This is a genomic window from Methanoculleus taiwanensis, from assembly GCF_004102725.1.
Taxonomy (GTDB): Archaea; Halobacteriota; Methanomicrobia; order Methanomicrobiales; family Methanoculleaceae; genus Methanoculleus_A; species Methanoculleus_A taiwanensis.
In genome coordinates this window covers 163923-221170 of sequence record NZ_LHQS01000001.1, presented here as the reverse complement: position 1 = coordinate 221170, position 57248 = coordinate 163923, and the positions used below count along the sequence as shown (strand labels likewise).

52 protein-coding genes and 1 other RNA gene (2 of these 53 cut by a window edge) are annotated in these 57248 nt (G+C 61.7%); 27 read left to right on the top strand and 26 right to left on the bottom strand.

What is annotated here, in order from left to right:
• A protein-coding gene (locus ABH15_RS01175; RefSeq protein WP_128692538.1) for a metalloprotease family protein crosses the window boundary here: on the top strand, positions 1-216 show its 3' portion. Its footprint begins 378 nt before the window's first position; only the last 216 of its 594 coding nucleotides appear in the window; the start codon falls outside the window, past its left edge; its stop codon occupies positions 214-216.
• A gap of 8 nt (positions 217-224) precedes the next feature.
• Here ABH15_RS01175 and ABH15_RS01170 read toward each other — a convergent pair whose 3' ends face one another.
• Complete coding sequence (locus ABH15_RS01170; protein WP_174719406.1) at positions 225-635, bottom strand: hypothetical protein; 411 nt, start codon at positions 633-635, stop codon at positions 225-227.
• A gap of 133 nt (positions 636-768) precedes the next feature.
• Here ABH15_RS01170 and ABH15_RS01165 point away from each other — a divergent pair, with 133 nt between their 5' ends.
• The 4 genes from ABH15_RS01165 to ABH15_RS01150 all read left to right on the top strand — a co-directional run bounded on the left by ABH15_RS01165 (position 769) and on the right by ABH15_RS01150 (position 7260).
• Complete coding sequence (locus ABH15_RS01165; RefSeq protein ID WP_128692537.1) at positions 769-1056, top strand: 2TM domain-containing protein; 288 nt, start codon at positions 769-771, stop codon at positions 1054-1056.
• A gap of 372 nt (positions 1057-1428) precedes the next feature.
• Positions 1429-3609, top strand: a complete 2181-nt coding sequence (glgP, locus tag ABH15_RS01160; protein WP_128692536.1) for an alpha-glucan family phosphorylase — start codon at positions 1429-1431, stop codon at positions 3607-3609.
• 48 nt (positions 3610-3657) lie between these two features.
• Positions 3658-4560 carry a sulfite exporter TauE/SafE family protein gene (locus ABH15_RS01155; protein WP_128692535.1) on the top strand — a complete coding sequence of 301 codons (903 nt, stop codon included), beginning with the start codon at positions 3658-3660 and terminating at the stop codon, positions 4558-4560.
• Between the two features lie 108 nt (positions 4561-4668).
• A complete protein-coding gene (locus tag ABH15_RS01150; RefSeq protein ID WP_128692534.1) occupies positions 4669-7260 on the top strand; it encodes an Nramp family divalent metal transporter in 2592 nt (863 codons plus the stop codon).
• Between the two features lie 7 nt (positions 7261-7267).
• Here ABH15_RS01150 and ABH15_RS01145 read toward each other — a convergent pair whose 3' ends face one another.
• From ABH15_RS01145 to ABH15_RS01125, 5 genes are all read right to left on the bottom strand, one after another.
• Positions 7268-8836, bottom strand: a complete 1569-nt coding sequence (locus ABH15_RS01145) for a Ppx/GppA phosphatase family protein (protein ID WP_128692533.1) — start codon at positions 8834-8836, stop codon at positions 7268-7270.
• A gap of 137 nt (positions 8837-8973) precedes the next feature.
• Positions 8974-11133: a polyphosphate kinase 1 gene (gene ppk1 / locus ABH15_RS01140; RefSeq protein ID WP_206633404.1), complete on the bottom strand. Its 2160-nt coding sequence runs from the start codon at positions 11131-11133 to the stop codon at positions 8974-8976.
• Between the two features lie 113 nt (positions 11134-11246).
• Positions 11247-13364 (bottom strand): PAS domain S-box protein, encoded by a 2118-nt coding sequence (locus ABH15_RS01135; protein WP_128692532.1) that lies wholly within the window; start codon positions 13362-13364, stop codon positions 11247-11249.
• Between the two features lie 93 nt (positions 13365-13457).
• A complete protein-coding gene (locus ABH15_RS01130; RefSeq protein ID WP_241647962.1) occupies positions 13458-13943 on the bottom strand; it encodes a HEAT repeat domain-containing protein in 486 nt (161 codons plus the stop codon).
• A 113-nt stretch (positions 13944-14056) separates the two neighbouring features.
• Complete coding sequence (locus ABH15_RS01125; protein ID WP_164913603.1) at positions 14057-15598, bottom strand: PAS domain S-box protein; 1542 nt, start codon at positions 15596-15598, stop codon at positions 14057-14059.
• Positions 15599-15712: 114 nt separating this feature from the next.
• On the opposite strand from ABH15_RS01125, the gene ABH15_RS01120 reads away from it, so the two are divergent.
• Together ABH15_RS01120 and ABH15_RS01115 are read left to right on the top strand one after the other, a co-directional pair.
• Positions 15713-16450: an SAM-dependent methyltransferase gene (locus ABH15_RS01120; protein ID WP_128692529.1), complete on the top strand. Its 738-nt coding sequence runs from the start codon at positions 15713-15715 to the stop codon at positions 16448-16450.
• A gap of 54 nt (positions 16451-16504) precedes the next feature.
• Positions 16505-17200, top strand: coding sequence for a DUF72 domain-containing protein (locus ABH15_RS01115; protein ID WP_128692528.1), 696 nt, complete (start codon positions 16505-16507; stop codon positions 17198-17200).
• Here the strand turns inward: ABH15_RS01115 and larC are convergent.
• On the bottom strand, positions 17175-18380 hold the full coding sequence (gene larC / locus ABH15_RS01110; protein ID WP_128692527.1) for a nickel pincer cofactor biosynthesis protein LarC: 1206 nt from the start codon (positions 18378-18380) through the stop codon (positions 17175-17177). The two genes, ABH15_RS01115 and larC, sit on opposite strands and share 26 nt — an antisense overlap.
• Positions 18381-18397: 17 nt before the next feature.
• Positions 18398-20242, bottom strand: a complete 1845-nt coding sequence (locus ABH15_RS01105) for a hypothetical protein (RefSeq protein ID WP_128692526.1) — start codon at positions 20240-20242, stop codon at positions 18398-18400.
• Between the two features lie 354 nt (positions 20243-20596).
• On the opposite strand from ABH15_RS01105, the gene ABH15_RS01100 reads away from it, so the two are divergent.
• The gene (locus ABH15_RS01100; protein WP_241647961.1) at positions 20597-22036 is read left to right on the top strand and encodes a PKD domain-containing protein; all 1440 of its coding nucleotides are present in this window, start codon (positions 20597-20599) and stop codon (positions 22034-22036) included.
• A 27-nt stretch (positions 22037-22063) separates the two neighbouring features.
• Here ABH15_RS01100 and ABH15_RS01095 read toward each other — a convergent pair whose 3' ends face one another.
• Entirely contained in the window at positions 22064-22561 is a 498-nt protein-coding gene (locus tag ABH15_RS01095) for a DUF367 family protein (protein ID WP_128693206.1), read from the bottom strand.
• A gap of 36 nt (positions 22562-22597) precedes the next feature.
• Between ABH15_RS01095 and ABH15_RS01090 the strand changes: the two genes are divergently transcribed.
• Positions 22598-23425 (top strand): nucleoside 2-deoxyribosyltransferase, encoded by an 828-nt coding sequence (locus tag ABH15_RS01090; protein ID WP_128692524.1) that lies wholly within the window; start codon positions 22598-22600, stop codon positions 23423-23425.
• On the opposite strand, the gene ABH15_RS13750 is transcribed toward ABH15_RS01090, so the two are convergent.
• Positions 23422-24051, bottom strand: coding sequence for a hypothetical protein (locus tag ABH15_RS13750; RefSeq protein ID WP_128692523.1), 630 nt, complete (start codon positions 24049-24051; stop codon positions 23422-23424). The two genes, ABH15_RS01090 and ABH15_RS13750, sit on opposite strands and share 4 nt — an antisense overlap.
• Before the next feature lie 158 nt (positions 24052-24209).
• Between ABH15_RS13750 and ABH15_RS01080 the strand changes: the two genes are divergently transcribed.
• A complete protein-coding gene (locus tag ABH15_RS01080; RefSeq protein WP_128692522.1) occupies positions 24210-25691 on the top strand; it encodes a sensor histidine kinase in 1482 nt (493 codons plus the stop codon).
• A gap of 6 nt (positions 25692-25697) precedes the next feature.
• Here the strand turns inward: ABH15_RS01080 and ABH15_RS01075 are convergent, their stop codons facing one another.
• The 5 genes from ABH15_RS01075 to ABH15_RS01055 all read right to left on the bottom strand — a co-directional run bounded on the left by ABH15_RS01075 (position 25698) and on the right by ABH15_RS01055 (position 33050).
• Entirely contained in the window at positions 25698-26126 is a 429-nt protein-coding gene (locus ABH15_RS01075) for an ATP-binding protein (protein ID WP_128692521.1), read from the bottom strand.
• The gene (locus ABH15_RS01070; protein WP_128692520.1) at positions 26123-27484 is read right to left on the bottom strand and encodes a PP2C family protein-serine/threonine phosphatase; all 1362 of its coding nucleotides are present in this window, start codon (positions 27482-27484) and stop codon (positions 26123-26125) included. The genes ABH15_RS01075 and ABH15_RS01070 overlap by 4 nt, the downstream gene beginning before the upstream one ends.
• Before the next feature lie 31 nt (positions 27485-27515).
• Positions 27516-27872, bottom strand: coding sequence for an STAS domain-containing protein (locus ABH15_RS01065; protein WP_128692519.1), 357 nt, complete (start codon positions 27870-27872; stop codon positions 27516-27518).
• 84 nt (positions 27873-27956) lie between these two features.
• Positions 27957-29669 (bottom strand): uracil-xanthine permease family protein, encoded by a 1713-nt coding sequence (locus ABH15_RS01060; protein WP_128692518.1) that lies wholly within the window; start codon positions 29667-29669, stop codon positions 27957-27959.
• Between the two features lie 66 nt (positions 29670-29735).
• Positions 29736-33050, bottom strand: coding sequence for a PAS domain S-box protein (locus ABH15_RS01055; RefSeq protein WP_128692517.1), 3315 nt, complete (start codon positions 33048-33050; stop codon positions 29736-29738).
• A 625-nt stretch (positions 33051-33675) separates the two neighbouring features.
• Between ABH15_RS01055 and ABH15_RS01050 the strand changes: the two genes are divergently transcribed.
• The 3 genes from ABH15_RS01050 to ABH15_RS01040 all read left to right on the top strand — a co-directional run bounded on the left by ABH15_RS01050 (position 33676) and on the right by ABH15_RS01040 (position 37844).
• The gene (locus tag ABH15_RS01050; protein WP_128692516.1) at positions 33676-35340 is read left to right on the top strand and encodes a DUF977 family protein; all 1665 of its coding nucleotides are present in this window, start codon (positions 33676-33678) and stop codon (positions 35338-35340) included.
• A gap of 116 nt (positions 35341-35456) precedes the next feature.
• Entirely contained in the window at positions 35457-36023 is a 567-nt protein-coding gene (locus ABH15_RS01045) for a LemA family protein (protein WP_128692515.1), read from the top strand.
• 6 nt (positions 36024-36029) lie between these two features.
• Positions 36030-37844: a DUF2207 domain-containing protein gene (locus ABH15_RS01040; protein WP_128692514.1), complete on the top strand. Its 1815-nt coding sequence runs from the start codon at positions 36030-36032 to the stop codon at positions 37842-37844.
• 21 nt (positions 37845-37865) lie between these two features.
• Here the strand turns inward: ABH15_RS01040 and ABH15_RS01035 are convergent, their stop codons facing one another.
• On the bottom strand, positions 37866-38603 hold the full coding sequence (locus tag ABH15_RS01035) for a putative hemolysin (protein WP_128692513.1): 738 nt from the start codon (positions 38601-38603) through the stop codon (positions 37866-37868).
• A gap of 202 nt (positions 38604-38805) precedes the next feature.
• Here ABH15_RS01035 and ABH15_RS01030 point away from each other — a divergent pair, with 202 nt between their 5' ends.
• Positions 38806-39180, top strand: coding sequence for an STAS domain-containing protein (locus ABH15_RS01030; protein ID WP_128692512.1), 375 nt, complete (start codon positions 38806-38808; stop codon positions 39178-39180).
• Between the two features lie 7 nt (positions 39181-39187).
• Complete coding sequence (locus ABH15_RS01025) at positions 39188-39508, top strand: HEAT repeat domain-containing protein (RefSeq protein WP_128692511.1); 321 nt, start codon at positions 39188-39190, stop codon at positions 39506-39508.
• Between the two features lie 28 nt (positions 39509-39536).
• Here the strand turns inward: ABH15_RS01025 and ABH15_RS01020 are convergent, their stop codons facing one another.
• Positions 39537-40571, bottom strand: a complete 1035-nt coding sequence (locus ABH15_RS01020) for a DUF3821 domain-containing protein (protein ID WP_128692510.1) — start codon at positions 40569-40571, stop codon at positions 39537-39539.
• Positions 40572-40799: 228 nt separating this feature from the next.
• On the opposite strand from ABH15_RS01020, the gene ABH15_RS01015 reads away from it, so the two are divergent.
• Positions 40800-42314 carry an SLC13 family permease gene (locus ABH15_RS01015; protein WP_128692509.1) on the top strand — a complete coding sequence of 505 codons (1515 nt, stop codon included), beginning with the start codon at positions 40800-40802 and terminating at the stop codon, positions 42312-42314.
• A 213-nt stretch (positions 42315-42527) separates the two neighbouring features.
• Positions 42528-43883 carry a coenzyme F390 synthetase gene (gene ftsA, locus ABH15_RS01010; RefSeq protein ID WP_128693205.1) on the top strand — a complete coding sequence of 452 codons (1356 nt, stop codon included), beginning with the start codon at positions 42528-42530 and terminating at the stop codon, positions 43881-43883.
• Positions 43884-43898: 15 nt separating this feature from the next.
• Here the strand turns inward: ftsA and ABH15_RS01005 are convergent, their stop codons facing one another.
• Positions 43899-44441, bottom strand: coding sequence for a hypothetical protein (locus tag ABH15_RS01005; RefSeq protein ID WP_128692508.1), 543 nt, complete (start codon positions 44439-44441; stop codon positions 43899-43901).
• 240 nt (positions 44442-44681) lie between these two features.
• Between ABH15_RS01005 and ABH15_RS01000 the strand changes: the two genes are divergently transcribed.
• From ABH15_RS01000 to ABH15_RS00985, 4 genes are all read left to right on the top strand, one after another.
• Positions 44682-46415, top strand: coding sequence for an MBL fold metallo-hydrolase (locus ABH15_RS01000; RefSeq protein WP_164913602.1), 1734 nt, complete (start codon positions 44682-44684; stop codon positions 46413-46415).
• A gap of 75 nt (positions 46416-46490) precedes the next feature.
• On the top strand, positions 46491-46775 hold the full coding sequence (locus tag ABH15_RS00995) for a glutaredoxin family protein (protein WP_128692506.1): 285 nt from the start codon (positions 46491-46493) through the stop codon (positions 46773-46775).
• Positions 46765-47277 carry a ferredoxin-thioredoxin reductase catalytic domain-containing protein gene (locus ABH15_RS00990; protein WP_128692505.1) on the top strand — a complete coding sequence of 171 codons (513 nt, stop codon included), beginning with the start codon at positions 46765-46767 and terminating at the stop codon, positions 47275-47277. Before ABH15_RS00995 ends, ABH15_RS00990 begins: the two co-directional genes overlap by 11 nt.
• Before the next feature lie 344 nt (positions 47278-47621).
• Positions 47622-48002 carry a cupin domain-containing protein gene (locus ABH15_RS00985; RefSeq protein WP_241647960.1) on the top strand — a complete coding sequence of 127 codons (381 nt, stop codon included), beginning with the start codon at positions 47622-47624 and terminating at the stop codon, positions 48000-48002.
• On the opposite strand, the gene ABH15_RS00980 is transcribed toward ABH15_RS00985, so the two are convergent.
• Entirely contained in the window at positions 47965-49071 is a 1107-nt protein-coding gene (locus tag ABH15_RS00980) for a GAF domain-containing protein (protein ID WP_164913601.1), read from the bottom strand. The genes ABH15_RS00985 and ABH15_RS00980 overlap by 38 nt on opposite strands.
• Positions 49072-49197: 126 nt before the next feature.
• Positions 49198-49740, bottom strand: coding sequence for a DUF7504 family protein (locus ABH15_RS00975; RefSeq protein WP_128692502.1), 543 nt, complete (start codon positions 49738-49740; stop codon positions 49198-49200).
• A 127-nt stretch (positions 49741-49867) separates the two neighbouring features.
• Between ABH15_RS00975 and ABH15_RS00970 the strand changes: the two genes are divergently transcribed.
• Entirely contained in the window at positions 49868-50074 is a 207-nt protein-coding gene (locus ABH15_RS00970; protein ID WP_128692501.1) for a hypothetical protein, read from the top strand.
• Position 50075: 1 nt separating this feature from the next.
• Here ABH15_RS00970 and ABH15_RS00965 read toward each other — a convergent pair whose 3' ends face one another.
• Complete coding sequence (locus ABH15_RS00965) at positions 50076-50441, bottom strand: hypothetical protein (protein WP_128692500.1); 366 nt, start codon at positions 50439-50441, stop codon at positions 50076-50078.
• Positions 50442-50511: 70 nt separating this feature from the next.
• Between ABH15_RS00965 and ABH15_RS00960 the strand changes: the two genes are divergently transcribed.
• Together ABH15_RS00960 and ABH15_RS00955 are read left to right on the top strand one after the other, a co-directional pair.
• Entirely contained in the window at positions 50512-50745 is a 234-nt protein-coding gene (locus ABH15_RS00960; protein ID WP_128692499.1) for a winged helix-turn-helix domain-containing protein, read from the top strand.
• Positions 50742-51050 carry a transcriptional regulator gene (locus tag ABH15_RS00955; protein ID WP_128692498.1) on the top strand — a complete coding sequence of 103 codons (309 nt, stop codon included), beginning with the start codon at positions 50742-50744 and terminating at the stop codon, positions 51048-51050. Before ABH15_RS00960 ends, ABH15_RS00955 begins: the two co-directional genes overlap by 4 nt.
• Here ABH15_RS00955 and ABH15_RS00950 read toward each other — a convergent pair.
• Entirely contained in the window at positions 51038-52708 is a 1671-nt protein-coding gene (locus tag ABH15_RS00950) for a phospholipase D-like domain-containing protein (RefSeq protein WP_128692497.1), read from the bottom strand. The genes ABH15_RS00955 and ABH15_RS00950 overlap by 13 nt on opposite strands.
• Before the next feature lie 41 nt (positions 52709-52749).
• Here ABH15_RS00950 and ABH15_RS00945 point away from each other — a divergent pair, with 41 nt between their 5' ends.
• From ABH15_RS00945 to ABH15_RS00935, 3 genes are read left to right on the top strand one after another with little or no spacing between them, the layout of a single operon-like run.
• Complete coding sequence (locus ABH15_RS00945) at positions 52750-53349, top strand: amino acid kinase family protein (protein WP_128692496.1); 600 nt, start codon at positions 52750-52752, stop codon at positions 53347-53349.
• A 45-nt stretch (positions 53350-53394) separates the two neighbouring features.
• Positions 53395-53559 (top strand): zinc finger domain-containing protein, encoded by a 165-nt coding sequence (locus ABH15_RS00940; protein WP_338323515.1) that lies wholly within the window; start codon positions 53395-53397, stop codon positions 53557-53559.
• A 2-nt stretch (positions 53560-53561) separates the two neighbouring features.
• Complete coding sequence (locus tag ABH15_RS00935; RefSeq protein WP_128692495.1) at positions 53562-53816, top strand: elongation factor 1-beta; 255 nt, start codon at positions 53562-53564, stop codon at positions 53814-53816.
• Positions 53817-53861: 45 nt separating this feature from the next.
• Here the strand turns inward: ABH15_RS00935 and ABH15_RS00930 are convergent, their stop codons facing one another.
• The 4 genes from ABH15_RS00930 to ABH15_RS00915 form a co-directional block, all read right to left on the bottom strand.
• The gene (locus tag ABH15_RS00930; RefSeq protein ID WP_128692494.1) at positions 53862-54815 is read right to left on the bottom strand and encodes a malate dehydrogenase; all 954 of its coding nucleotides are present in this window, start codon (positions 54813-54815) and stop codon (positions 53862-53864) included.
• Positions 54816-54826: 11 nt separating this feature from the next.
• Positions 54827-55137, bottom strand: an RNA gene (gene ffs / locus ABH15_RS00925) — signal recognition particle sRNA.
• A 12-nt stretch (positions 55138-55149) separates the two neighbouring features.
• Entirely contained in the window at positions 55150-56181 is a 1032-nt protein-coding gene (locus ABH15_RS00920; RefSeq protein ID WP_128692493.1) for a hypothetical protein, read from the bottom strand.
• Positions 56182-56231: 50 nt separating this feature from the next.
• On the bottom strand, positions 56232-57248 hold the 3' portion of the coding sequence (locus ABH15_RS00915; RefSeq protein ID WP_128692492.1) for a hypothetical protein. 891 nt of this gene lie beyond the right edge of the window; only the last 1017 of its 1908 coding nucleotides appear in the window; its start codon lies beyond the right edge, outside the window; its stop codon occupies positions 56232-56234.

The following is a 57248-nucleotide window of genomic DNA, read 5'->3' as shown; positions in this document are numbered from 1 at the left end:
ATCGCGCTTGCGCCGCTCTTCGTCACCACCGTAGCCGGGCTCTTCCTCCTCACCGTGGTGCCCCTCATCGTCCTGCCGCCCCTCCTTCTGATCCTGATTCTGAACGCTGCCGGGTCGATCGGGGACATCATTGTCTCCGGTTGGCTCCTCCGGTATTCCCCGTCCGTTCTCGTCGGTGATCAGGGGATTGCCGTCGTCGTCTGCCGCCCCTCCTGATGCAGCGGTCAGGCGATCCCGGCGAGGGTCTGCTGCATGGTAGAGCCGGGTTTTTGGGGGCGGGGTGCAACCTCGATGACGGATGCGTAGGATCGTTTCCGGGAGAGCACCGCTCGCAGGCTCTCGGCGGCGATGGAGTACCGCCGCCCCGGTGCGAGGTCGATGACAAGTGCCCGGCCGCTCTTCGAGCGATTCGCGTACCCGACGGTGCCGTCCAGGTACTGCCGCCAGTCCTGCCGGAGCGCTTCGACGCGGGCGTGTCCCCGGCCTGCGAGCGCCCGGCGGAGCTCGCCGTCCCGGATGCCGTAGCGGATGCCGTGGATGGTGACCTCGACGATCTGGCAGGAGTAGCCCCGGCTGTCGTACGCGTAGGAGCGATACCGCTGGATGTACCCCGCTCTCCGGCTCATGCCGTCCATTACTTCCGGGTTCGGCAGGGCAGGGTATAAGCTCGCCCTCTGCGGGGGGCGAAAGTGTATGCTCTCAGTCGGTGCCGGGAGATCCGGGCGCGGATCCAGTCTCTTTATATCGAGTCGCGACAACGATAGCCTGATGACGATGGATGAGAGCGAGCGGTATGCGCGGGCGAAGAAGCGTGTCGAGGATATTCGGGGTTTCTACACGCACCTTGGCATTTATATCATCATCAATGTCCTGCTTGTGATTATCAACCTCCTCACGAGCCCCGGTGCTCTCTGGTTCTACTGGGTGACGCTCTTCTGGGGGGTCGGGATCGCCTTCCACGCACTCGATGTCTTTGTCGGAAACCGGATCTTCGGCAGTGAGTGGGAAGAACGCAAAATCCGGGAGATGATGGAGAAAGACGAGCGAAAGCGGTGATGGATCAGAGCCTTCCTTTCATTCTTCCTCTGAGGTTCTCTCCCGAAGTCCCGTGTAACCGGGACACGGCGAACCAGTCGGTTTCCCGCCGTTCACGGTCGGGCACTCATGTGTTGCAAACCGCCATACTCCGGTCATGCCCTCCGGAGGCCGTCGGCACGCCGGTGTCCGGGTGAGGGGAGACCATCTCCCTGTCCGTCCCGAAAAGAGGTAGATTTGCGAGTATTTTCCTGTTTTAGCCCTGGTTTCAGTGGGTGGATCTCGCGGAGCTGTACCCCGGAGTAAACTCTCCGACTCCTCCCTCGGTCGGGGAAGAGCTTATGTACTGCCGTGCCCATCTCCCCCCGGTGAAGACCTTCCGGTGAGATCACAATGACGGACATACCTGTAGACCGGTTCTCGCACATCCCGGACAGAATATCCGGGCTGGTGGAGCTGGCATACAATCTCTGGTGGAGCTGGCATTCCTCGGCGATGCTGCTTTTCAAGCAGATCAACCGGGCGGAATGGAAGGAGAGCGGGCAGAACCCGGTAAAGATGCTCCTTGAGACCCCGGCGCGGTTCTTCGAGCGTGCGGCAGAGGATCCCGACTACCTCCGCCGCTACGATCTGCTCATGTGCCGGTTCCGAAACTACATGGCGAGTAAAAACAGCTGGTTCTCCGAGAACTACCCCGAGCGGTTGCCGCTCACTATCGCCTACTTCTCCTCGGAGTTCGGGCTGCACCCCTCCCTGCCGCTCTACGCCGGAGGGCTCGGCATCCTTGCGGGAGACCACGTCAAAGAGTGCAGCGATCTCGGCGTTCCCATGGTCGCCGTCGGGTTCCTGTATGCAGAGGGCTACGTGCACCAGCACCTTGAGGCGGATGGCTGGCAGAAGAACATCGTGGAACTGCTCGACCGTGAAACCGCCCCGATCACCCGGGTCACGGACGAGCACGGCAGACAGCTCGTCGTGCAGGTACCGCTCATCGAACCGCCGCTCTACGTCGCGGTCTGGAAAGTGCAGGCCGGGAGAGTCCCGCTCTACCTCCTCGACACCCACATCGATGAAAACCTCCCCGAGAACCGGAGTATCTCTCACCGGCTCTACGAAAAAGACCTCGAAGGACGGCTTCGGCAGGAACTGGTGCTCGGGGTCGGCGGCCGGACGGTGCTCAACACCCTCGGGGTCAGTTACTCGGCCATGCACCTTAACGAAGGGCATTCGGCTTTTGCTCTCATCGAACGGCTCCGGGAACGGGTTGATGCGGGCATGTCGTTTGAAGAGGCAGCGAAGCAGGTACGGAACACCTCGATCTTCACAACCCATACACCGGTGCCGGCAGGCCATGATATATTCCCGTTCGACCTGATGCACCGGTACTTCGGCGACTACGCCCCCTCCCTCGGAATCGACTGGGAGACGTTCATCGATCTTGGGGCGGCGCCCCACGATCCTGAAGCGGGATTCAACATGACTGCGTTTGCCTTTCGGATGACCCGATTCCACAACGGCGTCTCCCAGAAACACGGCGAGGTTGCACGGCAGATGTGGCAGTCCCTCTGGCCCGGAGTGCCGGAGAGCCTTGTCCCGATAGAATCGGTGACAAACGGCGTCCATGTTCCCACCTGGCTGAACCGGCGGGTGGAGACGCTCTTTGACACGTACATGGATCCCGTCTGCCCGACCTGGCGGGAGGAACACGACAATCCTCTTGTCTGGCGGTTCATCGACGAGATCCCGGACGAGGAGCTCTGGAACGTGCACCTGTGGCTGAAGATGAAACTCTTCTCCCGGATCCGCGAACGGAAGCGGCGGAAATGGTCGGGGTACCGGAACGAGCCGTGGAACCTCGTGGCGGAGGGGTTGATGCTCGACGCCACCACCCTGACGATCGGGTTTGCCCGCAGGTTTACCGGCTACAAACGGGCGGATCTGATCTTTGAGGATCTCGACCGGCTTGAGGAGATCGTGACGAACCGGTGGCGGCCGGTCCAGTTCGTCTTTGCCGGAAAAGCCCATCCGGCAGACGACCGGGGCAAAGATGTCCTCAAGCGGATCTACCAGTTTGCGGAGTCGCCGGAGTTTGCCGGGCGGATCGCGTTCGTCGAGAATTACGGTCAACAACTTGCACGCTACATGGTGCAGGGCGTCGACGTCTGGCTCAACACCCCGGTGCCGCTGATGGAGGCAAGCGGAACGAGCGGGATGAAGGCCGCGCTCAACGGGGTGCCGAACCTCTCCGTCCTCGACGGTTGGTGGGTGGAGGGCTACAACGGCAGGAACGGCTGGGCCTTCGAAGGCAGCCAGCCCTACGGGGAGAACAATCGTGCCGACGCGGAGACCGTCTACAATATCATCGAAAAAGAGATAGCCCCGCTCTACTACATGCGCCCGATGGACGAGATCCCCCACGGGTGGGTGAAGGTGATGAAGGAGTCGATCAAGAGCTGTGCGTGGCAGTACTCCGCCCGCCGGATGGTGAAGGAATATATTACGCGCTACTACCCGTCCGTCTGCATGTATGCGGGAGAACCGATGACCGGTGCGCTTGAGAGCTGCAGGCTGTGACGACTGTTCCGTTAACATGCGCCGTGCAGAATCCCTGAGGTGAGGACGATGCAATCCGTACGGCAGCGGTATGCCCCGGTGGCGGCGCTTCTCGCCTTCCTCCTTCTCCTGGCGTTCGCCGTCTTTCTGACCGGAACCGCGGAGAGCCCGGAGACGCCGCCTCTTGATACCGGCCGGATACTCGTCCTCTTCGGTCTCGGCGTTCTTGCCGGAGTGCTCGGAGGGCTCATCGGGATCGGCGGATCGACGATCATGCTGCCGGTCATGTACTTCTCCCTCGGTTTTCCCGAGACGATCGCCATCGGGACGGGCCTTTTCGTCGTCATCTTCACCTCGTTCTCCGGGGGGTACGGGCACATCGTCCGAAAGAACGCGGATACCCGGGTGGCCGTCCGGCTCGCCCTCGGCGGCGTTGCGGGCGTGTTGCTCGGTTCGTGGCTCTTTACCCTCCTCGCGAATGAAACGGATCTCCTCGGGCTGATCCTCGGGGTCGTCTTCCTCGTCCCGGCGGTCAACATGATCCGCGAGGGCCTCTTTTCCCGGGAAAGCGCCGCCCCCGCCGGGGCGGGGATCGGCGGGTCGACGCTGGCGTTTACCGGGTTCGGGGTCGGTGTCGGTGTGCTCACCGGCCTGACCGGTCTCGGGGGCGGGTTTGCCCTGGTGCCGGGGCTCATCTACCTCTTCGGCGCCCCGGTCTACGTGACGATGGGAACGAGCCTTGCGGCGATACTCCCGATGGCGATCATCGGCGGCGGCATCAAATTGGCTCAGGGCTACGTGGCACTCGGGGCTGCCGTCATCCTCGCCATGGGGTCCGTCATCGGGGCGCAGACCGGGGCTGCCGTCATCCGGTACATCCCGCCCGGCGTCCTGAAACTGCTCTTCGGTCTGTACTTCGCCTACGCCTCGATCAGGTTCATCGCGGAGTACCTCGGGATCGCCCTGCCCTAGCCGTCCGGATGAGAATGATCACCCTTTTTCCGGTTCCTCCCCAACAGTACCGGTATCAGGTGATACAGGCTGTCTCTTCGCTCTATCCGCGATCTTCTGCCGTCCTTCGTGAACGAACGGCTCTTCTTCCTCGGACCCGGCCTCGTGCTGGCCGTCGAAGTGAGCGGGGAGACCGGTCTCACCGAGCTCCTTGCGGCAGGAGCCGTCTACGGTTACGGGCTCCTCGGGTTCATTGTCCTGACGCTTATCTTCAAGTACGCCTTTACGAGCGGTATCGCCCGGTATACGATATCTGAGGGCAGAACTATCTTCGACGGGCTTCGCGAGATCCCCGGGCCGAAGAACTGGGAAGTCATCTTCATCATGTTCATTTACCTCATGGAGACGATCGCGTTCGGCGGAGTCGCCCTCGTTGCGGCGACGATGCTGACGCACCTGGTTCCGGCGCTCCCCTCCCGGGAACTTATCGCAATCGCCGGCATCGGCGTGATCGTCTTTCTGCTCTGGCGGGAGTCGTACGAGCGGTTCGAACATATTCTCACCGTAATGGGACTGATGTTCATCGTCGGTGTCCTCTACAGTCTCTTTGCGGTGCCGCTCCCGGCAACCGCGGATATCCTGCATGGTTTCTCCGCCGTCGCCGAGGCGGAGTCGCTCATCACCTTCATGGCGCTGATGGGCGCGGTCGGGTCGGGCTTAAATCTCCTGCTTTACTCCGTCTGGCTGCACGAGAAGATCGGCGACCGGCACGGGGAGGCCTATTTCAGGGCGCATATGCGGAGCGTCAACGAGAATCTGGTCATGGTCTTTGTCATCGTCGGGATCTTTGCGTTCGGGTTCATCATGCTCGGATACGCCGCCCTGCACGGGCACGGTTCGGATCACATGAGCCTTGAGGCGGTGGTCGGCGACGTCGCCCACGTCGTCGACGCCCTTCCCGGCGGTGCGGCGGTCTTTCTGATCACGGGTTTCTTCACCCTCTTCGGCGCAACCATGAGCGGCATGGACGGCCGTGCCCGTGCGATCGCCTCCATCCTCCGGTCGACCACCGGCACCGGCCGGTCGGAGAAGACCCTGTACCGGGCAATCCTGCTCCTCTTCGCCGCTATCATGCTCTCGGCAGTACTCTTCGGGCATCCTGCGGATGTTATCCACCACGTCGCCGCCGCCGCCTCGATCATGTTCGCGGTGCTCGGGTTCATGGTCATTTATCTCGATTCCCGGCTCCCGGCTCATGCCCGCGGGTCGCGTCTCTGGCTCGCCGTCATGGTGCTCGGGAGCACCCTCTTCCTCGCGGTGGCGCTCCTGCAGGAAGAGATGTTCCTGACTTTTGGTCTGCCCCTGATCGAACGGTTCGCCGTCCTCGGGCTCGTGGTCTACTTCCTCCTGCGGACGAACCTGATCCAGCGGGCGATCGCCGGTTACCTGACACCGCTCGACACGGTGGCGGTCGTAACTATCTTCTCTCTCTTCTCGATCTACGGAACGGCATACGGTATTCCATTCAACGATGCCATCATCAACTTCCGCGATCTCGGGCCAATGATAGCAGGGCTTCTCGGCGGCCCCGTCGCCGGTCTCCTCACCGGCCTCATCGGCGGGGCATACCGCTACTCCCTCGGGGGCTGGACGGCGTTTCCCTGCTTCGCCGCCACCGTCGCGGCAGGCCTCATCGCCGGCTGCTTCTCCCGCCGCTGGGGCGCGTTTACTTATCTCCGGTTCATCTTCCTCGGCATCCTCGTTGAATCGGTGCACCTCCTCATCATCTTCCCGCTCCTCGCCTATCCCGCCCCTCTCGCTGACATCATCGATCTGGTCAGGACTGTCTTCCTCCCGATGGTCGTCACGAACACCCTCGGGCTCTTCTTCTTCCTCTTCATGATCCGAAACCAGGACGCTGCAGGCCCTGTCCGGACGCTCGATCCTGCCGGGTTTGTCGTACGGGCGTATCAGCGTATCAGGCATGGCGGTCTTGCCCCCGACGAGATGGGAGGGCTCTTCGTCCTTGTCGTCCTTGCCGCGCTGCTCCCCGCAGCGTTCGTTCTTGATACATCCCTCCTGGCCTCCGTACTCCCGCTTATCGAGCGGATTGCTGTCCTCGGGTTCGTCGCATTCCTGATTGCCCAGACCGGCTTCTTCCGCCGCCTTGCCCTCGGCAGGCAGTCGACGACGGACCTTCTCTGGCTCGTTATCTCCGCTGGTTTCCTCTCTGTTTACGGGAGCATGCGGGGGTTTGAGGTCGCCGGGCTCGCCGTTACCTTCCGCGACCTTGGCCCCATGATCGCCGGGCTCATCGGCGGGCCTGCTGCCGGGCTGCTCGCCGGCCTCTTCGGAGGGGCTTTCTCTTCTTCCGGGGGCTGGCCGGCGTTCTCCTCCGTGGTAAGTCCGGTGGTCGCCGGTCTCCTGGCCGGATACTTCAATCGACGCTGGATGGGACAGTTCGGCTTCCTCCGGCTGATCTTCCTCGGAGCCCTCGTTGCGTGCATCCAGGTCCTCCTCCTCATCCCGGTCTCCGGCCTCCCCGAAGCGCCGGTGACGGTGCTCCTCCCGCTGATCGCGGCAAACGCTGTCGGGCTCTCAGTCTTCCTCTCCATGCTCCGGGAGCGGGGGATCGAGACGGTGCTCAAGGAGCGCCCCTACCGGGAGCCGCAGCTTGGAGTGCCGCCCGGCGTGCTGCACGAAGAGCGGCAGGAGAACTAAAAAAGGGTTATTTGGGGGAGACGCTCGCGACAACCAGTTTCTTCCCGAAGACCTTTGCGAAGGCGTCTGCATCAGACCGGGCCGCCCAGACCTCGAGCGAGCAGTCGCCCGGACACCCGACCTCGAGGCAGACCTCGTCATCCCCGCAGTGGGTGAAGCGTGCGTGCCGTACGAGATCGGCATGCGTTCTGTCGAGGTGTTCGGCGTAACGGAGCAGCGTCGAGAGGATACGGACGGCACGGCGGTTCCGGGAGGTGAGGGGTTCGAGATCCGCCTCTTTCTTACCCGGTACTTTTTTGCGGTGGTAGCGGGCGATCAGGGCGAGAACAGCTGTCTCACCCTGATCGAACCCGAGAAGATCCGCATTCCCGATGATATACCGGGAATGGATCTGGTGACCCCTGAAGGAGATGAACGAGCCGACGTCGTGGAGATATGCGGCGTACTCAAGCATCTCCCGCTCCCAAGGCCCGCAGGCGTGAAGCCCTTCCCGGGCGGCGCTGTCGTAGAGCTCGAGCGCGAGGCGGACGACCGTGAGCGCGTGCTCTTCGTCGATCCCGCAGGACCGGCCGAGCTGGATGACGCTCCGCCTCCTGACTGACAGCGGTTCGGCGTGGGGGAACCCTTCTGTGCGGGAGAGGTAATCGACGAGCATTCCGTCGCGGAGGGTGCGATCGCTGATGCGGATCTCCGGAATACCGAGTTCCTCCATCAGCACGTCGAGGATTGCCGCACCGCCGATGAGGATGTCGGCCCGGTCGGCGACCATACCGGGAACTCGCCGACGTTCTTCGAGCGGGAGGGAGCAGAGGTAGGCAGCAATCCGCTGGAGATCGGCATGCGCGAGGACGTACTCTGTCTCCGGAACCCCGGGATGGCAGAGATGCCGTGCGGTGCTGGCGAGCGTCTGGATAGTCCCGGAGCACCCGTAAGAGACATCGACCTTCTGATTTTTGAGGCGGTGCAGTGGGTGGATCCCTTCGGCTCTGACGTGCCTCCGGATCTCGTGGTAGTTCTCCGGGGTAACGACGCCTTCCCTGTCCGGCCTGACGAGGAGGTTGGTGAGACGGAGCGCTCCCACCTGCAGACTTTCGAGGAGCCGGTAACCGTGCTGGTCGCCGACGCCCACCTCGGTGCTCCCGCCCCCGATGTCGATGAAGAGCATCGACCGGTCGCCGAGGTCGACGGCACTCGCGACGCCGAGATAGATTAACCGTGCCTCCTCGCGCCCCGAGATCACGCCGAACGCAAGACCCGCCTCCTCCTCGAGACGCCTGAGAAGCTCATCGCGGTTCTGCGCCTCGCGGGTCGCCGAGGTGGCGAATGCAACGATCTCGCCGGCGCCGAAACTGCGGGCGAGCTCGGTGAACTTCCTGCAGACGTTCACCGTCCTGTCGATCGCCTCGGGAAGGAGGTTTCCGTGCTCGAACTCACCTTCACCGAGGCGCACAAGTTCTTTCTGCTTCGTGAGGATCGTATACGAACCGTTCGGGTTGAGCCGGACGATGAGGGCGCGAATAGAGTTCGTGCCAAGATCCATGAATGCCACTACTCTCTCTGTAGATCGGTCTGCCATTCGATCATCATTCTCCTGCAGAAGATCTCCCCCGCACAAGGCTGCCGTCCCGCATCTACCACGGAGGGCGGTGGGAGTCGGTCATGGTTCATGATAAGGCGGAACGAGTATTTATGCTGCCCCGTCCGCCTGCTCCTTTATTCTCCGTCGGTATGCCAGATCCCCCGATGCGCAAGCATCCACCGCTGGGTGTCGAGCGGTTCTTCGCCGGGATCCGGCCTGATGCGCTCGTAACTGCCGTCGGGGAGGAGCCGCCGCGCCCGGGCGGTATCCCGGAGGTGGACGGCGAGGATATCCCGGATGGCGGCCTCTCTCATCCGGGGGTCTCGTATCGGGAAGAGGATCTCCACCCGGCGGTCGAGGTTCCGCGGCATTAAGTCGGCGCTCCCGGAGAGAACGGTCTCGTCGCCGCCGCTGTGGAAGTAGTAGATCCGCGAGTGCTCGAGGAACCGCCCGACGATGGAGGTGACGGTAATATTCTCGGAAACGCCGGGGATGCCGGGGCGCAGACAGCAGATCCCCCGCACCTGCAGGTCGACCGTCACCCCGGCAGAGGACGCCTGGTAGAGTGCCCGGATACATTCCTTATCGACGAGAGCGTTCATCTTCAGGGCGATATACCCGTCGCCATTGGTCTCCTGCCGCCGGATCTCCCGGTCGATGAGGGCGATGAACTCGCGCCGCATCGTCCCCATTGTGCCGTGGGCGACGAGGAATCTTCTGTAATCGGTCTTCCGGGAGTATCCTGTCAGAGCGTTAAAGAGATCGGCGGCGTCGGCCCCGATAGCGGGATCGCAGGTGAAGAGCCCGAGGTCGGTGTAGACCCGCGCGGTGCCGGCGTTGTAGTTGCCGGTACCCATATGGGTGTAGGTGACAAGGTCGTCCCCTTCCCGCCGAACGATCATGGCGAGCTTTGCATGCACCTTCAGGCCGACGAGGCCGTAGATGACATGTACGCCCGCCTGCTCGAGCGCCCGTGCCCAGAGGATGTTGTTCTCCTCGTCGAACCGCGCCTTCAGCTCGACGAGCACCGTCACCTGTTTCCCTGCGAGCCGGGCGTTCGTCAGCGCCTCGACGATGGGGGAGTTTAGCCCCGCCCGGTAGAGCGTCATCTTGATGGCAAGGACGTCCGGGTCGCTTGCGGCCTGCTGGAGGAAGGCAATCACCGGGGTGAAGCTGTCGTAGGGGTGGTAGAGGAGGATATCGTGCCGCCGTATCGCTGTAAAGATACTCTCTGTCTCGCTGAGACTCGGTGGGTAGGCCGGTAGGAAGGGCTGATCTTTCAGATCCGGCCGGTCGATCGCGGTCAGCTCCATCAGGTCCGCCATACCGATGAGCCCGCCCGGTGTGTAGATCTGGCTCTGCGAGAGCTTGAACTTGGTGGTGAGGATCTCCCGAACCCAGGCCGGGACGGATCGGTCGAGTTCGAGCCGGATGGGGATGCCGCTCCTGCGGTGCTCCACTCCTTCCTCGATGGCGGTGAGGAGATCGGCCGCTTCGTCTTCCTCAATCTCGATGTCGGCGTCCCGGGTCACCCGGAACGGGTAGGAGGCCACCACCTCCATTCCGGGGAAGAGGAGGTCGAGGTTGGAGGCGACGAGGTCTTCAAGGAAGACGAAGTGGTGGTGCAGCGCCGCTTCCGGCGTCTTTTCTCCCTTTCCTTCCGGCTCCGGAATCCGGACGAGCCTTGGGAGGATATCGAGCGGCACCTTGACCCGCGAGAAGACCACGCCCTGCCGGAGGTCGTTAATGATCACCGCGAGGTTTAAGGAAAGATTCGAGATGAACGGGAACGGGTGGCTGACATCGAAAGCCATCGGCGTGAGGACGGGAAAGACCCGCCGTTCGAAGAACGTCCTGAGCGCCTGCTGCTGCTCGCCCGGGAGGCTCCGGTAGGAGTGGATCCGGATCCCGGCCTCGTTCAGTCTCGGGAGAATCTCCTCCTGCCAGCATCGGCCTGCCGCTTCGACAAGCGGGGTCAACTCCCGCCCGATGGCTGCGAGCTGCTCGGACGGCGTCATCACGTCCGGCGGCGCCTCGAGGACGCCGCGGGCACGCTGCCGCCGGAGCCCGGAGACGCGGATCATCATGAACTCGTCGAGATTGCTTGAGAATATCGAGAGGAACTTCACCCGCTCGAGGAGGGGGTGGCGTGTATCCTCCGCCTCTTCGAGGACGCGGCGGTTGAACTGGATCCAGGAGAGCTCGCGGTTGATGTAGAGCTCCGGGGCGTCCAGCGGCATTTCAGGCTGCGTTTCCGGGGCAGGAGTATGGATGGTATCGGCATCGGGCGGCATCGGTCTCTCCCCTGCTGATGGTCTGGGTAGCAGGCGAATAATTATATAGTCTTATGTATTTTGTCCCTGCTCCTATATTGAATTGCAGGTATAGTAACGCTGCCTCCACTCCGTCATGCTCTTTTCCGTGGTGCCGGATCGCTTGCCGGCAGGCGGTGGTGAAGGGGCACCGCTGCCAGCACCAGCGTTGTAATCCCACCTGTGCCGGCGATGACCGGATCGGCGGTGACCAGCGTGGAGAATGCCGTACCGTCCCGCCCTCGCCCGTTCAGCATGCCGCACCAGCTTTCTCCCTGCCGGAGCCGGATAAAGAGATCGGATGCTTCGTCGGGTTCATCCCATAACTCGGTTGCATGCCGGTTCAGGATCTCTCCCTCTCCCTGATACCCCCAGAGTGCCAGGAGTGTCCGGTTGACGAACGAGATGTATCCGGCGGAATCGGTGATGACGATCGCCGTGCCTGCCTGGTCGCCGCCTGCCTGTTTCATTTTCACCATCTCGGTGAGGAGGATGGTGTAGATCCGGCGTGCCTCGGAGATATCTTCCCAGGTGAGCAGATAGATCCCGTCGGTGAGCGCTGTCGCCCGGAAGAGGACGGGTTTTACCTCGCCGTTTCTGCACCTGACCCTGAACTTTCTTGATTCGACCATACCAGTCTCTGCCTGGTGAACGAATTCACGCCAGGCGGTACGCGCCTCTCTGCGGTACGAGGCGGTCGGGAATGCCTGACGGAAGAGTTCCTCTCCGGTGGGGAGGTCGTCCTGGCCGTACCCGAAGATCTCTGTGAACTTCTGGTTGTGGCAGATGATCCGCCCCTCCCGGTCGACGACGGTGATCGGGAACGGAGCGTGGGTGACCGCCATCCGAAACCTTCTTTCGCTCTGTCGGAGGGCTTCCTCTGCAGCACGCAGGCCGGTGACGTCGCGGAGCGATTCGATGGTACCGATCCGGTTCCCGTTCCGGTCGAGGATGGGTGACGCCTTCCCCCAGAGGTGCGCACCTCTTTTCCCGTAGGCGCGGGGGAAATATCCCGTGCCGAAGACGGTATCGCCGTTCCGCCTGAACCTCATGGAGATGGTTGGGCTATCCGGTGTACCGGGACGCCCGTTGATCATGCTCCGCGACTCCCTGTAGAACGGGACGGCGTAGGAATGGATGCCCTTTCCGAGCACCTCGGACTTCGGGAGATCCGTCAACACCTCCATCTCCCGGTTCCAGGCGATGATGCAATCATTCGTATCGACGACGAGTGTGGCGTCCGGGAGGAAGTCGATGATGCCGGAGAGGAGCTGGTTCGCTCCTTCGATCTCTGCTTCAGCCGTTTTCTGCGTGGAGATGTCCCGGGTGATCGTCGAAACGCCGATTAGTTCGCCGTCCGGATCGAGGATCGGTGAGAGCGTGACGGCGACATCGATCGGCGTTCCGTTCTTCGCAATCCTGACCGTCTCGAAGTGCTCGACCCGCTCTCCCCGGTGGACGCGACTTCGGAGGTAAGTGAGTTCTTCGCGCCGTTCGGGAGGAAAGAGGAGCGAGATTGGCCTGCCGATCGCCTCCTCCGCCGCATAGCCGTAGAGCCGTGATGCCCCGGCATTCCAGCTGGCGATGATCCCGTTCAGGTTCTCACCGATGATGGCGTCGTCGGAGGAGTCGACGATGCAGGCGAGGAGCGCTTCCACCGCACGGATCTTCGTCTGCCGGGTTGTATCCTCGAGGATCACAGTTGTTCCATGCTGCCCGTCTTCAAAGACCGTCGGGATGATCTTCGCCCGGTAGTAGCGCTGTTCATCACCGTCCGGAATGGGGATGCCGTCCACCGTCGCCTCACGTTCCGCTCCTTCCGCGAGAAAACTGCAGATGGTCGAGATCACCGGCACCTGTGCCCTTATCTCTGCCAGAGATCGATCGACGATCTCGTCTCTCCCGACACCGGCCAGGTGCAGGAACTGTTCGTTCACCTGGACGATCCGACGGTCAGCATCAAGGATGAGGACGCCGTCACGGGTAACATCCACGAACGCCGAGATCGGAACCCGTTGGGAGAGAGTGTAGACCTTCGCGTTGCCTATCTCTTCCATCGCCACCTGCCCGGAGATGAGCAGGACGTCGAGATACTTTGCAACGGAGTTCCTATTCATCCCGGTAGTCCGGGAGATCTCCGATATCGTCATTCCTTTTGGCCTGAACCGGAGAGCGTTCCTGATCCGGGAGGCCTTCTCCTGATCCGGGCTCATACCTGCGCAGCATCAGTCCGGCAGGGTTGATAATGGTTTGCACCGGGGGCGGGTACGGCAGGAGGATGCCGGGAAAAGAAAGGGGGAGGCGGTTTACGTCCCCTCGTAGGCCTCCATAACGAGCCCCTCGAATGCTTCTCCGTGCGTAGCCAGTTCCTCTTCGACGGCTGCGATGCCGGCGGGGTCGCCGATCTTCAGCAGGGCGGCGGCGGTCAGCGCCCTGCAGCACTCGGATGTACTCTCCCTGAGTATGGCCGCGAGCGGTTCCACCGCCCGAGCATCCCCGATCTCGGCGAGCGCCCAGACGGCAGGGTTCCGGACAGCATCGTCTCCGGTGGCTGTGACAGTGATAAGGCCGTCGACGGCAGGTGTTCCGACCCGGGCGAGTGCCATGGCAACATTCCAGCGGTCGACCGTCCCGCTGTCGGTCAGGAGCGCCAGGAGCGAGTTCTCGACCCCTTCTCCGACGGCGGCGAGAGCCGCGGCCGCCTGGATGCTTGAGTAGGTATCGCCGTTTATGAGCTGATCCAGAAGGTTTACAACCTCCTGCTGCTCGCGAAGATCTTTCACGTCAGACATTTCTATCCCCTCCTTGGACGGGAGAGGAATAGTCCGAAGAACCATCAATATTTACGAGTCAAAGCCGCGAAACAGCATTGCCTTGCATAGCTTTATAATGCTGATCAGGAAGGCTACCGCCGCCGCAGTTCTGCGATCTCCCCGACCAGTACCCGGTATGCCCGGCGTTCTTCGGTGACATCCTCGTAGGTGATGTGCTCTGTCCCGTCGCAGAGTTCCACGGGCCGAAAGAGAACCGCCTTCTCTTCGCCGCCTTTGCACCTGACCCGGAACGTTCGGGGACGGGGTGTGCCCTTGCCGGCCTGCTCCCGGTCGGACTTCCATGCGGCGATCGCCTCCCGGCGGGAGGTCTCGTCGGGGAATGCCTTTCGGAACCACTCCCGTCCGGTGGGGATGTCCGCGAGCGTATACCCAAAGAGGTCGGCGAACTGGCGGTTGATGAAGGAGTAGCGGCCGTCGCTCTCGATGATGGCGGCAGCGATGGGGGAGGAGTCGATGACGTCCCGGAACCGGCGCTCGCTGCGGCGGAGCCGTTCTTCCGTCTGCCGCCGGGCGATGGCGATGGAGGTCTGCCGGAGGAACGATTCGATCGCCTGCTGGTTCTCGAGTTTCTCATGCGGTGCCATGAATATCCCGACATCCCCGAAGAGCTGCTCTCCCCAGACTAAGAAGGTAACATACACCTTCCCAAGATTCCATGTCTGACGGATCTCCTCGCAGATCTCTTCGGGGATCTGGCGGAAGCATAAATCATAGAATGATAATCCCTCCGGGCCGGGATCCGGATAGAATACGATCTCATGGGTGCCGCTATGGAGTAGACTTATGGGGTTTCCCCCCTGGGGATGAGATAGTACCTCGGTAAAGGGCATTATTAGGCCAATCGGATCCCGCCTCAGGATTCGGATCAGTCCGTCGTGGAAGCTCTCACCTTCCGTCGCCCGCAGAGAAAACTGCTGGTTGATCTCGTCGTACGAAAGGACATATACACATGCCTCTGGAGCAAGTTCGATGATCCGCTTACCGATGTACTGGTAGATATCCGCCTCAGCGGGCATATCGACGAGCTCCATCGCGGTCATGGCGAGGAATTCCATATTCCGGACGTACTGTTTCCGTTCGGTGATATCCTCGAGGACGAGCGTAGCGCCCTTCTCACCGTCGTCGAAGGTCGTCGGGATCGCCTGCATCTGGAAGAAGAGGTCTTTCCCGCCGCTCCGGTAGCCGAGATCGGTGACGACCTGCTCGCGCTCGAGCCCCTCGACGACGGCGATCGCTTCCGGTTTGGAGACGATCGGAAGCGCCGCCTCCTCGAGGGTCAGGCCGACGAGGTCATCCTTTGAACGCTGGAGAAGCCTGAGACACTGGTCGTTGACCTGGACGATCCGATGGCTGGCATCCAGGATGAGGATCAGGTTCCTCGTGAAGCAGAGGAACGCGGACATCGGGACGCGCTGGGCGAGCGAGTAGAGCTTCGCATTGCCAATGCTCCGCACATCGACCCTGCCCGCGATCTGCAGGATCTCGAGGTGCTTCGAGGCCGAACTCCTGGTCGCCCCGATCTGCTTCGCTACGTCCGTAATGGTCATGCCCTTCGGCCGGAACCGGAGAGCACGAAGGATCCGCGTCTGGGTATCGTGCTCTTCCTGCTGCATAGCACGGGCACCGGTGCCGCGACGGTATTTATATATTGGCACCGGTCCGGAGGGAGGACGAAGGATCCCTTCATCATCGATTCGGTTCCACCTCATCCTCCGGAGATCACCAGTATGAATGTCAATGATATCGTCACCATATCGCAGGGAGCGCTGCCGATCATGAACCCGACAACGCCTGAGAAACTGCTTGCCGCAGGCAAAGCCGCCGGGTGGAACAACGCGAGCCGTATCATCGACGTGGGCTCGGGGAACGGCACGACTCTCGCGCTCTGGGGTGAAGCCTATGGGATCTCCGGCGTCGGGCTCGAACTCCGGGAGAGCGCCTGCGGGCAGGCACGCGGCCTGCTTGCAGAGGCCGGGCTCGCCGACCGGATAGAGGTTCTCTGCACTGATGCCGCCGCCTACATCTCGGAGACGCCCTTCGACGGAGCCTCCTGTATCGGAGCATCACATATCTGGAACGGGTTTGAGCCTGCTCTTCACGCGATGCTCGACCTCGTGCACGACGACGGGGCGATCATCATGGGCGACCGCTACTGGCGGCACGACCGGGTGCCGGCGGAGTTTGCACGGGAATGGAGCAGTGTCCCGACCGAGTACGAGATCCTCGGCACGGCCAGAGACGCCGGGCTCGACCTTGCCGCCGTCCTGCGGGCGAGCGAGGACGACTGGGACCGCTACGAGTCGGGTATCTGGCAGTCGCTTCTCGCCTGGCTCTCCGCCAACCCCGACCACCCGGAGCGGGAGGAGATCGCGGGCTACTTCCGCCGCCTCCAGGAAGAGTACTTCGGCTACGGGCGCGAGTACATGGGCTGGGCGATCTACGTCTTCGTGCCCGGTATCTGGTAGACCCCCGACTGTTAACCACAACTATTTATCCCTCCCGTCTCTGCAACGGCGGGTATGGACATATATGTCGGTACGAGCGGGTGGGCGTACGACTGGAATGAGGGTGCGAGCCTCGCGTGGTACGTCGAAGCGTCGGGGCTCAGCGCCGTCGAGCTGAACATGAGTTTCTACCGGTTTCCATCGGAATCTGCCGTAGCAGCGTGGGAAGAGGCCGGTTCGCGTCTTCGCTGGAGCGTGAAAGTCAACCGGTCGGTGACGCACCGGCACCTCTTCAACGACAATGCCTTCGAGGTCTGGAAGCGGTTCCGCGACCGTCTGGAACCCATGGACGACCTCGTAGATTTCTACCTCTTTCAGGCGCCGCCCCGGATGCACGACGCCGAGAGACTGCTCTCATTTGCCCGGAAGACCGACCTTCTGGAGCGGTTCGCCCTCGAGATCAGGAATCCCGCTCTCCTCGGGGACGACGCAGTCTGCTGCCGGCTCTCGGAGGAGGTCACCCTCGTCTCGGTCGACTCCCCGGACTTCCAGAGAAGGATCTTCCCCCGAGAGATCGTCTACCTCCGGATGCACGGGAGAACCGACTGGTACCGGCACGACTATTCCGAAGAGGAACTCCGGGAGATCCGGGACGCGATCTGCCGGGTCGACCCCGGCCGTGCGTATATCTTCTTCAACAACGACCACGCCATGCTCAGGAACGCCCGGGCGATGTCCGGCCTGATCACGCCCCGGGTATCTGCCGCCTGACCGTCTCTGCGACGTCGCGGAGGGGGATCCCGAGTTCCCGGGCGATGGCGGCGAGGTCGTCGTGCTCCGGTTTCCTCGCGATAATCCGGCCGTTCAGCCTCGACGTCTTCACTCTGACCGGGAACGTCCTGCCGTCGACGGCGACCGGGATTGACTCTTTTGACCGGTGCGCCACGACCTTCGGAATTTCCTGGATACGAACACCGAGCGTGCCGGTCTCGGCCATGAGCAGGGTGAGCATCCGGTCGGCGTCCCGTTCGTGCACCATGACTGAGAAGACGGAGACCGGCCGGTTCTTCTTCCCGATGGCCTGGGTGACGAAGACGTCGATGGCCCCTTCGTCCATAAGCCGCTCGACGACATAGCCGACCGTCTCGCCGGAGATATCGTCGAGGTTCGTCTCGAGCATCACCACCCGGCGCCGTGCCGCCGGTGCGACCTCGCCCTCGACGACCCGGAGGACGTTCGGTCTGCCGTCGATCAGTCGGGTACCGGTGCCGTAGCCGACCCGGATCGGGGTCATGGGGGGGTAGGGATCGACGACCTTCTCCGCGAGCGCCGCGAGGATCGCCGCTCCCGTCGGCGTCGTCAGTTCCATCTCCACCGGGAGGGAGGTATACGGGATCCGGTGCCGGGAGAGCACCTCCAGCGTCGCCGGAGCAGGGCACGCGATATCCCCGTGAGCCGTCCGGATAGACCCGCCGCCGAGAGCGGGCGGGGTTGCGTAGATGATCCCGTCGAGGAACTCGAGGTCTTCGAGGAGGAGCAGCGGGCCGAGAATATCAAAGATTGTGTCGACGGAGGCGATCTCGTGATGGTGGAACCCGGTGCGGTGGAGCTTTGCCTCTGCAGCGACGAGATCGTCGAGTACCGAGAGCGCCCGGGTTTTTGCGCGTTCCGGGAGCCCGATGGTCTCGGCCACTCCGAGAAGTGACTGCCGGAGATCGCCGTCGTTTCCGGAGCGTTCCTCTTCGATCCGGATATCGAGGCGCACCGCCGTAATTCCGCCGGCGTCGACCTCCCGCGGGGTGAACGAGAACTGCCGGCAGTGGTCGAGGTCGGCAATTGCTCCGGCCAGCGGGTCAAGGAGATCGGCAGAGCCCGAGAGATCGATGAGGGAGGCGAGGAGCATATCTCCCGCTATCCCTGCGATCTTCGGGTCGATAACGAGTGCCTTCATGGTATCCGTGGCGTGACTTAAGCCTCAGGCATCGGTTCGTTCAGGCGCGTGTAGATCTTCTGTGCAAGACCGGCGACTTCCGTGGCCGTCTCCCGTCCGCCGGGGATGGCGTTCGTCAGGTAGGCTCCCTGCGCAGCTCTTTTCCCTGCCTCTGCAGCGTCCATGCCGAGCAGGGCTGCCATGGCGGCCGGAACGGTGAGGTTGATGATGGTGTGGCCGATATACTGGAGCTCCTGCAGGAGGACGGCTCCGGCGAAGATTGCCGTCCCCATGTTCGGGTCGTCCCGCCCCTTCCCTTCGAGGACATACTCGGGGACGACTTTTGCCGTCAGGTTCTCGATATGGTATTTCTTCCCGTCGATGGTGACGTCGTACGACGCCTTCGCGTCGAATCCCCAGAACTTCGCAGTAAAGCGATCCGTCCTTCTGGCCTGGGGTGCGATCTCGGTGAACTTGAACTCGATCGACTTTCCGGTAAAGCCGGAGAGGATCGCAGAACCCCGTTTCTCGACATAAGCAAGCCGTTCGGCGTCAAGGGCGTGGGCGACATCCTCGACGGATCTGCCCTCTTTCATCATCTCGTAGGTCTTCACCGCCCGGCGATAGATCGCCCGGTCGCGGACCGGTTCGGTTGCGAGGATGCATGCCGCGGTGATCGAGCCCCGGGAGACCTGTTCGGCCTTCCTCGCGATGGTGTTGAGCGCGGTCAGGGCGATCTCCGGGTCGATGAACGACTCCTTCTTGTAGTTTTTAATCGCCTCCGCCGTCTGATGGATATCGCCGTTGTACTTCACCATGAGCCGCAGCGCCGGGAGGGTGTCGCCTGCGAGGTGGCCGAGCGGCACGTTCACGGGGCCGCCCGAGAACCCTGCGCCGATCATGGCGGACTCTGCAAAGCCTGCGAAGATCTCGTTCATGGCCATAGACCCGATGACGGAGGGGCCGCCGATATCTTTCAGGATCAATCCGAAGTCGCCGACGATCCGGGCGGTGTCGTACTCCTCGCCCGTCCCCCGCATGTGGAGTTTATCAGGGAGCCCTGCTGCCTCTACGGCACCTTTTCCGGCGAGATATGCGGAATCGACCTTTCCGAATGAGCCGAATTCCTCACCGAGGAGTGCGTCGGGGTGGACGAGCTCCATGGTAACGGCCGAGGCGATGAGGGCCGGCCAGAGGGGATAGGGTGTGATCCCGGCACCAACCATGCTCTTCATCATCGCTTCGGTGCCGACCTTCGCCGCGTTCCGGGCGAGTTCGGGGATGTTATAGTCCTCACCAAGGGCTGCGTGGCCGTAAACGCCGCCGCCGGCCACAAATGGCGGGAGCACCGACCCGTCCACCCGGGTCAGCTTCCCCTCCATCAGTTGCTCGTAGATCGCAAGATACGCCGGGAAAGCGGGCACCCGGTGGGTGAACTTGTTCGTGGTCAGGGCGATCGCACTCGTCCGTCCTGCCCCGGCGTGCATCCGGGCGATGGCACCGAGTTTCCGGTTTCCGAGCGGCACCCCGGAACGGGCGCAGCTCCCGCTGAAGTAAGCGAGCGCTGCGACGATGAGAGCTGCGTTTTCAGGGGCAGCGCCCGCCAGTTTCGCTTCCCGCACTGCCTTCTCGATCACCATATCGAGCGGTAGGTGCGGTGCTGCGGCGTCGAGCACCGCCATCCGGTCGAGGAGGTGCATCTCCGGCGCCCCGGCACTACAGAAGATATCCTCTGCAAGGGAGTTCGCCGCGCAGAATACGGGAATGACGAGCGCGCCATGCCCCCTGGTTGCCGCCTCCAGTTTATCATTCGTCATATAATCGGGTTTGAAGGTTGTGGCGCTCACCGTGGCGAGCAGCATCGTCTCTCTCTCTTCGATCATTCCGGGTACCTCCTGTCGTGATATTTGAACCCTTGTTCCCCTCATATAAAAAGATGCGGCTCCGGCGGACTTCTGAGGGGAGATAAGGAAGGTGCGGCGGCTCTTTGTAGCAGCAGATCCGGGAAACGTCCTGCATCTAATATCCGGGACGGATCGATCATTCGTTTCCCGTGCCGTACGATCGTTTCCCTATTCGGCATTGGTCGCCTGGAACTACGGCATAATATCCATCCGTTCGGCAAAAATCGCCATAAACAACGGTTATTAAAAACGGATTGGCATAAATACTTGATGAGCCACTTATCTGATAGGGGGTTACGCTCCCCCTGTGTACGAGGGAATGAGAACGCGTGTGTGAGATTCATCCGCCCAGGGGGCATTGTCATTCTCACGCTCCTCATGGGGTTTATCACGCAGGGTGTTCTGGCGGTGGATCCCACCACCATGACACCCGCTTCTGACGCTCCGGCCGTCACGATCGGCCCTTGCCAGATCGAGGAAGGTGACAGCGTCACGGTCTCCGTCTACAACCTTACCGACGGGAGCCGTTTCTCTATCCGGATCGCCTCGGCGATAGACCTCGACGGTCAGCAGGACTTCTTCTTAAAAGCCACGAATCTTCGAATCCCGTTCTCGCTCGACTCTTCCCGCATCCATATCAGGGCAGAGCCGGTGACGCAGGCAGGTATCAAAGCTACCTTCGGATGGTTCCCGATCAGCATGGCCGTGCTCGCGGACGGCGGTATCGCCGAACTGACGCAGGGTATCGGTAATATCGCATCCGGCACCACGGTAAGCTCGGTGAAGGTTTTCGGAACAGCAGAGGCCGATGCCGCAACTGCCGACCTCCTTCTCGAGATCGGCGGGATTACGAGCAGCGTCGATGTCGCCTCGCTCACGTTCGGGCTCGAGGGCGTGACGAACGGGAGTGTTCTCGTCGAAGTTTCCGTCGACGATCTCGACCTCGCCAGACAGGAGATCACGATCGGTGCCGGTTCCTCGCAGGACTCCCCGCTTCCGGCAGCCGCTTTCATCGCGTCTCCCGTGAGCGGGGCAGCGCCGCTTGCCGTCGCCTTCACCGACACCTCGACCGGGAGCCCGACCTCGTGGACGTGGGATCTTGGGGACGGTGCGGTCTCGACGGAGCAGCATCCGGCACACATCTACACCGTGCCCGGCACCTACTCGGTAACGCTGACGACCGGGAATGCCGCTGGAACTGATACGGTCACCCGGACCGATCTCATCACTGTCACCTCCCCGCTCGCTGTCTCTTTCCCAACCGCCTCGCCGGGACTCATCGCCGTCGATACCGACGGGGCTCCGGCCTGGGGCGAGTCTTCGAGGCTCGGGGTGACCGTCACCGGTGGTAGCGGTATCGAGACGGTCACGGTCAATCTCTCCGCGATCGGCGGGCCGGTCTCAATGCCGATGATGCAGGCGGAGGACGGGCACTGGACGGTACAGATCGCGGCAACGGCCGCATCGCCGCACGAAAACGGCACCTACCGGTCGGTCGGGCTCGGCGTGACCGTCATGGAGAAGAGTGGGGCTGTGAACTCGTCGGTCGCCGTTCCCCTGACGGTCGTCAGGAACGGTGATCTCTCGGGCGATGGTCGGGTGACCCTCTACGATGCGACCTGTCTCGCCCGCTCCCTGCTCGGGGTGTCCGGGTATGCCTTCGGGGCGTCTCCTGCCGCCGAGGTCACCGGCGACGGCGTTTTGACGCTTGCGGATGCAATGTACCTCGCAAAACATACCCTCGGGATCCCCGGCTTTGAAACCCTGCACTGACGGGGTTCACCCCCGTCTCCTGCACGGTCAGTCGCCCATATAGAGTGCCTGGATCGCCACGACCTCGCTGCTGTTGCGTGCCGCTGCGTACTCCTCGAGCGGGTCGTGGTTCACCTCGAGGAATCGGAGCCCCCACCGGAACGGTTCGAGGATCCGTACCGCCTGCTCCTGTTCACCGAGGATAACGAGCACTGCCGCCATCGCCTCTACTGAGGTGAGCCGGAACGGCCGGCCGAAGTTGACGGGATTGGCGGCGACGAGGAACGGGAGTGCCCGCCGGTTCCGCCATCTGCTCACGGCTCCGGTATCGAGGACCTCCCACGAGCAGTCGAGCGCCGTGACGGAGGGGAGCGCCCGGTCAGCCGGTGAGACCGCCTGCTCCGCTGTCGGGTCGAGGAGCAGCGTCGTGCGGGGGATATCCGGCAGGCGGGTCACGATTTTGACAAGGCCGCGGCTCGCCAGCTTTTTCATGGTGCACTTCCGGGGATCGCAGGTGTTGTCGCGGTAGGCGTAGAGCGGTATCATCGGTCTTGTTATGATCTGAAAGCCCATCTCCTATCAATGTACGTGCTTGTCAGCCCCTGTATTCTAAACCCGGCCTGCCGTGCCCGGGGCATCACGACCGAAGAGGATAAGCAGTGGTTTTCACGCGCTCTTGAGCGGTGCAGGAAGTTCGGTATCGAGGTCGTCGCCCTTCCCTGCCCGGAGTCGATCTACCTCGGTACCGATCGCTCCCCGGGGTCGTACCTCGATCGCCTCGCGACACCGGCGTTCGAGGCGCTCCTGGACGACCTTGCAGAACAGGTCAGGAAAATCGTCCACGAGCGGGGAGAACCGCTCTGCATCGTCGGTGTGGACTCGTCGCCGGCCTGCGGGGTGACCGCCACCTACTACTCATCGGAAAAACAGCCTGGACGCGGTGCGTTTCTGGCACGGTTTTCCGATATCCGTGCATTTGACGTGAAGACCTTCGCCCGCCACCGGATCTACCTCGCAGGCCCGCTCTTCACCGAAGCCGAGCTGGCCTACAACCTGGTGCTCTACGATCTCCTCACCCGGCACCTCTTCGACGTCTACCTCCCGCAGGAGGTTGGCGATAACAGCTCCTGCCGGGACAGGGAAGAGCACCGCGCCATCTTCGACCGGCATGTCCGGGCGCTCCGAGAGGCCGACATCGTCGTCGCGGTCTGTGACGGTGCTGATGCGGATTCCGGAACAGCCTGGGAGATGGGATACGCCTATGCGCTCGGAAAACCGGTAATCGTCCTTCGAACCGACTTCCGGATGGCAGGGCGGCACGAATGCGTGAACCTGATGCTGGAGGAGTCGGCGGTAGTGGTGCTGAAAAAAGAGGATCTTCCGGTGGCTCTGGACTCGCCCCTCGCCTAGGCGAGGTCGAAGGCCGCCACCTCGTCGTTGCCGAGGTTCATGGCGATGTATATGTCCCCGGCAGTCACCGATGCCGGAATCTCATAGATCAGGAATCCGTCGATGGTCTGCGTCTTGTAGATCTTCTGGAACGTGTAATCCTCTATCCCGCGGGCGTCCAGCACCGTGGTGACGGACTCGGCACGGTCAGCGCGATGGGAGTAGGAGACACCGTCGGCAACGGCGTAGATGCTGCCTGGATACGGTGTGTAGAGCTCCTTTGCGGTACCTGCATGCTTCACTTTCAGGTAGACGAAGAGGAACTGGTTTCCGGCGGCGGGCGATACGACCGTCTCACGCATCCCCCAGTCGGGGTGGTGAATCCGGTATGAGTCCTGCAGCATATAGCGATCGACGGTGACCTCGCGTCCGGTCTCGTTCGTGCCGTAGTGGTAGAACTCGTCCACGGCGAGAGCGTCCGGGTAGGGCTCCGGCTCCGGTGTCGGCGTGGGCGCCGCGGTGGTCGGTTCGGGTGTGGGCGTCGCCGTCGGCGTTTCGGCCGGCTGCTGCACGGTTCCCGTGCATCCTGCAAACGCCGTGGCGGCGATCAGGATGCAGGCGATGAGTACGATACCTCTGATCTGCATATGAGGCAATGTCGTATTCCGTATGAAAAAAGATATCTAATTATGGTTGCGATTCAAGGCAACCTCCAGTATCGCCGTTTTTCTGATTCTATCTGGTTTCCTGTTCTGGTCCAGCCACAGATAAGCATTTCGCGGATCAGGCCGAATACCTCTCTGGCATGACCGATCCGACACTGCCGTTCGACCCTGCGGAAGCTCTCGCGAGACTCACCGTTCCTTTGCTGGTTCTTGACGGAGCCGGCCGGCCGGTCTATACAAACCCCGCCCTGAATCTGCTCTTTCCGGAGGATAGGGACGAGGCGGTCAGGGCACTCTCCGAAGGCGATCTCCGGGAGGGGTATCGTACCGCTGCCTGGAGAGGTAGAGCGGGAGACCTGCGCAGCTTCGCGGTCGAGAGTCGTCTTCTCCCCGTGACCAGGGACGGGCAGGGGGAGCACATCCTTCTTACCGTTACGGAAACAGGCCCCGCTGCCGTGGTGGAGGAGGAACTCCACTCCTGCAACCGGCGGATCGGTGTTATCAACCGGATCATGCGTGCGAGCGCCTCGCCGGTGGCGTCGGGGGAGGTCCTGCAGACGGTGCTGCAGCAGACCGTCGAGCTGATGGACTTCGATGCGGGCGCTGTATACCTTGTGGATCCGCGGTTCAAGCGTGCGGATCTGAAGGCATTCTTCGGTCTTTACGACCTCTACTTCCCCGATGTGCTCACGGTCGATATCTGCACCCCCCACTACCGCGAGGTCTTCCTCGAAGGGCGGCCCTGCTACGCCGAGAAGTACCTCAACGTCTCCCACGAGTCCGGCGAACTCGGGGTCTTCTCGCTCGCGGGCATTCCGGTCACCGTCGGCGGGCGGGTGATCGGGTCGATCCATATTGCAAGCAGCAGTTTCCACCGGTTCACCGACCTTGAAAAGAGCACGCTCGAAGCGATCGGCGAGGAGGTTGGCGGTGTGATCTCTCGTGCCATGCTCCAGGAACGGCTGGAAGCGGCATCCCGGGAGGCGAACCTCTACCTCGACCTCATGACCCACGATATCAATAACGCCAATGCCGTTGCCCTCGGGTATACGGAGGTGCTCGAGGAGCTCGCCGGCGATGCGGAGCGGGAGTATGTCCGGCGCGTTCGTGTGGGGATTGAACAGAGCTCGGCTATCATCGCCGGAGTCAGCCGGCTCCGCTCCCTCCGTGACCCGGAGGCCAGGCTCCGGCCGGTGAACCTCGATGCCGCGATACGAACCGCGATCGGTCACTATCCCGGTGCGCATGTCCGGTATACGGGCACGGCAGTGACTGTCTGGGCGGACGATCTCCTTCCGGAGGTCTTTGGAAACCTCATCGGAAACGCCCTCAAGTTCGGCGGGACAGACGTCGCTATCACCATCGGTGTTGAGGAGCGGGACGGCGAGGTCACCGTCGTTGTCGGGGATACCGGCCCCGGTATCCCCGATGCCCTGAAAGACGCGGTCTTCAATCGCTTCCAGCGGGGCGAGAGCAGGGAGCCGGGCAGCGGCCTGGGCCTCTACATCAGCAGAATGCTCGTGGAGCGCTACGACGGGGATATACGGGCGGAGAACAGGGTTCCGGGCGACACGGGGGCAGGTACCGCAATTCTGGTGCGGCTGAAACCTGCGCCTGTATGATACGGGTCACCTGCCCGGCGTGGACTCCCGTTTTACGAGCAGAAGTACGTTCTTTTCTTCCGAATATGCGTACGTGACGCTGTCCATGACGCTTTTGATGAAGTGAACGCCGAGTCCGCCGATCTTCCGCTCCTCAAGTCCGGCGGTCAGGTCGGGTTCGCGGGCGTTGAGCGGGTTGAACGGCCGCCCGTCATCGGCGAGCATTACCCTGACCTCATCCGCATCTACTTCGCAGGTGATCGTGATTGCTCCCCTCTCTCCTCCGGGGTAACCGTACAGAATCGTGTTGCTGCAGGCCTCGTCGACCGCGAGCTGCACGGCAAAGAGCGTCTCGGCGGAGCACCCCGCCTCCTCCAGGGTCTCTTCGAGGAACCCGGCGATCACCGAGAGGTTCTCGAGGTCTGCCGGGACGGTGAGCCGTGCGGAGAGCGTCATGGGCCGCTCACCTTCAGCACCATCAGCGTCAGGTCGTCGAACTGCGGTTCGCGTCCGCAGAAGGCGAAAACCGCCTGTTGTATCCGTTCGACGATCTCGCTTGAAGGGAGGTGCCGGCACTCCTGCACGGTGGCGATCAGCCGTTCTTCCCCGAACTGCTTATCGTCCGGGTCTATAGCCTCGGTTACGCCGTCGGTGTAGAGGAGCAGCAGATCCCCGGCTCGAAGATCGACCGTCTGCTCCTCGTACTCGGCGTCCTCCATAACCCCGAGGATGATCCCGGTCGCTTTCAATTCCCGGGGTTCACCGTCCCGGAAGAGCAGGGGGGGGTTGTGTCCGGCGTTGACGTAGGTCATCGTCAGCCGTGCCGCGTCGACGACCCCGTAGAAGAGCGTGACGAACATCCCTGACTTTGAATCCTCCGCGATGAGGATATTCGCATCCTGAATGGCGTCCTTTGCCCCGCTGTGCCGGGCGTGGGCACGCACGACCGTCCGCGAGAGCGCCATGAAGAGGGCGGCGGGGACACCCTTCCCTGAGACGTCCGCCATAACAATCCCGAGCCGCCCGTCGGGGAGCGGGATGGCATCGTAGAAGTCTCCGCCGACCTCTTTTGCCGGAAGGCTCATTGCGGCAAGGTCGTACGCGGGTACGCGGGGGAGTTTCTCGGGCAGAAAACTCATCTGGATATCGTGGGCGATCTGCAGCTCGGCGCGCTTCCGCTCGAGCTCGGAGAAGTACGCATCCCGTTCCGCCTTCGTCTGCCGTTCGGTGATCAGGTTGCCGATGATGAAGGCGAAGATGAAGACTCCGGCGGCGTTGGCGAGGATCATCGGGAAGGCTACCTGCCCGACGATACTCCAAGCCTGTTCGAATGGCCGGCAGATGACGAGGACAAGCCCCATGTGGAGTGCTTCCATCCCCACGGCAAAGAGGACGGCACCCTGTGCTCCGATAAAATTGCGATTATTCAGGAGATATATCGTGCCGCCGAAGATTCCGGCGAGAATTGTGGCAATTACGCAGGGGACGACCGTAAATCCACCAAGTGTTGCGCGATACGCAGCCCCGATAAGGCCGGCGCCGAGACCGACGATTGGCCCGGCGGCGAGCCCGCCGACCATCGGACCGAGGTCGCGGACGTTGATGACGGCGCCCATGATCGCAACACCGCTCTCAGTCCCGTATATCGAGATGGCGCCGAAAACAAGGATAAGAATCGCTTGATTCTTCCAGGTGAAGGTCTTGTCGAGGATCTCGGTGAATGCCCCGCTCCTGGTGATCAGGTAGGCGACCACCACGATGACGCAGATCATCTGGAGGAGGATGAAGGAGAGCTCGGTGAGTGCCGATGCCATGCTGGATCTTCCGGTGGTGGCGACGGCCGGTTCAGAATTCCGCGCTAAAGCTGTTCAGTGCCGATGCTTCGTCGTCGTGGATGGTGAAGATCCGGTGAAAACCTGCCATGGTGAAGACATCTCTGACCGCAGGTTTCGGCTCCGCGAGGTGGAGGTTCCCGCCGGTCTTCTTCAGCCGCTTTAATGAGGCAAGCAGCACACGCAGACCGGAACTGCTGATATAGTCGAGACCCGAGAGGTTGACCAGGATCGCTCTGCTGCCCGCGTCGATCAGCCCGTTCATCCGCTGTTCGGCATCCTGGCTCGATGCGGCGTCAAGCCTCCCTTTCAGGGAGACGATCGCCACTTCCCCCTCGTGCCGTTCGGTGATCTCCAGATTCCCGCTCATTCATCTTTTAGTGTGCTCTGTGGCTAGATAGGTCTTTACTTTCGTTACTGCAGGACATTCCGGTGCAGAAGCCATTTTTACCGGTCAGTGGTCGAAGTGCAGCCTGATCCGGCACTCTCCGTCCCGGACGTCCGTGGTGACCACATCCGCGTACTTCCGTATCAGGAACGCAGAGAGCCTGGCAAGGGCGTTTTCGTCTTCGAGAAGATCGGTATCGGTGGGAGCTCCTCCCGGTGAAAGGTCAAGCGGTTTTCCCGGGTACCTGACATCGATATCGAGTGAATCCTCCTCGAATGTGATCTCGGCCCGGACTGTCTCCCGGGTCAGACCCAGGAAGACGATTGCTTCCATGAGTTCGTTTACCGCCGATTCAGCGCGCTGGATCACCTCTTTGCGAGCGCCCCAGGTGCCTCCCATTGCCTCGAAGAACGAAAAGACAGTATCGGAGAAGTCGGTTCCGGGTTCGAGGCGCAGTGTCTTTCGCCGGGCGATCCCGATCCGGAAGATGAGATTGAGAATGAGCGCTGTGGCGGTTCCGAGGGCGAGCGACGAACTGAAGACGGGTTGCACCGATGTGGGAAGAGCAATGAAGAACTCCGGGAAGATGTCGACCGAGAGGCCGAAGATGAACGCGAACCCGATAACAAAGGTCTTTCGCGTATCCATCATCCGGGACATGATGATCTGCAGCCCGTTGACGATCATAAATGCGGCGACAAAGACAAGTCCCGCTCCCATGACGGGGCTCGGCATGATGACGAAGACCGATGCCAGTTTCGGGAAGAACGTCAGTGCGATGAGGAGAGCGCCTGCGGCAAAGGCGATTGCCCTGCTTGTGGCACCGGTGCCGACTGAGAGGCCGACGTTGCTCGAGGAGGTTGACTGCCCCATCCCACCGACAAGCCCGGAAAAGAGCGCTGAAGAGCCGTCCGCGAGGATACCGCTGCCGATGTTCCGCATGTCCGGCCGTCTCCAGTCGGCGTCGTTGATCTTCTGGCAGGTCGTCAGATCGCCTATAGACTTTAAGGACGAGCAGAGGACGGCGATGATGAAGGGGATGAGCAGGGCTGCATCGAACGACCACCCGAGGTGGCTGAGGTCGGGGAATGCGAGCAGGGGTGCGTCGAGGATCCTCGCGATCGCTGCCCCATCGAGGATGCCGGTCGCGGCAGCGAGGATATACCCGAAGGCGATACCGATAAGAACCGAGTAGAGACGGATTTTTCCCCTGCTCCAGACGCTTATCGCGACCATCGTTCCGAGGGTGACTCCCGCGACGAGCAGTTCGAGTGCCTCGGTTACGCTATCTCCCGGTGCTATCCCGAGGAAGTTCGGGACTGCTACCGGGATGACGGCGATCCCGACGAGGGCGACGACGACTCCGATGACCTCGGCGGGGAACAGGACGCGCAGGCGATGCATGAGCCGGGAGAAAAAGACCTCGAAGAGACCGGCGACTGCCGTCATGCCGTAGACGAGCGAGAGCCCCCCGGTCTGCGCCGCAAGGAGTGATGCGGAGAGATACGACGGCCCGCAGACCGCCGGGCAGAGATACCCCGAACCCATGCCTCCTTTTCGGAGCGCCTGGAGGATCGTCCCGACACCGCCCGCGAGGATGGACATGGTGACCATGAAAACGGCCTGCTCTGCCGTCCCGCCAAAGCTCCTGACGATGACGACTGGAAAGATGAACGCCGTGGCCATCACGAAGACGTGCTGGAGCCCGAGCAGCAGTGCGGTCGGAAGCGGGAGCGGGTCTTCAACTCCGTAAACGAGGTTCTGTGGTTTCTGTGACACGGGTGGTTCGGCTCCTATGCACCTGGTCTGCAGTCTCCCGGCGGATTACCGGCATTCGATGCCCTGTCACGCAGTGAACCGGTACGCCCCCCGCGGGACGTGGATCTCGAATCGGGCTCCCTCTCCGGGCACTCCTGTCTCCCGGATGGAAAGCCCGGTGATGGAGAGGATCTCCTGCGCGAGGAAAAGGCCGTATCCGGTGTTTCGTCCCCTGCCCCGCTCGAAGATCGTGCTCTTCTCCGCATCGGGAACCCCTACCCCGTCATCCTCGCAGAAGAGCGTTAGACCCTCTTCCGATTCCGAGCACGAGAACGTGATCCTGCTGATGGTGCCGGCATGCCTCGCCGCGTTATCGAGGAGATTTGAGAAGACCTTCTGGAGGAGCGGGTCGGCGTAGATCTCGAGACCGACATAATCAGCCGCGATCGAAACCTCGGCACCGGCGCTCCGGATCGCTGCCGTCTGCTCCACCACTCTGTTCAGGTTCTGCCATGTCGGAGTGTGGACACCGATGTCCTGGTAATCCTTGGTGAAGGTGATCTGGTGCCTGATGGTGCCCGCAGCAAGCTCCGCCTTCTCGATCATCTCGAAGAAGAACGGATCGGCGACGTAATCCTTCGAAAGCTCGAGGTATCCGGCAAGCGCGGTGAGCTGGTTGAGGACGTCGTGGCGGGTGACGCTCGAGAGGAGGTTTAATTTCCGGTTAGCCTGCTGGAGCGCTTCTTCCACGATCTTCCGGTGGGTGATGTCCCGCTTGTTCTCACGGCGGCCGAGCCAGCTCCCGTCCTCGCGGTAGACCGGCTGGCAGTAGTGGCTTATCCAGCGGGTCTCGCCGCACGGCGTAACGATCCGGAAGTCCAGATGGTGCACTCCGTCACTCGTCTTCCAGATCTCGTTGTAGTGGTGCGCCACCATCGCCCGGTCTCCGGGGAAGGTGATCTTCTCGGTCAGGTGGGGATCGGCGAGGAATGCTTCTGCGGTGTACCCGGTGATCCGCTCGCAAGACGGCGAGACGTAGAGGTAGTTTCCTTCAGGCCCGAGCCAGGATTCCCAGTCGTAAGTGAAGTCGGCCAGCGTCCGGAACTTCTCTTCGCTCTCCCGGAGAGCCTTCTCCATCTTCTTCCGGTCGGAGATATCCATGATGACGCCGACGATCCCGGCGACGCTCCCGTCCGCCCGGAAGAGGGCGGTCTTTGAGAAGAGGACGTCATATTTCTCGCCCCGGGTGTTCTGGAGTTCGAACTCGTAGCGCTGGACGTGGGGGTGCGCGACGATCAGGTCGTCCTTGTACTTGTAGTGGTCGGCGTAGAACTTCGGGAAGAAGTCCCAGATGGTCTTGCCGATGATCGCCTCTTTCTGAAGGCCGACGAGTTCCTCGAAGGCGCGGTTGCAGTCCTGGTAGACGCCGTCGGTGTTGCGGTAGAAGACCGGCGCCGGAATGGTGTCCATCAGCGCCTGGACGTAGTTGACCTTCTCCTTTAAGGAGACCTCCATCTTCTTCCGGTCGGAGATGTCGAGGATCGCACCGACGATACCGCCGACGCCCCCGTCCGCCCTGAAGAGAGCGGTCTTTGAGAAGAGAACGTCGTGAACGGCTCCCCGGGCATCGGTGATGGCGAACTCGTAGCGTTGGATATGCGGATGGCTGATGATGAGATTGTCCTTCTCTTTGTAGATGTCGGCATACTCCTTCGGGAAGAAGTAGTGGATTGTTTTGCCGAGGATCTCCTCCTTCGGAAGGCCGACGAGTTCCTCGAAGGCGCGGTTGCAGTCCTGGTAGACGCCGTCGGTGTCGCGGTAGAAGACCGGCGCCGGAATGGTGTCCATCAGCGCCTGGACGTAGTTGACCTTCTCCTTTAAGGAGACCTCCATCTTCTTCCGGTCGGAGATGTCCATGATGACGCCGACGATCCCGGCGACGCTCCCGTCCGCCCGGAAGAGAGCGGTCTTTGAGAAGAGGACGTCGTATTTCTCGCCCCGGGTGTTCTGGAGTTCGAACTCGTAGCGCTGGACGTGGGGGTGCGCGACGATCAGGTCGTCCTTGTACTTGTAGTGGTCGGCGTAGAACTTCGGGAAGAAGTCCCAGATGGTCTTGCCGATGATCGCCTCTTTCTGAAGGCCGACGAGTTCCTCGAAGGCGCGGTTGCAGTCCTGGTAGACGCCGTCGGTGTTGCGGTAGAAGACCGGCGCCGGAATGGTGTCCATCAGCGCCTGGACGTAGTTGACCTTCTCCTTTAAGGAGACCTCCATCTTCTTCCGGTCGGAGATGTCGAGGAGTGTCCCGATGATCCTCTGGGTCCCCTGGATAGCGGTCTCCGATCCGTAGACCTCGAGGGTGATCGCCTCGCCGTCTTTCCGGACTCCCCGGAACTCGAAGTGCGGATAATCCTGCTCGCCGGAGATCTTCCGTATCTTCTCCCGGACGATGGGAAGATCGTCCGGGAGGGTCAGTTCGTCGAACCCGATTCTCCCTACCATCTCGTCGACCCGGTAACCAAAGATACGGGCAAATCGGGGGTTGACGTAGGTGAAGACGCCGTTCCTGATGATATACACGCCGACGAGTGACTTTTCGGCGAGAACCTTGAACTTCGTCTCCGACTCCTTCAGAGCTTCTTCGGCGAACTTCCGATCGGTGACATCTCGTCCCACTGATTGGAACTCGATAATCTGCCCTTCTTCGTCGAAGAGCGCCCGGTCGCTCCACTGCTGCCACCGTGTCGTGCCGTCCGGCATAAGAACCCGGTGCTCGATGGTCCCGACCGGAGAATCGAGCGTCAGGGACGCGAAATGCCGCTTGATGAGTTCCTGCTCCTCGTCGGGGATCTTCGGGAAGAACCGTCTGCCAATCAGCCCGGTGCACTTCTCCCTGCCGTAGTAGCGACAGAAGGCGTCGTTTGCAAAGACGAGGGTTCCGTCGGGGTGGAACCTGCAGATGAGTTCGGTCTGGCTCTCGACGACGGCGCGGTAGCGCTCTTCGCTCGCCTTGAGCGCCTCGTCCACTCTCTTCCGTTCGACGGCCTGCTCGATCATGTGCTTCAGTTCGGCGAACTGGGACTTCGGATCGCCGCCCTTCTGGAGGTAGAACGACGCACCGTTGTTAAGCGCTTCGATGATGACGTGCTCCCGCCCTCTTCCGGTGAAGATGATGAACGGGGTGTCGTTGCCCTGTGCTTTGAGTTGCTTTAAGAACTCTATTCCGTTCATCAGGGGCATCTCATAATCGGACACGATGACGTCGAACCTGCGGGTCGTGAGCAAATCGAGCGCTTCTCTGGCGGATGTGCTTACGTCAACGGTAATCTCTTTATTTCTCTCGAGGAAAAGCCGGGTTATATCGAGGAGTGCGGGCTCGTCGTCAACATGCAGTACTGAAATCATGGAAAATCCCTGTGACGGCGGGGTCAGTAAGTAGGACTTGCGGTTTTCACAGTATAAAGATATCTAAAAAGTCCGATGGGTGGCGTTGTTGAACTTCGTTAACGTTATATCTGAGTTTCCGGAAATGTGCCGATCCGGTGCTCGCCCTCTTTGAGAATGCGGTTAGAAAAAGAATGGATTGCCGGCATAGTGCCGGACAGATATTCTCCGAGGGGGGTGATGAGGTGTGTGATAACCATGGGACGTTACGGGGAGGGCGGCTGTGCCGACCGCCCTCCCGTGCTTTGGATGCTGTTGTTTCGGTAGAGAGGTGTGGGTCCGCTAACCCCCCTGATTCGGGAGGTGGTGCGGGAGCCCTGACGTTTGGTGGTAATGGTGCCCGTTTGACCGGAGTTGTGCCGACTCCGGCCGAACATGCCAGATCAGACATGTGGTCATGCCACATGTCCGGAGAGATTCCCCGTATCTCTTCTGACTCTGGGGATCAAGTGTTGGTGGGATACTTATATAAATATTTCCTTTATTGCATTGCATTAACTGAAGCATTAGCGCATTCGTTATGGCTTGCGTTATGGTGTGCAACAAACAAAGCACTAATACCCATCCCGGCGAATGATAGTATGGCATGGATCCGTATTCTGACGAACTCTCTCCGATAATCGGTCTGCTGAAGGCGAATCCGCGAGGAATGTCGGTGACCGACATCGCCGCAGCCGTTGGCATCAATAGAAATACCGTATCCCGCTACCTCGATATCCTGCTCATCTCCGGTCAGGCGGAGATGAGAACCTACGGGAAGGCGAAAGTCTTCTTCCTCTCCCAGCGGGTACCCATCTCCGCCATGCTGAATTTCTCGTCCGATATCGTCGTGGTACTTGATCGTGAAACCCGGATCATGCAGGCGAACGATGCGGCCTGCTCGTTTGCCGGGGGAGACCGCGACGACCTCCTCGGGAAAGAGATGGCCCGCTCGCCGCTCGCCGCCTTCGATCACCCGCTGATCCGGACGAGGATCGCACAGGCGCTGGGCGGCACCGATTTCGTCGAGGAGCTCCGGTTCGTCCGGCAGACCGAGGTCTTCTTCTTCAGGATCAAGATCCTCCCGACCGTCTTCAACGACGGTTCGCCCGGGGTGACGATCATTCTCGAGGATATCTCCGAGAAGAAGCAGGCCGAGGAGGCGCTTCTGGAGAGCGAGAATATGTTCCGTGCCCTCGTCGAGAATATCAACGATCTTATCTGGAACCTGAATGAGGGCGGCACCTTCACCTACGTCAGTCCGAAGAGCAGCGATCTTCTTGGTTATGCCCCCGAGGAGATGGTCGGGAAGACCCCGTGCGATTTCATGGCGCCCGCCGATGCGGATCGGGCACGGGACTGGCTTCGGTCGCTGAGCGCCGGGACGCCGGCCTCGACCCTTTTTGAATGCACCATGCTCCATAAAGACGGCCATCTGGTATTCCTCGAGGCCAACGGAACGGCGGTCTTCGATATCATCGGCGAGTTCACCGGATACCGGTTCGTCTGCCGTGATATCACCGACCGGAGGCATGCCATCCGGCGGGTGAAGAAGTGGAAATCGTTCCTGTACTCCGTCGTGAACAATATCCCGAGCATGGTCTTCGTCAAAGAGGTCAAAGAACAGACGTTCGTCTTCTTCAACCACGCCGCCGTAGAACTCCTGGGAAGGACGAGCGAGGATATGGCGGGCAAGCGGGCGGCAGAACTCTTCCCCGAAGATATGGCGGCGTTCCTCGGGGATGACGCCCACAGCCTGTCGGAGAAGACGTTCCAGGTCGGGAATGGGAGTGGACGGATCCTCCGGGTCAAGAAGGTGCCGATCTCTGACTCCCGGGGCGAAGCGAAGTATATACTCGGGATCGCCGAGGACGTCACCGACCGGAAGATCGCCGAAGATCTCCTCGTCGCCCAGCGCGACCGTGCGCAGAGTTATCTCGACGTTGCGGGGGTGATGATCGCCGTGGTCGGCGCCGACGCCCGGATCGAGCTGATGAATCGGAAAGGCTGCCGGATCCTTGGGTATACCGAAGCGGAACTCGTCGGGAAGGACTGGTTTGGAGCTATCGTCCCCGAGCGGCTCCGCGAGCGACTCGGCGCCAACTTCCTCCGGCTGATGGCGGGGGATGCCGAACCGCCGGCGTCCGAAGTGAGCCCGGTGCTGACGAAGGGCGGCGACGAGCGGCAGATCCTGTGGCACAACACCCTGCTCCGCGACGCTGCCGGAAAGGTCGTGGCGATGGTCAGCTCTGGTGAAGAGGTTGGCGAATAGCCACAGGGAATGCGCCTTTAATCCCTGAATTGCCCTTTTTTCCCGACTCTGATATCACTGCGGCAGGGTGACCCCTTAAATACGGTCAAGAGCACATACTGGTACGGTGAAGATCTTTGGTTGACTTTCTGTCCCTGATCATTCTCATCGTCGTGGTGTTGATCGTCATCATCATCGCCGCGTCGTTTGTGGGCATCTATAATCGTTTCTTCTCGCTTAAGAACTCCGCAGAGGCGACTCTCGGGCAGGTCAAGGTCGCGATGAAGAAGCGGCTCGACATGATAGAGCAGCTCCTCGGGGCGGTGAAGAGCTACGCCGCTTTTGAGAAAGAGACACTCACGAAGGTTACGGCGATGCGGAGCGGCGTTGCGGCCGCAGGCCCGGGAGATCTTAACGAGGTGGAGCAGGAGTCCCGGTCTATCCTTGGCCGGCTCATCGCCGTCGCCGAGAACTATCCTGATCTCAAGACATCGCAGACGGTGCAGAACCTGATGGGTTCCGTCCGGAACATCGAAGATGAGATCGGACGGCAGCGGTATACCTACAATAACATCGCCCAGCAGTACAACACCATGACTGATACCATCCCCTCAAACATCATTGCAAATGTTTTTGGTTTCCAGAAACTGCAGTACCTCGAGTTTGAGGAGGAGATCCGAAGACCCCCGAAGATAGAGTTCTAACCAGCCATGGCACTCAGTGAGAAGCAGCAGGTCGCAGCGCTCGTTGCGATAACCCTGGCGATCGGGGTGCTGGCGTTCACCGGAGCGAGCGCTCTGCCCGGGTTCCTCGAAGGCGACCTTGTTGTCCGGGAGTACGAGGCGGCCTTCTCCGCAAACGGCACCCTTGTCGAGGAGTACACCTATGACGTACGGCAGTCGGGTGAGTACCGGATGCTCTTTCGGTTCTGGGATGCGCCCCTTACGTTTGAGCCGCTAAACCGGCCGTATATCTCGTTTCTCGGGCTCACTGCGCCCGAGGGGACGACCGGCTACGTAAAAGATCATACCGGCCAGGTACGGATCGTCGGGAGCGCCGATCCTGGTGAGGTAGCGGTTATCAGAGATCTTGCTTTCGAAAACGAGGTCGGCGCCTACAACCCCGGCTACTTCCCGGCAGGCTCATATCCCTTGGAGTACCGTTTCGTCGTCCACCCGCCGATCGAGTACGACGACGACTGGGCACACCTGAACCTGCGGCTCGTGGACGAGCATGTCCCCTACGAGAACGTGCGGATTACTATCCCGGCTACGTTCGTCGAAGAGGTCTTCCTCCATCCGCCGACGCTTGAAGCGGAGCGTATCGGCAGCTCGATCGTCATCACCGGGAGCGTACCGGCGGACGAACCGCTGAACGTCGAGATCCTTGCGGATAAGGTGTTCCTCGAGGGACTTGACGGGTTCCCCGTCTTCGTCGAGAACGTGCGGCAGCAGACGGAGGACGCAAACCGCTGGGCAGGGCTCCTGTATGCATCAGCAGCCGCCCTGAACGCAGCGGCATTTGCGCTGGTGCTGATAACGCCCTTCCTGCTCCTCGCCGTCTACTACCGTTACGGGCGGGAGCAGCCCTTCGTCGTCCCTGAATACGTAAGTTTCGTCCCCGACCCCGCACTCAAGCCCTGGCAGGTAAACCTCCTCTTCAAGGGGGATGCGGTCGAGTTTGATGAGAACGGGCTCTATGCGACCCTGCTCGACCTGCATCGCCGGGAACTCGTCCGGGTGGAGGAGAAACAGGGCGGCGGCGTTACCATCCGGCTCCTGAAAACGAGCTCGGATGACCGGTATGAGCAGCGGGTGCTCACCTTCCTTGCCAATATCGCCGACGACCACATCGTCGATACCGACGAGCTTCAGAACCTCGCGGAAGTCGCCCGGCGGAGCCCGGGTTCGCAGCACCGGATCATGGCCTACCAGCAGACACTCTCGGCCCTCCGAAGGGATGTCGATGCGACCATCTCCCGGCGCTACATCGTTGACGGCCGGGATACCGTCCTTCCGTTGATATTCCTTGGCGCCATCCCCTGCGGTCTTGCACTGCTGAATCTCATCTTAGCACCGGGGGCGGCGTACCTGCTGATCCCGGCGGCCGTCCTCTTCTTCATCGTGGGCGTGCAGGTCGGCATCGCGGCGCTCTTTCCCGCGACGCTCTTCGGGCACTGGAAGGACGACCGGTACCGGGAGAAACTCCAGTGGGACGCCTTTGCCTACTTCCTCTCCGATCTTGCGCTGATGCGGAAGTACTCGCCGGACGACCTATCCCAGTGGGGCGAGTGGCTGGTCTACGGCACCGCTCTCGGTGTCGGCGATAAGGTGGAAGCGGCGATGCGCGACCTGAACGTTTCCCTCCCCGATGCCGGGGTGCCGCTCTACTCACGGATGCCGTTCATCTTCGTCCCGATCGTTGCCTTCTCGCCGCCGAGCAGCGGCGGCGGGGGTGGCGGTTTCGGTGGCGGCGGTTTCGGCGGTGGCGGCGGTTTCGGTGGCGGCGGCGTCGGCGGCCGCTAATACTCTCTTTTTTAAAAAAGGTCAGTGGTTCCGGTAGTAGAGTTCCCAGGCGTCCACTTCGGTGCCGTTTTCAAGGATGCAGACACCGTACTCGCTGCCGTCGGGTTTCTTCCGGATCTCGTAGGCATAGCCCTGTTCCAGGCAGTAGACCGCGGCGGGGTTTGCTAGGCCTACCATCCCTCCGGCCGGCTCCGCCGGGGCGATGGCGCTCGTCTCCTCGATCGAGAGGATCTCGACCGGGGTTCCCCACATCTGGATGGTCACGACGTCCTGTTGCACCGCCGCGGTGAAGGAGACCCGCTTTCCGTCGACGGCAAACTCCTCCGAAAGGTTAGCCGGAAGGTACTGCCTGCCGTCATCCGCGACAATACCATAAAATCCTCCTTCAAGGTCGACGTAGGTGACCGTGCCGTTTCCGGTGACGATCTCACCTCCGTCTGTCTGTTCGATGGCGGCGATCTCGATCGGCGTTCCCCACTGCTGGATAGTGACGGTATCCTCACGGACGCTGCCTGTGAAGGTGACGTTCATGCCGTCGACCCTGTACTCTTCGGAGAGGTTCAGGGGGAGGTACCGAGTTCCGTCTTCGGCGACGATGCCGTAGAATCCGCCTTCGAGATCGACGTAGGTTATCGTTCCGTTCTTCGCGACGATCTCCTGCTCCTGGTTTGCTGCATCCTGGCCGAGGCAGCCGCACGCCAGTACGGCACCGGCGACCAGCAGTCCTGCGATCAGGGAGAGGGTAGTTCGATCTGTCATACGCATCGACAGAAGAGACATTATCGTTCTGCAGGTAAGTATATTCCTTTAACTTCGAAGATTTCCGAACTCATCGGCGGCAGTGGTGCGGCGGCGCGGCGCTCCTTCCGAAAGGCACACGGTTTTATTGCAGCGGCGCACACGTGATGGTATACATCGCGGGGACGTCTTTCCGTCTCCCGCGTGAGGAGATCCGGTAGTTATGGATGTAGAGGTTCGCGAGCAGGATGGTGCTGCGATCGTTACGGTCGAAGGAAGGATCGACGCTGCATCGGCCGAAGGGCTTGACGAAGCGCTGACCGGTGTCATCGGTCGGGGAACGAAGAAGGTGTTGATCAACCTTGAAAAGGCGGTCTATATGAGCAGCAGCGGTCTACGGGTACTGCTGGCCAAGTTCAAGGGACTCAAACGCGAAGAGGGTGAGATGGCTCTTTGTGCGCCGAACGCCGACGTTTACAAGGTTTTCACGCTTGCCGGAGTTCATGAGGTCTTTCCGATCTACATGAGTATGGACGAGGTCTTCGTCGAGACTTCGCCCGGCAGGGGAAGGACGATCCGTTTCGACGAGGCCGACTGAGCGCATCATGACGGGAGATACCCGGAACCTGATCGCAGTTCTGCGAGACGGGACGAGCGCCGACCGGATGGCCGCGGCATCGACCCTTGCGCGTATGGGAAGTCCGGTGATCGAAGACCTGGCTTCGGCACTCGTCGACAGCAACCCCCGCCTTCGGATGTGGGCGGCATATACGCTCGGACTGATCGGCGATCCGGCCACCGTCGGCCTGCTCGCCGCCGCCGCGGCCGATGACGATCCCGGAGTTCGGAAGTGGGCGCTCGCGGCGCTCGAGGCGATAGAAGACTGTGCAGCAGGCAGTTCCTGTGAAAGCGGCTGCTGCCGGTAAATCTTTTTTTTAAAAAGAGTGGTTTCTGTTACCGTCGCCTGACGGCGGCGAACGCGAGAGCAGCCCCGAGTGCACCGATCACGGTGGCGAGCGAGACCGGGGTTGCTGTCGGTGTCGGTTCCGTCGTCGCCGGTGCGGCGGTCGTCGCCGTGGTTGCGGGCGTCGTCGGGGCGGTGGTGGCCGGTGTCGTCACGGTCGGGACGGGTGTCGGTGTCCCGGTCGCCGGCACCGTCGTCGGGGCAGGTGTCGGTGTTCCTGTATTGACGCCGACACGGTTCCCGACGGTGAAGGTCACCGGCTCGGAGTCCTCTGCCGAATCGGCGAAGGACTGCGGCTCGCTCCAGCGTGCCTGCACCGAGTAGGTTCCCTGTTCGAGCTGGGAGAGGGAAAACGCCCCCGGTTGTCCCGGATCGTCGGTGTAGACCTGCGAGGCGGTCAGGTTGATGCCGCTCATGTCCCGACCGCCGATGATGGTGCTCTCTGCGCCGCCCGGCGAGGTTATCACGAGATCGACCGTCGCCGGATAGGTGGTGCCGGCGTGGTAGAACGCCCCGACGTCGGGCGAGATGATCTTGAACGCGAGCGGCGTATTCTCGGAGATGGTAAGGCCGCTCACCGACTCCGTGTGGTACGGGTTTGCCAGCACGACGTCGAGGAAGACCATCGGTTCCCTGATCAGGATCTGCCGGGTGACCCCGTCTGTCGGGTTGAAGGCGTAGTAAACGCCGTACTCGTCACCGACCTCGATGGGGAGGAGGGTGAAGTCCGTATCGTCGGGAACATCGATGTCGTTGACGAGCGACCGGGCGGGGTTGTCATCCTGGTACTTCCGGAGCGCCGTGATCGGGTTGTCGGTCGTCTGGTTCCGGAGCGCCGTAAGATCGAGGTCTTCTTCGTAGACGAAGATCGTGTCGTAAGGCTGGATATCGTTGATGGTCGGACTCCTGGCCCCTGCCGGGGTAATACAGAGGGAGAGCGCGAGCGTGCAGAGAAGAAGCACGGTCAGCACCGCTCCCCCCCGCGGCAGGGCGGCCGGGATCCTGTGTATGATATCTGCAGACATAATGGACGTATTCCCCTCTTAACCGGTATATATGCATCGAATCCCGGCCGTTTCTGCTTGTGAAGCTACAGAGCCGACGCCGCCGTGCCGCCGATACGGGAGGCGCCTCTTCCATCTCCGTGCGATCCGGTTTTCGGAAAATTCCCGATTCTCTTTCATTCTTTTCGGGATGCCGGGCTCTGCTGCATTTCCGTACGCTTAAATAATTCTCCCGCCCAGTTTTTCCGGATGAACAAAGTCGCTCTCCTTGCTGCGTCACTGTTGGTCTTTTTTGCACTCCTCTTTGCGCCGATCGATCCGTCGGTGATGCCGGTGGAGGCGCGTTACGTGACCGCAGTGACCGTCCTGATGGTGCTGCTCTGGGTCACCGCCGTCATTCCGCTCGAGGCGACCGCCCTCCTGCCGCTGGCACTCTTTCCACTGCTCGGCGTCCTCACGCCGACGGAGGCGGCGACGTCGTACGGCGATAAGGTCATCTTCCTCTTCCTCGGCGGCTTTATCATCGCCATGTCCATGCAGCGCTGGGGTTTGCACCGGCGCATGGCCCTGCACATCATCAAGCTTGTCGGAACGAGCCCGAAACGGCTGATCCTTGGATTTATGCTCGCCACGGCGTTCCTCTCGATGTGGATCTCGAATACCGCCACCGCCATGATGATGATCCCGATCGCCGTCGCCATTATCCTGACCATTATCCCCGAGACGAACAAGGAACTCGAGAACCTCACCGAAGAGCAGGGGTCTCTTGCCAAGTGCCTCATCATCTCGATCCCCTATGCGGCGAGTATCGGGGGCATCGCCACGCTCATCGGGACACCGCCGAACGGCATCTTCCTCGCCCAGGTCGAGACGCTCTTTCCCGATGCCCCGACGGTCGACTTCTTCACCTGGATGAAGTTCGGCGTTCCCTTCGCCGCCGTATTCCTCATCCTGGCCTGGCTCTGGCTCACCTACGTCCCGTACCGGGGCATGACCAAAACCCTTCCGGAGGCGAAGGGGATCATCGCGACCGAACTTGAGAAGATGGGGGCGATGTCGACGGGCGAGGTCTGGACGCTCATCATCTTCGTCCTGACCGCGCTTGCATGGATCTTCGAAACGACGAAACATATCGGGGATATCACCATCCCGGGGCTCGACATGCTCTTCCCCGGTATCCACGACTCGACGATAGCGATCGCAGGAGCATTCCTCCTCTTCGTCCTCCCCGTCAATGCGAAGAAGGGGATCTTCACGATGGACTGGAAGTGGGCGGTGAAGATCCCGTGGGGCATTCTCATACTCTTCGGCGGCGGCATCGCGCTCTCGAATGCATTCGTCAGGAGCGGGCTTGCTGCCGAGATCGTGGGATGGCTCACCCTCTTCCATGGCCTCCCGCTGATCGCCGTGATCCTGATCGTGGCGCTCGGCGTCTCGTTCGCGACGGAGATCGCATCGAATACCGCAATGGCTGCCGTTCTGATGCCGATCATGGCGGTGACCGCCGTCAGTATGGGGGTGAATCCCTACTTGCTGATGATCACCGCTGCGGTCTGTTCGTCGCTCGCGTTCATGCTCCCGGTGGCAACCCCGCCGAACGCCATCGCCTACGGGAGCGGCTACCTCGGGTCGCGCGACCTCCTCCGCTCGGGCTGGGTGCTCGATATCATCGGAGTCGCGATCTGGACGTTCTTCCTCTTCACCGTGCTCATGTGGGCGCTCGGCATCTCGACCGACCTGCCCGCCTGGGCGCTCACCCCCTGATCTCTTTTTATCTGAGCCCTGCTCCGCCACTCCGAGAGGAAACGGCATGCATCTGGACGATGCGGATCCGGCGGTAGAGCGGCGGTGTGTGCGGAACGTTGCCTGGCGGCTGCTCGCCTGTAGTCTGCTCGTATCTGGTGCGGGTGCCTGATCGGTGCTGAAGGCACCCGTCACCTTATTCTCCGATCGTGCCGGAGATACGGGATGAGCACGATGCCCGAGCACCGCTATTACAACCCCGCGGTCGAGATGCTGGATCGCGCCGATCTTGACGCCCTCATCGACGAACGGGTGCGCTATACCGTCGGATACGCGGTCGAACACTCTCCCTTCTACCGCCGGTGGTTCCGTGAACACCGGATCCGTCCGGCCGATGTCAGGACGCATGAAGACCTCCTCGAGCTGCCGGTCATCTCCGGCGAGACGATCCGGCAGAACCAGCCTCCTGCAACGCCGGAGTTCCGGTTCCGAAGCGTCGCCTGCAGTGATGTCTACACCATCAACGAGACGAGCGGGACGAGCGGGATACCCAAATCCTTCTTCCTCACCTGGGAGGACTGGGAACGCTACGCTGAAAAGTACGGGCGGTTCTTCGTGGCGCAGGGGTTTACCGCCGGTGACCGGGTGGTGATCTGCAGCACCTACGGTATGAACGTCGGGGCGAACACCATGACCCTTGCAGCCCGAAACCTCGGTATCACCGTCGTCCCGGAGGGGAAGTGCACCTTCCCGGTCAGGGTGATCAGGAACTACCGGCCGACGGCCATCGTCGGGAGCATCTTCAAACTTCTCCGGCTCGCCCGGCGGCTGGAGGTGGACGGTCTCGATCCCCGGGAGTCGGGGATCGATCGCCTGGTGATCGGGGGGGAGGGGTTCGCGGCGGAGTCGCGGGCATACCTCGCCGAGGTCTGGGCCTCTCCCGTCTACAACACCTACGGGAGCACCGAAGGGACGATCTGCGGGGAGTGCGCCGCGCAGGATGGTCTCCACGTTCCCGAGGATCTGGTGCACTTCGATCTGTACGATCCCCGGATGGAACGGTTCGTCCCCGACGGAGAGTGGGGACGGCTCGTCTTCTCGACGCTCATTCCCGTCGGGGAGAGGGCGGGAACGCTCCTCATCAACTACGACACCGAGGATACTTCCGTCGTCCTCTCACGGGAACGGTGCTCCTGCGGCAGAACGGCGATGCGGATCTTCTACCCGCGGCGTGAGGCAGAGACGTTCCGGATCGCCGGAACGCCCTTTAACCGGGTGGATGTGGAGGGCGCCGTCTTTCAGCGGGAGAACATGGATGAACTGACCGGGGAGTACGAGGCCTTCATCTATGGGGGCGAGGACGCCGGTGAGACCGTTCTCCGGGTGAGCCTCGAGTGCACCGACCCGGAGACCTGCGACCGGAGAGGGATTGAAGAGCGGTTTCTGGCCGCTTTCCTCTCCCGGGCGCCCGGGCTCGCCGAGGCCTATGCCGACGGGGTGCTGACAATCCCCTTCCACTTCACACCGCCCGGCGGGCTCGAGCTGCACCGGGTGGTCGGAAGGCCGAAACGGGTCGTCGACCGCCGGTAACGGGGAGAGCGTCTCCTACCGGCGCAGCAGAAGTGCCGCCGCAAGAGAGGCCACCAGGACGGGGAGCACCGGTACGACCGGGGCGGCCTGTGTGGGCGTCGGGGATGGTGTGGTTGTCGTGGGGGCCGTTGTCGGTGCAGTGGTCGCCACGGTCGTCGGCGATGGCGTGGCCGCCGCCACCGTCAGTGTCGTCGTGGCGGTGGCGTCGCCTTCGATCCACTCGACCGTCACGAGATAGTTGCCCGGCTCAAGTTCTCCGGTGTTTACGGTAAACGACCAGGTGTTGCGGGGGTCGCCCGGCTCCACCGTCACCGTGCCGGAGACGCCGGTCGGTTCGGTCGTCTGGTTCCGTTCCAGCGGGAGGAACGCCGTCGGTGTTACCGTGACGAGCAGCTGATTTCCCGGTGCGAGATTCGTCGTCCCGTTGATGACGACCGTCTCTCCTGCGGTGACGGTTCCGAGATCTTCGACGGAGAGCGTCTGCGCCGTGGCGATGCCGCATGCCCCGGAACAGAGGATGAGGAGAGCGACTAGTGATGCGATGCCGTATGTTTTCATATTTTCACTCCATGCAACGCCGCCGCGTTTCGCCTGCCCGGATATAAATCCGACTGTCTGCCCGCCACCGACCGGCCGGCTGCCCCGGATCTCTTTTCCGCTCCCGGGCACCGCAGTATTGATATCCGTTCCCTCGCTCGTTTTGTACCTCTCTTACGCGTTTCGTCATACTTTTTAAGAAGCCACGCCGAACAGTCTAGTTACGATCTGTTCTTCGGCAGGGCATGGAGAGGAGAAGAAGTGCTTGAAAACCAGCGGTGGCAGCCGATCCCGGGGAGCCTCGGCGCCGAGATCTATCCCCTGACACGGAAACCCGATGTCTGCTGTTCGAATGCCTATATCATCCGGACTGCTTCCGAGATCCTGCTGGTAGACACCGGTGCCGACCCTGTGCAGATGGCGGAGATCGTCGCGACGGTGCGGGTGGAGGTGGCGGCACGGCCGCGTCCGGTAATCCTCCTGCTGACGCACTGCCACCTTGACCACTGCCTGGCTCTCATCCGGGATACGGAGCTCTGCTCGATCGCTCCCCTGCTGGTTGCCGCTCACGAAGAGGGTGCTCTGGCGCTCGAACGCGGCGATACGGTCAGAACTCTTGCGGAGATGTTTCACTGGGAGATCCTCCCGCGTGCCGTTGAGATCCACCTGCTCGCCGCCAGCGACCGGACGGTCGGGGGCAGACGGACGATCGCTCCCGGGATCTCGCTTTCGACGGAGACGGTTCCGATCGGCGGCGGGATCTCCCTCGACCGGCAGACCCTCACGCTCGAAAGCGGCGAACTGCTCGAGGTCTATCACACCCCCGGGCACACGCCCGACAGCATCTGTATCGGTATCGGTGAGTTCCTCTTTACGAGCGACCTCCTCTTCTCGACCGGGCCCGGGATAGCGGGTTGTGCCGGGTGGGACCCTGCCGGGCTCGCCGCCTCGATAGAGCGCCTCTGCTGGCTCCTTGAGAACAGGGCGGTCACCCTCTGCTGTTCAGGCCACGGCAGGGCGGTCGCACCGGCAACAGTTATCCGGCTCTGCGAGAACCTGCGGCGGGAAGCGGCCGGTATGGCGGATATCGGAGCCTTCACTCCGGGTCGCCTCCGTGCCTCCCGGGAGCACGCGATCGACCTCCTCGGCGAAGCGGGCAGACTCTTCTCCGTCATCGCGGGCAGGCTCTACCTGCTCGCCTACACCCTCGAAGAGCTCGGGGAGGAGGAAGAGGCGCAGAAGTACCAGAATCTCATCGAGGCCGACCGGATCGACGAGTTCCTGACCGACTTCAACGAGTTCGTCACGGAGTTTGCCGAAGGCAGCAAGATAGAACTTCAGCTCGTGCTCAAGGCGGTGCAGATCACCCAGCGGATAGGAGGTCTCTTCGCCCAGGACCGGCTCGACCATATCGTCGACGCTTCACTCCTCCGGAGGACCGAGCGCCTCCTTTCTGATTTTATGAATACGGTCTTCGGGTACGGGACGGACGAGAGCCCCGGCCGGGTCGCTCTCAATCCACTGCTCGAGGAGCTGGTTGTGCACCTCTGCCGTCCGCCGGTTCCGGATGAGGCTTTCATCGAAGCCGCCGACGACGAAGCGGCATACCGGGAGGCGCTGGTATCAAGGCTCGCTTATCTCCCGCTCTTCGAGGATGTCCGGCTCGAACTCGCCCTGTATGAGCCCCTTCCCCCCGTCCTGGTGGAGCCGGAGCGGTTCTTTGACACCGTCGCCGCTCTGCTCGAGCACCTTGCCTCGGGAGGCGTCAGGGATATCCGGGTTGCGACCTGGCCTGACGATACCGGTGTCCGGCTCGGTATCGCCTACGCCGGATGCCGGCTCCCCGCCCCGGAGACGGAGGGTGCGATCCGCCTCTTCAGGCGGGGATTTACGCTCTGTGGCGCGAGCCTTGCGTGCCGGGAGGGTGAGGATATGTCGGAGTTCGTCCTGACCTTCCGGCCGGCCGACAGTTCCCATGCCACACCGCGGTGCTAATGACGGCCGGGAGTGAAGGCCGGTCCGCCCTGCCGGGGAGAAAGCTTAATGCACTTCCGGATACGGTGGTCTGCCATGGACGTCGTTCACGTGTCCGGAGAAGACCACGGGAAGGTCATGCTCTACGCGCTCAGCACCTGCGGATGGTGCGCAAAGACCAAGCAGCTCCTCACCGACCTCGGCGTAGAATTCTCCTACCTGTATGTCGATAAGGTCAACCCGGATGAGATTGATTCTGCACTTTCGGAGGTGGAGCGGTGGAATCCGCGTGGTTCGTTCCCGACCCTCGTCATCAACGACGAGACAGTGATCGTGGGGTTCCGCGAGGACGAGATCCGGGGGGCTCTTCATGCCGGATGACGTGACCGACGCGGAGGTCGAGCACTTCCATGGGGAACTCGACACCGAAGCGGAGGCGGGCGGCTACCATCTGAATCCTGATCGGGCGTTCACCCGCGAGCTCGTGCGGGGTCTGCTCGTCAATCGGAACCGCTACGGTTACATCGCCTGTCCGTGCCGGCTCGCCGCAGGCAGGCGGGAAGACGACCTCGATATCATCTGCCCCTGCGACTACCGCGACCCCGACCTCCACGACTACGGTACCTGCTACTGCGCCCTCTATGTCTCGGCCGATATCAGAGCCGGCGAGCAGAAACCCGAACCGGTCCCCGAACGGCGGCCGCCCCGTACCGAGCGGAAGAAGATACGCGAAGAGCGGGAGGCATCTTCAGCGGTCGCACCTGCTCTCGCCTACCCGGTCTGGCGGTGCCGGGTCTGCGGCTACCTCTGCGCCCGGAACGCCCCTCCGGAGATCTGCCCGATCTGCCGCGTGCCCCGGGAACGGTTCGAACGGTTCATGTGACCGGTGCCTGACAGCCCGGTCGAAAGACCGCTCCTGTAGCCGATATGCCCGAAGATGAGGTCGGTTCAGAAGCGGAATGCACCGCCTGTGATCCACCGGCTCAGATCGTTGCACTGAAAATGGTGCATCCGAGCAGGATGATGGTGATGGAGAGAACCTCTCTCCGTGTATCCGCCGGTACCGGTGCGATGGGGTGGTCTTCGCGGGATGCTGTCCTCCTGTTTGTGGTCGCGTCCGTTTCCGCGCCTTGCCACCGCTCTTCGGGAGCGGGTTATTTTTGGTCTCTGCAGCAGATCTGGTATATGCTTATTCGCGATATCCGAGACGCGCCACACGCGAGGGTCATGGACAACTCTCTCCTCTGCGAACTGTTGCACCCTGACCGGGAAACGGCAGAGCTTGCCATGGGATACAGTATCGCCCACGCCGTGGTGCCTGCCGGGGAGGCGACCCTCCCGCACCGCCTGTCTGCCGCCTCAGAGGTCTACTGCATTCTTGAGGGAGAGGGTGTCATGCACATCGATACAAAGAGCGCTCCTGTCCGGCCGGGACAGGCGGTCTATATCCCACCCGGCGCGGTGCAGTGGATCGAGAGCACGAGCTCGTCCGATCTGGTTTTCCTCTGCATCGTCGATCCCCGGTGGCGGGAGGAAGACGAGGAACTGGTTTCGATCCCCTGCGACCGGCTTACTCAGGCCGCCCCTGGCGCTGGAGAAACTCCCTGAACGCGTCTGGGATCTCGGTATCCTCTGTGACGATTGCCCTGTTGAGTTCGCGCAGGTTGGCGAGGATCTGCCCGGCGGTTTTAACCTGGACGGAGAGGTGCACCGGCAGGTCTTCGGGGATATCCTCTCTCCCGTCGAGATCGGCGAGGATCCCGGCGAGGTTCTCCCTGAGGATCTCGGCCGGGACGATCACCCGGTTCGTCGCTTCGGTGATGTATCCGACGAGCGCGCAGTGTTTCTCTTCGACCCTGCTCTGGAGAAGTCCCCTTCTCACCGCACCGCCCATCTTCTTGCCGACCGCTTCAAGCGTCTCTTTCTCGGAGTCCGAGAAGCGATGCCGGTTGCTGCTCGCGATGCAGATGACGCCGAGCACCTCTTCGGAGAAGGTTATCGGTATTTTGGCAAGCGAGAAGATGCCGCTCTCACCCGCCTCGTGGTCGACGTCCAGGTACTGTTCGCAGTACCGTGCCGTTCCGCCCGCGATGACGTCGTGGATCAGCGGTACGGCGGGATCGAGCACCCTGACCTGCGGGAAGTAGAGGTTCTTGATCCCGGCGACAGCGTGGAGATCCGCCATCCCGGTCCCGGGGTTGATCAGGTAGACGGCTCCTGCGTCGAAGTCGAGCATCGTTAAGATCTCCTCAAGGCTCGAGACCAGGATCTCGTCAAGCGTCATCGACGACGTGGCGGTCGCGATGATCCGGTTGATGATCCGGAGCTGCTGGTTCCGGCAGGATTCCATCGTTTTGTCCTTCTGCAGCATCAGGAGCCGTTTTCCCCCGTCCCCTTCGAGCAGGCTGCAGGTTGCCCGGATCATCCGGCCGTCCGCCGCTGGAAATGTATGTTCGGGATTCCCTGCCCCTTCCGCTCTCGTGAGGAGGTCGCGGAGAGCCTCCTCTGCAGGGAGATCGGCTGCGACGGTGAAGACGGATCGGCCCTCGACCGGACCTGCGGCGATTCCCGACCGGAACGCCCTGTTCGCATAGCATATCGTCCCGTCCGCGTCGAGGAGAAGCAGGGGGCTCTGGATAGCCTCGAGGATCCGGTGCGGATCCGGTAATCTGTCCATCTCTGTCCTCACATCATGCAGTTGCATGCCCTCGTATAAATGCGTTCCCAAATCCAAAAAAACGTAGATAGCGGGTGTATCCGGTGTATCTGCGCTGGAATATGCAGCCCCGCACCGGATTTTTTGTCACCGGATAACTCTGTCCACGAACGTGGTGAGCTGGGAGAGCATCATAGGGTCGAGCCCCTCCTCGACGGCGAGAAAGATACCGGAAACGTCCAGCAGGCGGAGCTTGTTCGTGACGAAGTGGATAAACTTGGAGATGTTCACCGAAGGGAGGTAAATGAGCATCGTGCTTATCGAGTCGAAGAGGATACAGGTCTTCTCGTCCCGGCGGGCGTGGAGCACCTCAGTTACCGCGATGCCCATATCGGTGAGGTTTGCAGGGTTGCTGATAAAGGTGGTCTGCTCGACACCTTCCGGCACCGACCCGAGTGCGTACTTCGTGATGGCGTCGATGCAGTAGATCTTCGTAAGATCGATCCCGTTCTGCATGTACGTCCGGCGGAGGATGGCCGACGGCTGGTTGGTGGTGATGACGATGACCATGTACCCCTGCCCGGTGACCTCCCGGATGATATCCGCATTCTTCTGTTTCAGCCGCTCTGCCGCCGCAAGAATAAGAAATATCCGCTCGTCGCTCTCCCCGCTCCCGAAGGTCATATCCATTCGCCGTTCACCCGATTCATCAGTTTCGGTGCTGCTTCCTATCATGTTTCCGTTTCTATCTGCGGGGCGGAAATTCCCGGAAGAGCGTTTGCGCATGCATTTATACTCGAGCCGACGATGACCCTGTATGCCGCGTGAAAAGATAATCGATAGCGATCTCGCCGGGGGCAGCGGCGTTGAGGGGCGCAGGTTCGGGCAGAAGAGACCCGCCCCTCCGCCGGAAGAGGTGAACGAGCCGCAGCGGATCGAGCAGGAGACGAAGAGAGCGTCGTCTGCAAGGCCGCGGTTCCGGGCGGGCAGCGGAGCCGATATCTTCTACTCCGATCAGAAGTGACTCACCGGAGGATACGGATGTCGCCTGGCGAGTTCACGACGACCTCTTTCTCGCCGCGGTACGTCTGCACGGTTCCGTAGATAAAGACCGGATCGCCCTCGTGGAGGTCGAGCCCGGTCGCAGAGCCCGCTGGAACGAAGACCGGCACGCCCGCTACAGAAAGGAGGAGGTGGCCGCCCGTCCGGGTAACGCTCACGGCATCGACCGAACCTTCGAGCATGACCAGCGTGCCGTCCTCCACCGTTTCCGAGTAAGGTGCTGCGACCAGGGGCTTTGCAACGGTGTCGAGGAGCAGGTGCGCCGCCAGCACGATCGTGACCACCAGGACAAGCAGAATCAACGCCGTCCGCTCCTGTCGCTCAAGCATACGATAGCGTATGGCAGCACGGAGATATAGTATCGGCAGTTTGATAAGTTAACGCTGTTAACTACTACCTATGGATGAAGTGAACCTTCCGCCCTCATCACAGAAGATTCTCGTCCTGCTTGAGGATGGAGGTGCCCTGACCCACAAGGAACTGGTCAGGCTGAGCAACCTGGCTCCCCGGACTGTCCGCTATGCACTGAAGAAACTGAAGGATAACGGGATGATCATCGAGAAGTTCAACTTCCGGGATGCGCGCCAGATCCTCTACGAGTATAAACAGTCGCGGATGGTGCAGACGGCATGAGTGAGCAGTCCTGTGATATTATGCGCTGCGACAGCCTCGCCCGGAGGCTGCTGCCGCGGATGCGGGCCGAGATGGTCTACCGCCTCGTCAACGAGCGGGGTATCAGCCAGAGTGAAGTCTCAAAACGCCTCGGGATCAGCAGGGCGGCAATATCGCAATATATGAGCAGGAAGCGCAGATACACCGATGCCGGCCTCTCCGGAGATCTCGACGAGATCATCGAGAAGTGGGTGACCGCCGTAGCTTCCGGAACCGGGACGATCACCATCTGTGATGTCTGCCGGTCTGCCGTTCACCCCCGGTGACGGTGCCGGTAGAGAGCCAGGATTGCGACGATGATAATGGCGGCACCACCGGCTTTTGCATAATCGATATCTTCCCCGCCCCCTTTTTTCTCCGGTGACGATCCGTACCAGTCGTCCCGCATGACCTCCAGGAAGTACGCGGCAACGGCCGTATCCTCGATGATCACCCCTGCCTCCCGGTTGAAGTTCGGAGAGTTTTGGTTCCAGTTGATGCTGGAAACGAGCACACGGCGGCCGTCGACGACGACACCTTTGGTGTGGATCTTCTCAAGGTTGCTCCCGTGGAGATCGGCGAGGCGCGCCTCGAGCGGCAGCCCTTCAGCGGCCGCTATCCGGTTGATTATCGCGACCATCTCGTCGTTGTCGGCGTCGCCCTCCGTATTGAACCAGGCCGCATCGAGGATCACCCGCACCTCGACTCCCCGCCGCGAGGCGTTGATCGCCGCCGCGAGGAAGGGATTGAGTTCGTAACGCGTCTCGTTCGTGATGTACGCCTGCTCGATGGCGATTGTCCGTTCGGCACCCTCCAGCATCGCGGTGATCAAAAAGCTCGTATCCGGGGAGAGTACCGGCGTCACCCGCGCCCCGTCCGTCCGGAACGGAGCGAACTCGGGGGTATACGGAACCGCTCCCCCGGGCTCTCCCTCTCCGTGTCTGCCCTCAAGCGGGATGATATCGCCGCCGCTGCTGTCGCAGAGAAAGACCGTCCGGAAGTATCCGGCGAGCGCGGCATTGTCGAGACAGACGCCCCATCCACGGTTGCCTTTCGTTCCTGCCGCCGGAAACCCGCTCCATCCGTAGTTTTCGCTCCCGATGACGACGCTCCTCCCATCGATGACCATGTACTTCGCGTGATTGTACCGATACTTCGCGTGCGCGGCATCGGTGGTGGTCATCTGGAGGACAGGGACACCGCCCTTGTTGAGGATCCCGGCGACGATGCGGCCTTCTGCTGGTATTCCGCCGACAGGTCCTCCTTCGATGAGGACAATGACGTTCACCCCGCGCGCCCGGGCATTGACGAGGCTCTCGGCGAGCCCCGCATCGGTGAACTCGTAGACGTTGACCAGGATCTCCGACTCGGCGGCGGCGACGGCATCCGTAAAGACGCTGCGGGCAGAGTCCGGCGCGACGAACGCCGTGACCTGGACGTTCTCGAAGGTCGCGGGACTGAACCGTGACTGGCCGATGAGAAGCGGCCGCGGATCCCAGACTCCGTTCTCGAAGTAGTGTATCTGCCCTTCGCGGGGATGGACGTCAGCTGGCCAGGCAACGGTCTGGAGGAGCGTGCTTTCGTGGTAGACAAAGAGCTCGTCAGCGCTGTTCGCCATCCGGAGGTCGTCACTCCTCAGGACGTCCGGAACGGCCGGTGAGTAGTCGAAGAGCTCGTAGTCGGGGAGAGTACTGTGGCTTTTAGCGTATGCAGCAGCGCTCCGGGCGACGGTCAGCCTGCCGTCGATCCGTGCCCCGGGCGGGAACCGGAACCCCCCCTCCCCGTCGGAGATCACAATGCCGTCGAGCGTGCCGCTCCCTTCGAGCACCAGGTACTCATCCGGGTCGCCCGACTGGTAGGGGTCGGGGCAGAACTCGACTATCCGGACGCCTCCTGCGGTGGCGACGATACAGCAGAGGAGCAGGACGAGGGCAACCCGCTTCATGCGGAGAGGTTATGAGGCTGCCCGTTTTATAAGCTGGCGATATGTCCTCGCTGACCACCCCTATCGTTGTCAAGCTCGGCGGGAGCCTTTTCGACCGGACCGACGCCGTCATCGATACGATCCGCTCGTCGGGGCGGCCCGTGCTGATCGTGCCGGGCGGCGGCCGATTCGCGGATCGTGTCCGCAGGCTTAACCTCTCGGATACGGCGGCTCACTGGATGGCGATCGCCGCAATGGAGCAGTACGGCTGGTATATCGTGTCGCATAGCGTGCCCGCGACGGCCGAACTCGCGGTTCCTCTGGAGACGACGGTGCTGCTCCCGTACTGTGCCCTCCGGAAGTCCGATCCGTTGCCGCATTCCTGGGACATCACCTCCGATACGATAGCGGCATGGGTTGCCGCAAATCTCGGTACCGAGCTCGTCCTCCTCAAGTCGGTGGACGGTATCTACTACCACCGGACGCTCCTTCCCCGGGTCGATCAGCCCTGCCCCTGCGAGGAGGTCGATCCCGCCCTGATCCCGTTCGTCCTCGAACATAATGTCCGGACGACGGTGATAAACGGGAGATTCGACGAACGAGTAACGCAGGTTCTTGAAGGAGTGACACCTCATGGAACCGTTATTGACACGAGATTTTAATTGGTTCGGGGAAGATATGATAGGATACCGCTTGAGGAAGTAATAATGATAGCAACAGATCGATGCACATCCTGTAACGGAACCCTCGCAGAGACCGGTGCCACGCAGTTCAAGTGCCCGGAGTGTTCGGCTGCAATCAGCAGGTGCTACCGCTGCAGAGAACAGAGCGTCTCATACGAATGCCAGAAGTGCGGGTTCCAGGGGCCATAACGATGGGAGACGTCGCCATCATCTTAAAGATCATGCCCGAGTCGCCCGAGGTTGACCGCGAAGCGCTCAAGGCGGCGATCACCGCTGCCGTGCCGGTAAAGGATCTCGTAGAGGAACCTATCGGTTTCGGCCTTGTCGCGTTAAAGACGGTTGTCGTCGTTCCCGATAAGGAAGGGGCGCCCGACGAAGTCGAAAAATCGCTCCGGGAACTTGACGGTGTCGGCAGTGCCGAGATCGTCGAACTCACCCTGATGTGAGCCGACCCGGATCTTCACATTTTTTTAGAGGGAGCATTCCGCCGCTTACCGGCACTGCTCCAGCTTTTCCGTGACGTCTGCCGTGATTGTGCGGATCTTCTCGACAGACGCGGCGAAACCGGTTACTTCGCGGTCCGCAAGTTTTATCGGAACGGGAAATACGCCTTTTCTGTTGATCCTCGCGGGCACACCGATGCAGACGTCGCCGATACCGTTGACCTCGCTCCTGATGTAACTCGATACCGTCAGGATGCGGTTTTCGTCACCGAGGATCGTCCGAACCAGGGTTGCGATCGCTTCGCCGGGTCCGTAGACCGTAGCACCTTTGTTCTTGATGATAAACTGGCCGCTCGAGCGTACCGTATCCATCATCTCGCGGTGAGGAAGTCCCGAGAACGTCGGCAGATTACAGATCTGGATGCCGCCTATCGTCGTCGCCGACCAGAGCGGTACCATGCTCTCGCCGTGCTCACCGATGATACGCGTGTGGACTTCGCTGACATGCACTTTGAAATACTCGGCGATGAGTGCTTTAAGGCGCATCGAGTCGAGGTGCGTGCCGAGCCCGAAGACCTGCCGGGGTTCGAGCCCCGAATATTTGAGGGCGACCGCCGTCATGACGTCGACGGGGTTCGTGACCATGAACAGGAGAGCGTCCGGCGCCCGTTCGCCGACGATCTCGGCGGTTTCGGCCACCATCTTGGCATTCTCGAAAGCCAGATCGTTTCTGTCCTGCCCGACCTGGCGCGGCATGCCGGACGTGCAGATGATAACATCCGACCCTTCTACATCGGCGACCCGCGTGCTGTGAGCGAGCCGCATCTGCGTGCCCCGCGCAGCAAACGAGTCGGCCATATCGCGGCAGCATCCTTCCAGAAACTCTTCACGTCCGGGTCTGCCCATCAGCAGCATATCGGTAACGTGGGGTATCTCAGAAATGGTATGTGCTGCAAACGAGCCGACATTGCCTGTCGCTCCGATAATCGTAACCTTTGCCATAGAAATCGCCGTTGGGGACACGTCCTCGGTCGACAGCTCGTACCTGCGTTCACCGGGGCCTCCTTCCTCCGCCCCGCAACCCTGTGGGCGCCGAACGTCCACGGTAAGTCTGCTCCCTTCCGGGCCTGGACCGGTTCCCGCGGCAACAGGTCGCCACTCCCTCCGGAGTATTGATGCCTGTCCGCCGACCTCACAGGACGAGGTTTCTCCGTCAGGACGCACCGGCTCCGGCAGGCCGCCACAGCCTTCCTCAGACTTCGCCTCCCGCATAACGGCGGTTTCGGGTTACAGGTGACGCCGAGCCACCCGGGCTAGTCCCCGTATATGATGGTGTCTATGGGATAAAAACATCTCCGCCTACGGCAGCGATCCAGAACTGGGTGATCTCCTTTAGCTTCTCGCGGTCATCCTTCTCAAAGAGGTCGATTGCGGTGAGATCGACGGTATCCGGCAGCAGGGGGGGGAGCAGGCGGAGATCGCCGTGATACACCCGGATATCCCGCGCTCCCTCTGCGACGGCAACCAGCACCGGTTCGGTCGCGACCGGCCGCTCTGCGAGATCCGCGATCGAATGCAGGATCTGCACGCCCTCTACCCCGAGCGCTTCACGGTTCACGCCGATATTGCACGCCGTCCAGAAAGCGGCGGCATACCATGCGTCGTTGCAGATCACGGCGGGGACGCCGAGGACGCCTCCCGCAAGACCGAGCGTCCCCGCCCCGGAGCAGGCGTCGACGAAGGTGCGGGGAGACCGCTTGCGGATCGCCTGATAGGTCGCGAGGATCTTGGGGTTCTGCCCGTGCGGGAACTCGATGTGGATGACGGACTGCTGTTTGTAGACGGCGATAGGGCCTGCCGGGGTGTCGAAGATATCGGCGCGGACGTCGCAGCCTGCAAGGAGGGTGTGCCGCCGTCCGTTGCCGTCCGTCCCGGTATCGATGACGCCGGGGACGCCGTCGCCGTTCCGTACCACGCCGCGGATCTCCGGAACCTCGGCGACGAGCCTCCGTGCGCTTTCTTCTGTGACGCTGCGGGAGAGGAGCACCAGCGACCGGGGCGGGAGGTACGGCGGGCGGTGCAGGGCGATGCCCGGATGGACGAGAGGTGTCCCGGCGGCGGCGAGCGGGTCGTCCCGGGAGAGATCCCCGGTGTCTGCCATGATCGTCCAGATCTGGGCGAAGACATCATCGATGAACCTTTTTTCGCAGGAGGGGCAGGGCTCGGCAGGAGCGAGGTCGGGGGGCGGGGCGCGCTTGTCATAGGTGAGTCCCATGCAGTCGGGGCAGGGGGCGAAGGCATGCGGCAGGCGTGCAAAGAGTGCGGGGGCGTCCTCGATGCAGTCTCCCCCGCAGACCGGGCAGTTCATGCCACTCTGTTGGCCGCCGATCCATAAATATGCGTGCGGCAGCGCCTCCGCTAGGGGAAGAAGAGCGCTATCAGTATGAGCGCTCCGATGTAGGTCGCAGGATAGAGCCAGACCATGACCCGGTCGATCTTTTCCGCGATCTCTTTCTGCCGCTCCGTGGCCAGCCACTTCAGGTAGAGATTGTAGGCAACCGTGATGCCGGTGACCACGAATGTCGTTACCAGGATCGAGTCGAGGAACGTCAGGTACCCGAGGCGCGGCAGGTCGCCGGCGATGGTGAAGTTGAAGGCGATGAAGAGGAGGAGGTTCGCGCTCGCCACATCGGCACGCTTCCCGTAATCCTTGAGGAGGAAGGTGACGTAGGTCAGGAGGATGATTATCAGGATCGGGAGGAGGATCCGCAGGACGTAGAAGGTCAGGTGGCGGGCTGCCTCAAAGTAAAAAGAGTAGCGGGAGTTCTGTGTGTTGATCTGGATGCTGGTCACGTTGGCGTTGTAGTCGGTGATGTACCACTCCTCTTCACCGAGCTGCCCGCCGACGGTGGTCTTCTCCTCCCAGGGCACGTAGACGTAGAACTCTTCGGGGTAGAGGGAGTCGATTCTCACGTAGAAGTCCTGGGTGTCGAACGGGTATTGCCTGAAGTTGAAGTCCGGCGCCTGCAGGAGCGTCCAGAACCGCTCGTAGTAGGTGACCGTGCCGTCGGGACGAACCACGATGATCTGGTTCTGCGTCCAGCGCCGTTCCTGCTGGTTGAAGAGGGTGAACTCAGGCCACCGTTGCCCTTCGGCACTCACGAACTCTTCGACGCTTCGGTAGACTTTGAACTGGCAGTTGCACTCGTCCGGGCTGAACGCCAGCGCCGGATCGGTCCACCGCATCCAGATGTTGCCCACCACACCGAAGTTCTCGGCCTGCTGGTCAACCGTCGTGATCTGGTCGAGCTCGAACCCGACCATCACCCGGATAGGCTCCTGGAGGAGCCGGGGGGCCGTCGGTGCCGCCTCGCCCGTCAGCACGGCAGGCACGTTGAGCCCTGCCAGCAGCCGGTAATCACCCGTCGTGTTGGT

Bases quoted from the DNA above. Each gene is read 5' to 3' on its own strand.
- ABH15_RS00940 (WP_338323515.1), top strand. From the start codon at position 53,395: ATGATAGCAACAGATCGATGCACATCCTGTAACGGAACCCTCGCAGAG.
- ABH15_RS01155 (WP_128692535.1), top strand. From the start codon at position 3,658: ATGCAATCCGTACGGCAGCGGTATGCCCCGGTGGCGGCGCTTCTCGCC.
- ABH15_RS00985 (WP_241647960.1), top strand. From the start codon at position 47,622: ATGGACAACTCTCTCCTCTGCGAACTGTTGCACCCTGACCGGGAAACG.
- ABH15_RS01115 (WP_128692528.1), top strand. From the start codon at position 16,505: ATGGACATATATGTCGGTACGAGCGGGTGGGCGTACGACTGGAATGAG.
- ABH15_RS01145 (WP_128692533.1), bottom strand. From the start codon at position 8,836: ATGGCAGACCGATCTACAGAGAGAGTAGTGGCATTCATGGATCTTGGC.
- ABH15_RS00935 (WP_128692495.1), top strand. From the start codon at position 53,562: ATGGGAGACGTCGCCATCATCTTAAAGATCATGCCCGAGTCGCCCGAG.
- ABH15_RS00975 (WP_128692502.1), bottom strand. From the start codon at position 49,740: ATGGATATGACCTTCGGGAGCGGGGAGAGCGACGAGCGGATATTTCTT.
- ABH15_RS00970 (WP_128692501.1), top strand. From the start codon at position 49,868: ATGCCGCGTGAAAAGATAATCGATAGCGATCTCGCCGGGGGCAGCGGC.
- ABH15_RS01170 (WP_174719406.1), bottom strand. From the start codon at position 635: ATGGACGGCATGAGCCGGAGAGCGGGGTACATCCAGCGGTATCGCTCC.
- ABH15_RS01070 (WP_128692520.1), bottom strand. From the start codon at position 27,484: ATGGCATCGGCACTCACCGAGCTCTCCTTCATCCTCCTCCAGATGATC.
- ABH15_RS00990 (WP_128692505.1), top strand. From the start codon at position 46,765: ATGCCGGATGACGTGACCGACGCGGAGGTCGAGCACTTCCATGGGGAA.
- ABH15_RS01135 (WP_128692532.1), bottom strand. From the start codon at position 13,364: ATGAGCCCGGATCAGGAGAAGGCCTCCCGGATCAGGAACGCTCTCCGG.
- ABH15_RS00945 (WP_128692496.1), top strand. From the start codon at position 52,750: ATGTCCTCGCTGACCACCCCTATCGTTGTCAAGCTCGGCGGGAGCCTT.
- larC (WP_128692527.1), bottom strand. From the start codon at position 18,380: ATGAAGGCACTCGTTATCGACCCGAAGATCGCAGGGATAGCGGGAGAT.
- ABH15_RS00980 (WP_164913601.1), bottom strand. From the start codon at position 49,071: ATGGACAGATTACCGGATCCGCACCGGATCCTCGAGGCTATCCAGAGC.
- ABH15_RS01035 (WP_128692513.1), bottom strand. From the start codon at position 38,603: ATGACAGATCGAACTACCCTCTCCCTGATCGCAGGACTGCTGGTCGCC.
- ABH15_RS01030 (WP_128692512.1), top strand. From the start codon at position 38,806: ATGGATGTAGAGGTTCGCGAGCAGGATGGTGCTGCGATCGTTACGGTC.
- ABH15_RS01020 (WP_128692510.1), bottom strand. From the start codon at position 40,571: ATGTCTGCAGATATCATACACAGGATCCCGGCCGCCCTGCCGCGGGGG.
- ppk1 (WP_206633404.1), bottom strand. From the start codon at position 11,133: ATGCCGCCCGATGCCGATACCATCCATACTCCTGCCCCGGAAACGCAG.
- ABH15_RS13750 (WP_128692523.1), bottom strand. From the start codon at position 24,051: ATGCAGATCAGAGGTATCGTACTCATCGCCTGCATCCTGATCGCCGCC.
- ABH15_RS00960 (WP_128692499.1), top strand. From the start codon at position 50,512: ATGGATGAAGTGAACCTTCCGCCCTCATCACAGAAGATTCTCGTCCTG.
- ABH15_RS01015 (WP_128692509.1), top strand. From the start codon at position 40,800: ATGAACAAAGTCGCTCTCCTTGCTGCGTCACTGTTGGTCTTTTTTGCA.
- ABH15_RS01125 (WP_164913603.1), bottom strand. From the start codon at position 15,598: ATGCAGCAGGAAGAGCACGATACCCAGACGCGGATCCTTCGTGCTCTC.
- ABH15_RS01040 (WP_128692514.1), top strand. From the start codon at position 36,030: ATGGCACTCAGTGAGAAGCAGCAGGTCGCAGCGCTCGTTGCGATAACC.
- ABH15_RS01025 (WP_128692511.1), top strand. From the start codon at position 39,188: ATGACGGGAGATACCCGGAACCTGATCGCAGTTCTGCGAGACGGGACG.
- ABH15_RS00955 (WP_128692498.1), top strand. From the start codon at position 50,742: ATGAGTGAGCAGTCCTGTGATATTATGCGCTGCGACAGCCTCGCCCGG.
- ABH15_RS00920 (WP_128692493.1), bottom strand. From the start codon at position 56,181: ATGAACTGCCCGGTCTGCGGGGGAGACTGCATCGAGGACGCCCCCGCA.
- ABH15_RS00930 (WP_128692494.1), bottom strand. From the start codon at position 54,815: ATGGCAAAGGTTACGATTATCGGAGCGACAGGCAATGTCGGCTCGTTT.
- ftsA (WP_128693205.1), top strand. From the start codon at position 42,528: ATGCCCGAGCACCGCTATTACAACCCCGCGGTCGAGATGCTGGATCGC.
- ABH15_RS00995 (WP_128692506.1), top strand. From the start codon at position 46,491: ATGGACGTCGTTCACGTGTCCGGAGAAGACCACGGGAAGGTCATGCTC.
- ABH15_RS00950 (WP_128692497.1), bottom strand. From the start codon at position 52,708: ATGAAGCGGGTTGCCCTCGTCCTGCTCCTCTGCTGTATCGTCGCCACC.
- ABH15_RS01090 (WP_128692524.1), top strand. From the start codon at position 22,598: ATGTACGTGCTTGTCAGCCCCTGTATTCTAAACCCGGCCTGCCGTGCC.
- ABH15_RS01130 (WP_241647962.1), bottom strand. From the start codon at position 13,943: ATGTCTGACGTGAAAGATCTTCGCGAGCAGCAGGAGGTTGTAAACCTT.
- ABH15_RS01055 (WP_128692517.1), bottom strand. From the start codon at position 33,050: ATGATTTCAGTACTGCATGTTGACGACGAGCCCGCACTCCTCGATATA.
- ABH15_RS01095 (WP_128693206.1), bottom strand. From the start codon at position 22,561: ATGATACCGCTCTACGCCTACCGCGACAACACCTGCGATCCCCGGAAG.
- ABH15_RS01165 (WP_128692537.1), top strand. From the start codon at position 769: ATGACGATGGATGAGAGCGAGCGGTATGCGCGGGCGAAGAAGCGTGTC.
- ABH15_RS01050 (WP_128692516.1), top strand. From the start codon at position 33,676: ATGGATCCGTATTCTGACGAACTCTCTCCGATAATCGGTCTGCTGAAG.
- ABH15_RS01105 (WP_128692526.1), bottom strand. From the start codon at position 20,242: ATGATCGAAGAGAGAGAGACGATGCTGCTCGCCACGGTGAGCGCCACA.
- ABH15_RS01005 (WP_128692508.1), bottom strand. From the start codon at position 44,441: ATGAAAACATACGGCATCGCATCACTAGTCGCTCTCCTCATCCTCTGT.
- ABH15_RS01120 (WP_128692529.1), top strand. From the start codon at position 15,713: ATGAATGTCAATGATATCGTCACCATATCGCAGGGAGCGCTGCCGATC.
- glgP (WP_128692536.1), top strand. From the start codon at position 1,429: ATGACGGACATACCTGTAGACCGGTTCTCGCACATCCCGGACAGAATA.
- ABH15_RS01080 (WP_128692522.1), top strand. From the start codon at position 24,210: ATGACCGATCCGACACTGCCGTTCGACCCTGCGGAAGCTCTCGCGAGA.
- ABH15_RS01065 (WP_128692519.1), bottom strand. From the start codon at position 27,872: ATGAGCGGGAATCTGGAGATCACCGAACGGCACGAGGGGGAAGTGGCG.
- ABH15_RS00965 (WP_128692500.1), bottom strand. From the start codon at position 50,441: ATGCTTGAGCGACAGGAGCGGACGGCGTTGATTCTGCTTGTCCTGGTG.
- ABH15_RS01075 (WP_128692521.1), bottom strand. From the start codon at position 26,126: ATGACGCTCTCCGCACGGCTCACCGTCCCGGCAGACCTCGAGAACCTC.